A 57,671-nucleotide genomic window follows, 5' to 3' on the forward strand; every position below is an offset into this window, starting at 1 on the left:
AAAGGCTGTCTCGGCGAAGTTGTTTTCCTCGCCGATGGCCTGCAACACATTATCGGGCAGCCACGCCTCGAGCGGCATGACGGCCGCCTGGTTCCCCGTGAAGGGCCGGTCGGCAAAGGCATCGACATGCCAATAGGGGATGGTGGTACCGCTCATTCCTTGTCCTCCAGCTTGCCTTGCTCCAACCGGGCAAATTCGTCCTGCTCGGCCAGCGTATTGCCCGGCTCGTCCACATGTCCCTCGGGATCGATATGGATCAGCACATCCGCATCGGGAAATTCACGGAGCAAGTCAGCTTCGACCCGCTCGATGATATCGTGGGATTCTCCTACCGTCATATTTTCGGGCAGATCGACATGAAATTGCACGAAGTCACGGTTTCCCGCTGTGCGCGTGCGCAAATCATGCAGATTGGACAGTTCCGGGTGCCGCGCCGCGATTTCGACAAATCGTTGCCGCTTGTCTTCGGGCCATTCGCGATCCATCAGATTGTCGATTGCTTCGCTTGCCGCGCGCCATGCTCCCCACAGGAGCCAGGCAGCAATCGCCAGCCCGAACAGTGGATCAGCCCGTGCGAAGCCGAGATATTGGTCCAGTACCAGCGCCGCGATGACCGCCGCATTGAGTAGGAGGTCGGACTGGTAGTGTACGTGATCGGCACTGATCGCGACGGATTTAGTCCGCTTGATCACGTAGCGTTGCCAGCCGAGCAATAGTACAGTGGCTGCGATCGCTATCAGCGACACAGCAATACCTTCCGGCGCGGCCCGCGTTGTGCTGCCTTCGACCAGATTTTGCAGCGAACGGAACCCGATCGCCGATGCCGACAAGGCAATCAGCATGACCTGAAACATGGCGGAAAGCGATTCCGCTTTGCCGTGCCCGAACCGGTGATTCTTGTCGGCCGGCTGGGCCGCAATCCAAACCCCGACCAGCGTCGCAATACTCGCAATCAGATCAAGGGTGGTGTCGGCGAGGCTGCCGAGCATCGCCATCGAGCCAGTCTGGGCAGTTGCCCAAAATTTGAGCCCAATCAGAAACAGCGCCGTGGCAATCGATGCGATTGCAGCGCTGCGAGTCAGGAAGGCGCGATCATCGCTCACGGATAAAGCAACGTGTCGGTCCAGTGCAGCGCATCGCCTGCGCCGTTCAGCGTGAATTGGCGGCGATCATGCAACCGGTTGGGCCGGTCACGCCAGAATTCGATCCGCCGCGGGATAACAGTAAAGCCAGTCCAGTGAGGCGGCCGTTCCACTTGCCCGCCCTCGAACCGGTCGGTCACGTCTTTGAAACGGTCGATGAAGGTCTGGCGCTCGGGCAAGGGACGTGACTGATCCGATGCGACTGCACCGAGCTGCGAATCCCGTGCCCGCGAGTGGAAATATGCATCGGCGACACCGGGCGCGACCTCGCTCAAGGGCCCTTCAATGCGGATCTGGCGGCGCAGGCTCTTCCAGTGAAACAGCAAGGCGGCCTGTGCATTGGCGCGGATTTCGCCACCTTTGCGGCTTTCGGCATTGGTATAGAAAGTGAAGCCTTCAGGCCCGTGCCCCTTCAACAGCACCATCCGGACCGACGGTGCGCCACTCGCAGTGGCGGTGGCCAGCGCCATGGCGTTGGAATCGTTTGGCTCGCTTTCGCGCGCCTCCGCCATCCAGGCATCGAACAGCGCGAACGGGTCGGTATTCGGGATTTCGCTGGTTGCTTGGTCGACTGCAGAATCGCTCATCAATCCATCCTTGTCTTGCCCGTCCTGCGGTGCCGCCTACAATGCCGCACGCGACGCTGCAATTGCTCACCTTTTTTACAGGGTTTTCATGCTAGGTGCGATGCCATGACTGAGTTGATCCATCCTGTGATCCTGTGCGGTGGCGGCGGCACACGGCTTTGGCCGCGCAGCCGACCGGATCTGCCCAAGCCCTTCCTGCCCCTGCTGGGCGAACGCAGCCTGTTTCAGCAAACGCTGGACCGGGTACAGGATACCACAATATTTGCCGGTGCAACGGTGGTTGCTGGCACCGGCCATATGGCTCTGATCCGCGCCCAAGCGGATGCCGCCTTGGGCCTCGGCCTGATTGCGGAGCCTATGGGCCGCAACACCGCGCCTGCCATCGCGCTCGCGGCTCACCTATTGCCAGCCGATGCCGTGATGCTGGTATGCCCGAGCGACCATTATATCGCGGACACCGATGCATTTGTGGCTGCGGCGCAATCGGGGGCAACCCTGGCGCGCGACGGGTTTCTAGTCAGCCTGGGCATTACCGCCGACAGGCCCGAAACGGGCTATGGTTATATCAAGCGGGGAGAACCTGCGGGGGCAGGATACCGCGTCGATCGCTTTGTCGAAAAGCCTGACAGCGACACAGCCAGGAAATTTCTCGCCGACGGAAGCTATAGCTGGAATGGCGGCATATTCCTGTTCACTGCGAGCCGCTTCCTCGAAGAATTGACCCAGCACCGGCCTGCCATGGCGCGGCAGATCGAGATTGCAGTGCAACAGGGCGAGACCACAGACGGGATTTTCCGCCCGGACGAGAAAGCCTTCGCCGCTATTGAGGGGGACAGCATCGATTATGCCGTGATGGAACCGACCGGGCGCGCTGCCATGGTGCCGGTTTCCATGGGCTGGTCCGATATTGGCAATTGGCAGGCTCTGGCCGAAGCGCGTGGCGGTGCATCACGCGGGCCGCATGACCTGATTGATGCCGGCAATATCGTGGTCGACAGTGACGGGCCGCGGGTTTCCGTCGTCGGTCTCGACAACTTGATCGTGGTGGTCGATGGCAACGAAGTGCTTGTTACTACACCCGAAGGCGCGCAAAAGGTCGGCAAGTTGCCAGGGGCGCAAGGTACGTGACGACACTCCTTCCAATTCATCGTGTCGAGAAAGTCTGGGGGCGCGATGAGCTTCCGGCACCCTTCACCAATGTTACAGACGCGCGTGTTGGCGAAATCTGGTTCGATCCCCCTGCCGCCATGCCCGATCTCTTGGTGAAATATCTGTTCACCAGTGAAAAGCTCTCCGTCCAGGTCCACCCTGACGATGCGCAGGCACCGGACGGGATGAGCGGCAAGGAAGAATGCTGGTTCATCCTCGATGCCCAACCAGGTGCCCGGCTGGCGATCGGGCTCAAGGAATCCTTGTCCAAGGAAGAATTGCGGGCCGCTGCGCTGGACGGATCGATCGAGGAATTACTGATCTGGCACGAGGTAGCTGCCGGAGATTTCTTCTACCTGCCTGCCGGGACCATCCATGCCATCGGCCCCGGCATTTCGCTGATCGAGGTGCAGCAAAATGCCGACATTACCTATCGCCTGTATGATTACGGGCGCCCTCGCGAGCTTCATCTGGATGACGCACTGAGAGTGGCCAAGCGTCAATCCTACGCCAGGCGCAAGCGCGATATGATCCCGGCAGCGGGCGAATTTACGCTGCATGAAGGGCCGCATTTCCGGCTCGACCGGATCGACGGTGTCCCCAGCCCATCGGCGGCCAAGCGGTATGCCGGACGCCTGTTGTTGATCCCGGTCGAGGGCGACTATGTGGTGAACGGCCAAAAAGTAACCGCCGGAAGCTGTTCACTGGTTGACGATATTTCCGCCATCACGTGCAACAGCGGCAAGGCACTGATCGCCCAACCCAGTTAGTCTTTGGTAACAGGGTCCCGGCGCATGATTTCCATGTCGGCAGTGACCATTTCGCGCGCCAGTTCCCGCACGCCGATTTTCGCTTGCCAGCCCAGCTTGCGCTTCGCCTTACTGGCATCCCCGATCAGTAAGTCGACTTCGGCCGGACGGAAATAGCGCGGATCGACCTCGACCAGGATACGACCGGTCTTGTTGCAAATTCCCTGCTCTGCCTCGCCCGTTCCGCTGAATTCGAGCGTAATCCCCGCATCCTCAAACGCCCAGCGCGTGAAATCACGCACCGATGTCGTTGTGCCAGTCGCCAGGACATAATCATCCGGCTGATCCTGTTGCAGCATGCGCCACATCCCCTCGGCATATTCGCGTGCATGGCCCCAATCGCGCTGGGCATCGAGATTCCCGAGATAGAGCTTGTCCTGCCGGCCCAGCACAATCGCTGCGGCAGCGCGTGTGATCTTGCGGGTAACAAAAGTCTCGCCGCGTAATGGGCTCTCGTGATTGAAGAGGATGCCGTTTGACGCGTGCAAGCCGTAGGCTTCGCGATAATTGACCGTCATCCAGTAGCCATAGAGCTTGGCCACGCCATAGGGGCTGCGGGGATAGAACGGGGTCTGCTCGTTTTGCGGGGTTTGCTGGATCAGGCCGTACAGTTCGGACGTGGAGGCCTGGTAGAACCGTGTGTGATCCTTGAGCTTCAGGATCCGGATTGCTTCAAGCAGGCGCAGAACACCCACTCCATCGGCATTGGCCGTATATTCCGGCGTTTCGAAGCTGACCTGGACATGGCTCTGCGCTGCCAGATTATAGACTTCGTGAGGCTGGCATTCCTGCATTATGCGGATCAAATTGGTCGCATCGGTCATGTCGCCATAATGCAGGATCAGGCGCGGATCGGGATCGTGTGGGTCCTGATAAATATCCTCGATCCGCCCGGTATTGAACGATGAAGATCGGCGCTTGAGCCCGTGCACCTCGTAGCCCTTCTCGAGCAGCAATCGCGCGAGATAGGCCCCATCTTGCCCTGTCACACCTGTGACCAATGCGCGCTTGCCATTGCCTACCGTCAAAAATGCCTCCCGATGCGCAGTCTGCCCCTCGCGCTAGCCATAAACGAACGCGGGCCGGGGTAAAGCGACGCTTGCGCCCATCCACTGTTGCACCTAGCTAACACGCCATGGCCGATCCTTATGCAATCCTTGGCATTTCGCGCACTGCCTCCGAAAAGGAGATCAAGAGCGCGTATCGCAAACTGGCGAAAGAGCTGCATCCCGATCGTAATAAGGACAATCCCAAGGCGGCCGAGAAATTCAGCCAGGCGACGAACGCTTACGATCTGCTGTCTGACAAGGACAAACGCGCGCAATTTGATCGCGGCGAAATCGATGCGGAGGGCAATCCAGCCAATCCTTTTGCCGGAATGGGCGGCGGCTTCAGCGGGAGGCGTGCAGGCGGCGGGCAGAGCGGATTTCGCCCCGAAGATTTCCAGGGCTTCCAATCCGACGATGTCGATTTGGGAGACATATTTGACGGGCTATTCGGGGGTGGCGGAACGCGCCAACGCGGCGGCGGCTCACCTTTCGGACGTCGTGGGCCACAACCCCCACCGCGCAAGGGAGCCGATATCGCCTATCGGCTCAAAGTGCCGTTCATCGATGCTGCCACAATGCGCGACCAGCGGATAACCTTATCCGACGGCAAAACGATCGACCTGAAATTGCCAGCCGGGGTCGAAGACGGCACGCAAATGCGCCTGAAAGGCAAGGGCGAGCGCGGAGCCGGAGGCGCCGGAGACGGGATTGTTACGCTTTCTGTCGACAACCATGCCTTTTTCGAACGCGACGGCAACAATGTCCGCCTCGATCTGCCGCTAACCCTTGATGAAGCAGTACACGGCGCGAAAGTGAAAGTGCCCACGGTCGACGGGCCAGTCATGCTGACTATTAAACCGGGCATGTCAGGTGGCACGGTGATGAGGCTGACTGGCAAGGGCTTTACTGGCAAGAATGGCAAGCGCGGCGACCAGCTGGTCAAACTGCAAATAGCGATGCCCGATGATATGGAAGAGCTGGCCAGCCGGTTGAAGGATTGGAAAGATTCCTCCAATCCCCGGGACGGGCTCGGCGTCTGACAGCGCATTGATCGGGGAGCAGCCGCATTCGCAAATATCCGCTTCCAGATACCAAAGAGCGAATCGTCCATTCGCCGACACCGGAGTTGCGCCGCAAGGCTGCCCTGAAGTTCCGGGGGAAGATCACGTCGCGAGAAGAGCTGAGTGATCGCGCCTGGGAAGTGGTAAAGCGGGTCGCGATCGGCACTTTCAACGATGGCTTCATCCATGCCGGCAATCTTGCGTACCTCGCAATGCTCGCCATTTTCCCGTTCTTTATCACCGGGGCTGCAATCTTTTCCGTGATCGGCGATGCGTCCGACAGGGCTGCGACAATCAACGCTGTCCTGCTGGCCCTGCCACCAACAGTTGCCGAAACCATCGAACCGGTCGCGCTCAATGTGATCGATGCGCGCAGCGGCTGGTTGCTGTGGGTCGGGGCCGCCGTCGGCGTCTGGACTGCTGGAAGCCTGGTCGAGACCATCCGCGATATCCTGCGCCGTGCCTATGGTACCGAGCCCGTACGCGCTTTCTGGCAATATCGCCTGCTCTCGATGGGCATGATCCTGGGGGCCGTGCTTCTGCTGATGCTGTCGCTGCTGGCTCAGTTCATGCTGGGGGCTCTGCAGCAATTCGTCAGCCCCTACATTCCGGAATTCGAGGCCATGCTGGACGAACTGGCGCTGACCCGGATCCTCCCGGCATTTGGGTTGTTCGGCTCGATCTACCTGCTGTTCTTCTCGCTCACCCCGACGGCCTATCGCAAGCGGCGTTATCCCAAATGGCCAGGCGCCTTGCTGGTCACCACGTGGTGGGTGGTTGTGGCCACGGCCCTGCCGATCGTCTTGCAGCGGTTCCTGACCTACGACCTGACATACGGATCGCTCGCCGGGATCATGATTGCCCTGTTTTTCTTCTGGCTGGTCGGACTTGGTATGGTGGTCGGCGCAGAATTGAATGCCGCACTGGCGGAACCGCAGGACGAGGAGAAGCTTGGAGTGGCGGCAGACTAGTCCTAAAGAGCGTTTCCGGACGTTAGGAGAATTCGCAATGGCAGGGTTGATGGCAGGCAAGCGCGGGCTGATTATGGGGCTCGCCAATGACAAGTCGATAGCCTGGGGCATCGCCAAACAATTGGCCGAGCAAGGTGCCGAGCTGGCGTTTTCGTATCAGGGCGAGGCGCTGGCAAAGCGCGTCAAGCCGCTGGCCGAGCAGCTGGGTTCCGACTTTACCTTCGATTGCGATGTTTCGGACATGGCGGCGCTTGATACCGCTTTCGACACCTTGCGCAGCCGGTGGGACACGATCGATTTCGTAGTCCATGCGATCGGCTTTTCCGACAAGGCGGAGCTGCGCGGGAATTATGTCGATACCAGCCTCGACAATTTCCTCATGACCATGAACATTTCGGCCTACAGCCTTGTTGCCGTGACGAAGCGCGCTGCCGAAATGATGCCCGATGGCGGCAGCATCCTGACCCTGACCTATTACGGGGCAGAGAAAGTCATCCCGCATTACAATGTCATGGGCGTTGCCAAGGCTGCGCTGGAAACGAGCGTCAAATACCTCGCCAACGATCTTGGTCCACGCAACATCCGCGTGAATGCGATCAGCGCCGGGCCGATCAAGACCCTGGCCGCCAGCGGGATCGGCGATTTCCGCTACATCCTGAAATGGAATGAACTGAATGCACCGATGCGGCGCAATGTCACCATCGACGATGTCGGCGGGTCCGGTGTCTATTTCCTGTCCGATCTTTCCAGCGGAGTGACGGGTGAGACCCACCATGTCGATGGCGGCTATCATGTGGTAGGCATGAAACAGGAAGACGCGCCGGACATTGCACTGAATTAGTCACACTGGAAACTTGGGTATTTGCTTCTATTGACAACAATAATTCTGGAAAGTCTCGAGACCCGAACATAATGCCAACCAAAATAATCCTTCAATGGCTCAATGTGTTGTCGGGGCTCCCCCGCAACGGCAAACGCGCGATCGTTGTTTCGATTGACGCCACTCTTCTGCTCATTTCCATTTGGGTGGCCTATTCCCTGCGGATTAGCGTCTGGGTCTACTGGGACTATGCCATTCAATCGCTCTTGATCGGCACACTTCCAATAATGCTCGCCTCATTCGCCCTGAGCGGCATGTATCGATCCATTTTCCGGTTTGCGGGCATCGGGATGCTTCGCGTCATCGGAACGGCGATGCTTGTATACACCGTAATAACCGCAGCACTTTTCATGGCTTGGGGCTTCGAGGGAATCCCGAGGACGCTAGGCCTTCTGCAACCGATGGTATTCTTCCTTCTCGTCCTGGCATCTCGAGCGTTGTTCCGGCTTTTGATGGTAGACGTTCGGGGCCGTCGAGATTTTGTCGGTATACAGAAAAGAGTCTTGATCTACGGTGCTGGTGTATCGGGACAGCAGCTGGCCAGCTCGATCAGGTCCGATCCTGAAATGCGGGCTGTTGGCTTTGTCGATGATGACTTGCGGCTGGTCGGGCAAAAGCTGGATGGGGAACGCATCTACGGCTCGGACAGGCTGGCAGACGCCATTGAAACAACCGGTGCTACGGATGTCCTTCTGGCCATGCCAAGTGCTTCAAGAAAACGCCGCAAGGCCATCGTCAGCTCACTTTCCGAATACGAAGTGACTGTGAGGACTCTCCCCCACATCGCGGACGTTCTAGGGGGGCAGCTTTCCATCAGCGACATTCGTCCGCTGGAGATTGAAGATCTTCTGGGTAGAGACCCTGTACCAGCCAATGAGATTCTCTTGCGCCGTACGGTTGAAGGCAAGGCAGTTCTCGTAACAGGTGCTGGCGGATCAATCGGCAGCGAGCTCTGTCGGCAGATCGTTCAGATCGGCGCGGCGACGCTGGTTTTGTACGAGATGACAGAATTCGCGCTGTATGCGATTGAACGCGAACTCGCAGAAATTGCGAGAAATCAACCAGGGCGCCCAACAGCAATTCGTGCGATCTTGGGAACTGTTGCCGATCGCGAAGCGCTCGAAGATGTGATGCGCCAATACGAGATCAAGACGGTATTCCACGCCGCCGCCTACAAGCATGTACCCTTGGTCGAAGCGAACCCTATTGAAGGGGTGCGGAACAATGTGATCGGAACTTACAATTGTTGCATTGCGGCCAAGCAATCTGGCGTCTTGGACTTCATCTTGATCAGTACCGACAAAGCCGTCCGGCCAACCAATATTATGGGCGCATCCAAACGCGCCGCCGAACAGATCATTCAAGCCATGAACGCTGAGAGTGACGGCTTCCGTTGCAGCATGGTTCGGTTTGGCAATGTGCTGGGATCCAGCGGCTCTGTCGTGCCGCTATTCCGCGAACAGATTGAAGTCGGCGGGCCCGTCACTCTGACCGACAAGCGCATCACCCGGTTCTTCATGACCATTCCAGAAGCTTCAAACCTCGTGATCCAAGCCGCCGGCTTGGCAAAGGGCGGCGAGGTGTTCGTGCTGAACATGGGCAAGCCTGTCAAAATCTTGGATCTGGCGAAGACCATGATCCAGCTTTCTGGCTTGTCTTTGCGGGACGAAGACAATCCTGAAGGCGACATTGAGATTCAGGAGATCGGACTAAGACCCGGTGAGAAACTCTATGAGGAACTGTTGATTGGCGAAAACCCGGAAAAGACGGTTCATTCCGAGATCATGAAGGCACACGAGACGTTTGTGCCTTGGCCGGCGCTTTTGGAATGGGTCAGCCGCGTCGAGCAAGCCCGAGATCCCGCAGACGTTTTGAGCTTGCTGCAAGAATTGGTGCCAGAGTTTCAGCACAGGCGAAACAATCACGCGGCTTGAGCCAAACACGTACAGCCCGGCGGAAACTGGTCGCTCTATCGATCCAGGGACTCGGACGTTTCTATTTCTCGGATCGACCGGTTTCCACCCAGAACCCGCCGAGCCGATCAGGCAGCTTACGGAGATGAAGAACCGTGTGAGCTTGGGGGGTAAAAGGGCGACTATCCTGTAGCAACATCCGGCCAGCACTCGCACCGCTGGAAACAACCGTACCCGATCCTAGAAAATGCAGGCTCAATTCTTGCTCTGACGCTCCGCCCACTAGCCTGTCGAGCCGTTGCTGACCTGTTCCCGCCACATAAATCAAGCGCAGTTGGCTGGCATTCAATCGGCCTTCCTGCGGTGTTGCTGTAGTTCCGTCCAGCGCGCTCTGGCCGATTACCATTCCACGACGAGCTTCAAATCGCGCGATTGGGCGGAGCATGTCACCCGGGTCAACCACAGCGAGCCCGGCGCTTGCGCTGGCTCTGAACCCTGGAACCTTTACTTCCTCTCCATTGGCGCCGGTCGGTATCAGCCTGTCGATTGCATCTCTGGATATCCCGGCCGCCGCGCGCTCCGACACAAAGTTGCCTGGATGAAAGGAAGAGACCTTGTGCCTATAGCTTGCAGACAGATCACCAAGACCGAGCAGGACATTGCCACGCTCCGTCACTCGCAGGATGGATCGGTCAGCAGAATCGACGATCCGCCAGCGAACTGAGCCGTCGACCAGATCACGCCCGAATTTTCCGGTTGGCGGTGAGCGGCCCGTGAGGCCCGCATCCAATGACTCCAAGACCAAGCTGCCCGTGGTGCGGAACACCCCTGGTTCGGCAATGCGCTCTTCGGCAGACCATCGTTCATATCGATTGTGAATGGCCGCCCACGGAGCCAGAGATCGCAGCCTCAGCGACCATTGATCGCGGCCGTCCTCTTTCCCGAACTGCAGCAAGGCACCTCCCCTATTCCCCCTTTTCGACGGACCATTGGCAAAATCGCCGGCACTCCACAGCAGTGAAGCAAGCCGCGCCTCTCCACTTCTCGAAGAGGATACCCCGAAATTGTTCAAGTTGAGCACGGGATGGTGGCCGCTGCCAATCTGCCAATGCGTATCGCTCGTTGCTCGGTCTCGAGAAAGCACGCCGAGAGACTTGGTGGTCTCACCCTGGGTAGCGAAGCCATTCACCAAAGAAAGATCAAGCAAGACCTTCTCCGCAGGCAGCGACGCAAGAACCCGTTGTCGATCGAAACGACATCCAGCTGGCACGATGATGAGATGACTGGCCCTATCGCCGGCTGCAAGAATGGCATCACTTGCATCTCTGAGCCCCTCACATTGCACGGCAAGGAGAGATTGGGCCTCCTCGGTTGGTGGGGTTGGCTGAGCAGCATAGGTCGCCGCGAACCCAACAATTGCCATGCAAGCAAGACTCGAAGAGATAGACAGGATTAGTCGCATTGTTCTTCCTTGCTGAAGCCCCCTGCCTCACTTCGTTCACGAGCCTATTCGGTCCCCTTGCCCACGCCCCAGGAAAGTTGCGAACACGACGCTGATCTCGCTCAAGATGGATCGCTGCATAACATACCGGCGATCCCATTGAGCCAGCAGCTTGGGCGTGCTCATGTCAATCTCATGGACCTGAGCGAGCCCGGTGATACCAGGCTTCACGTTCAGGACACCGCGGCGGGAGCGCTCTGCGATCAGTTCGGATTGGACCGGCAAACATGGTCGTGGGCCGACCAAGCTAAGTTCATTCTTCAGAATGTTTAAAACTTGGGGCAATTCGTCGAGCTTGGACTTGCGCAGGAAACCGCCAACGCGGGTGATGGATGACGCGCCAACCTCGTGTGTGCCTCTTTGTGTGGTCCCCTGAGCCATGGTTCGGAATTTGTAGCAGACAAAGGCTTGTCCGGCTCGCCCGACACGCGTCTGAGCGAAAATCGCAGGTCCGGGGCTGTCAATTCGCACGGCCAGCCAAAGAATCGCGAAGAGCCAGAAAAACAATATCGCCACCGCAAGGGCGAACACCAGATCTATGGTCCGTTTGACAGCTAGAAACAGCAGGTTCGAGTGCTGCCCATCAGACAGTTCCGTCACTGTATCCGGCCATGTTGCTGCATCGGTCGCGAGAAAATGGGCAACCGTTCCCACAGACACAGTCGGCCGCAAGGCACTGGCCAGGGCGAACAGGGGAAACTGCAAGAAACGCGGCAATCGGGCGAGTAGCCTGAGTTTGCCCTGTTGAGCGATGCCATGAATTGCCGCCAGCCTGATGGATAGGGCAAAGCCCCCCCCAGACCGCGTCAATTCTTCGTCCGCTCGCGCCTTGCTAGCCGCATAGAGCGACTTTTCCGGAGTGGCAGCATGCAAACTGGAAAAGTTGACGAACCGATCAACCTGCGCCTGCTTGGCTAGGTCCATCACTTCCAAAGCGTGATCCACGTTGGCGGTTTGAAAGTCTGCTTGGGTTCCGGCCTGATCATTGTTGCGCGCAGCAAGGTTCACCACCAGAGAACACCCTGCAGCAAGGTCCGAGATCTCATCGTAGCTGCCGACATCGCAACCGGGATAAAGTTGGGCCAGTCTTTGGACATCACGGCCCACAAGTCGCACTTCAACACCTTGCTTACGCAACAACGGGACCAGTGCCTGGCCAACCACACCACTCGCGCCGCACAGGAGAAATCGCTTCGTCACCGGTTCACCCTTGCGCAACAAAACTGACCAAGTCGTCGGCCATTCTGTTCATGATTTCTGTCCGGGCAAATTTCTCCCGAAACGTGCGCACAGCAGCGAGGTCAACAGGGCCAAGCTGGTCGAATGCTTCGACCAGCTGGTCCGGACGACAAGGTTCAAACACACGCGCATAAGGCAATTCTTCCTGAACCAGCTTGGCACTCACGCCATTCAGCCCGGCCAGAATTGGCTTTCCCATGGCCCCATATTCGAAAATCTTTGACGGAAGAACTTTCAGGAAGGCCGGATAGTCATTGAGGTGGACAAACAAGATGTCAGCCTGCGCATACTCCTGCAGCAGAACCGTTCGCGAAACCGGCGGCACAAGGGTGACGTTGGGCAACCCTGATACACTTTTCTTGAGCTCGGCAAGCCCGCCTCCGTGCCCAACGATACGGAATTGCGCGCGCGACCCCAATGAACGCGCAGCCTCGGGCAAGATCCGGTGCAGACCCTGCCCTTCGCCCACATTGCCAGCATACAAGATTGTCGGGGGCCGTTTCGTGGCGGGAAGCGATCCGGCGGGATCGATCGCCAAGAACTCTTCATCGATGCCGTTCGGCAGTTCGCTCAATTCAGCAGCAGGAGCAATCCGATGCACGTGTTCGGTGAAACCTGGTGAAACGACATTGATGTAGGAAGCTCTGCGGAAAGTCCAACGCTCAAGTAGATTGAAGAGTGGCGCCAGTACCTTAGCTGTTCCTCTGCCCAGGACATTAGACATTGTCTCGGCAAACAAGTCCCGAATGTCGAGATAAAGGGGGACTGATTTGGCGGTCGACACGAAAGCCCCCAAGGTCGCCGTCATCAAACGGGAGGAGGTGGCAAAAGCGCCATCGAAGGGGCCAGATCGGAAAACTATGGGCAACGCCTTGCCTGCAAATGTCAGAAATGATCTGGCTTGGTCGATCATCCCGCTGTCATGGGCCGGCAAGGCGATTCGATGGACGGTGACCCTGCCAATCTGTTCGCACTCAGGAGCCTCTGCTATGGCTTCCCTGTATCTATTCGGCTGGGTGGTGACGACTACGGCAGTCATACCTTCTGGCATGCGCTCGTTCAAAGCGGCAACCAATGCTCCGCACCGGAACGAACCTGCGCACAAGTCAGGCGGGAAGTAAAAACTCAAGATGAGTAGTTTCACTGCGTCGTCCCCGCCTTGGGCTAATTCTGGGCCTGTAACGCGCCACAGAAATCAAATACCTGTTTGCCCTCCAGGCGGCGCATGAATTCTTCGGTCTTGAATTCCTTATGGCTTACCAGCAGGGCGACGATATCGCAGGCATCCAATGCTTCGTCGAGCGAATGAATCGGAAGCTCATTGTGTTGTTCGATGTTCGGCTCAACGTTCATCGTTGCCACGCCGCTGGCACGAAGGGTTTCCGCCACTCGCAACGCCGGCGCTTCCCTGAGGTCATCTATGTCTGGCTTGAAGGCCAGGCCAAGACAGGCAATCTTGGAATCTCCCGAAACTTTGGCAGCCGATTTGATACACTCGATCACCCAGTGCGTCTTATAGTCATTAATCTCACGCGCTTGCCGAATGAGCTTTGCATTCTCGGGGTCTCGAGCAACAATGAACCATGGATCTACTGCTATGCAGTGTCCGCCCACACCAGTTCCAGGCTGCAGAATGTTGACCCGGGGATGATGATTGGACAGCCGAATGAGTTCCCAGACGTCTATGCCTTCCCGCTCACACAAGAGAGACAACTCGTTAGCGAAAGCTATGTTGACATCGCGAAAGCTGTTCTCGGTCAGTTTGCACATCTCCGCAGTCTTCGCATCGGTCCGCAAAACTTCTCCTTGAACAAAGCGCTCATAAAAATCAGCGACCTGCTTGGTAGCCTCGGGTGTATATCCACCCACGATCCTGTCGTTTTCTACCAGTTCAGCCAGGATCTTCCCCGGCAAGACTCGCTCAGGGCAATAGGCAAGGGAAATTGATTCAGGCTCGATCCCGGCCTTCTGAAGCTCTTGGGCAACCATTGCTGTCGATCCCACCGGCGACGTGGATTCAAGAATCACGATATTCCCTGGCTTGAGAAACGGTGCAATGGCACGCGAAGCGGAGAGCACATAATCAAGATTCGGCTCAGGGTACTCCCCCCCGTCACGAAACGGCGTGGGCACACACAGCATGAAGACATCTGCCTCTGCCGGAGACGTTGATGCTTTCAGCTTTCCGGTCTCCACAGTCCGTTTTACCAGTGCGTCAAGATCGGGTTCGACAATATGTACGCGACCGTCAGAAATGACGTCCACCACATGCTGGCTCAAATCTACGCCGTGCACGTCAAATCCGGAATCAGCCATCAAAGCCGCGGTGGGAAGGCCGATATAGCCGAGGCCCATGACACATATGCGTTCGATCATAGCGATGCGTTTCCTGCCTGAGGATTGAGATAAACTGGAGGGAGAGGGAGAGTGAGAATTGAAGAGTCTGTCATCTTTGGCCCGACGCAATTTCGGACCTCGGGGAGGCGCCTATTGGAGGGGCTGCCATACAATGCGAAGATGCGCGTGACCACCCACAAGCCGAACGTGCAAAGCCGCCGTATCTTCTTTCCTGCCAAACTCGGCGCTGTGCTTGCCCGTTGTAAGCTGCGCGTCGCCACATAGAGCATCGATCTTTATCCTATCGAGATTGAATCCAGCTGGCCCACTCACCGAAATTCTGCGTGCCGGATGAAAAAGATACTGGGCGACGGCTTCGCTCGCCGGCATGACTTCGTCGGACACCGTCAAGCTAGAACCATCAAGCTGCCATGTACGTTTGTGGCGCGGAGAGCCTGGCAGGCGCGCATAGCCATCATGAGCTGCAGACACACTAACGCCGGTTGCGCTCTCTTCTACCTTTACCCCTATCGGCCTGGCCCGGCGCGCGACACGAAAGCCACCCCAAACTTCAGAGGAATTGGCCGCTCCCACCGTGACAGTACTATGGGCGCGCGTTCCTCGTTCCGCCAATCGCTCGGCGCTCGTGCCATAGCACGATGTCCCGCCATTCACGATCAGGCGTTCGCCGTTGACCGACAGCTCGAAGGATAGTGTGTCTGCATGTCCATGGGCCGGCAAGTAGTCAGGTCCGACCTGTGCGACATCGCATAGCAAGACAGCCCCTGATGACTCGATGCGGACATAGCCACTATCACGCAGCCAGATGGCGGAATCGCCGACCGCAACGACACCGCGTCCAGGATTCCCTGAAACTCCCAAGGCATCTGCATATCTGAGCAATTCATCGACCGGTGGTGCAATCCCGAGGGCGGCGTCATTGAAGTTCGAAATCTCACCATCCGGATGGCACATGCTCTCCAGCCAGAAACGCATCTCTGCCGCCGTGCGACGCCAATAAGCGACGGTTCTGCTGTCTATGAGTTGCGGTTTTGCAAGCGAAAGATTGATCAAGTCCAGGACATCTTCGAAACCCAGAGCATGATACATCGTGCTCAGTTCGAAATTGCCTCCATCCGGCAAGACCTGTTCAGGAATTTCCCGAGCAAGGATCTTGAGACCACAATTCCGCCACTCTTCCGCCTCGGCGGCTTCAAAGACTGACCCGGCAAACACCAGTGCTTTGGCGTTCGCAAGAAGATGATTGCCGAGCAGGTGGTATTCCAAATCCTGGGCAAGATGCCGCGCCTGAACTGCCATCGACTGCATCATCTCGGGTCTGGGTGAGTGGCCGGCAAAGAGCCACTTGCACCAGTTCACCAGGCGCAAGGATGTGGGGTAAGGATCAAATGCCGGCCGATCACCCGCGGAATTGTCTGCCAGCCAGTTATCAATAAGATCTTGGTGCATGTCGGCACGCTCGGCCGCGTGCAAGGCATTGAGATCGTCGAAATAGTGTTGGTTGTAACGCCACAGCAATTCGCGTCGGTCGTCTTTCCAGCCGATTTCGGCGAGATCACCAGGCTGATTGAGAAAGTGAAAGCTTCCCGGGGCCAGCAAGCTCTGCGCGCGTGCGGCAGGTCTACGCCATGCAGCAACTTGCAGATCTACAGGCGGGGCAGCCGCAGAATCGACCTTTACCTTTCGAAAACGCAATAGCAGTTGGTGCCACACCTGCTCCAGCCGCATGTATCTGAGCGTATGGAAATATAGGCTTATGCGCGCCAACATGGCCGACCTCACTCAGGAGTCATGAACAAGCTGGATCGAAGTTTCTGCAATCTCGAAGATCTGGTCGACCGGGATAGGAGGCGCGCCCTCTCCCGAGACAGCCTCCACAAACCCCGCAGCAAACGCTCGCTGACCCTTGTCCTGACGCATGAGCCGATCATTTCTGACGCCAGGCCAACCGAAGCTGCGCAGTTTACGAAAATTGTCGAGCTGCAGGATGCTCTCGCCCGCGAAGATCTCAAGGCGCTCCTTGGGAAAGGACTTTGATCCATTGGCAAAGTAGTGGACCGTGCCGATCGAACCGTCTTCAAAATCCAGGGAGATTGAAACCGTGTCACCACATTGCGACTCCATTGAGCTCATCGATGCGTTCTTGATCGGACTGTCGGCCAGATGGCGAAGCAAATCGATGAAGTGGCATGCTTCGCCAATGACGCGGCCCCCACCTGCATTCAGATCCTGTGTCCAGTGATCGCTGGGAATAGCTCCCGCATTGACCGTCATCACCATTGCCTTTGGCCCCTGCTTCTTGGCCAGGGCCTCGCGTGCAGTCCGCACATGCGGGGCAAAACGACGATTGAAACCGACCGACAAGACAGGGCCGGGCCCGGCCTTGTTGGCAGCTTCGTAGGCGGCCCGGATTTCGTCGAGTTCTGACTTGTGCAGGCAGAGGGGCTTCTCAACAAATACGCTCTTGCCGGCGTTGAGCGCACGTATGACGAACTGCGCGTGTGTATCGTGCCGCGTTGAAATGACAATCGCATCAACAGACGTGTCTTCGAAAACCGAGTCCAGATCGGTGGTGCTTGCACTGAAGCTACTCTTCTTGCCAACCTGATACGCGCTTAGGCCTCCCGCAGAAGCAATGACCCCCAGCTGCGCCCGCGTCGCAGCGAATGCTGGCGCCAAGACAGCGTTTGCGTAATTGCCTGCCCCGATGAAAGCGACTTTTGGAGCCGCAGGGCCATCAAAGAGCGAGCTTTCCGCAGCGGAAGCCACGGAGACTGTCTTCATGCCACGGTTCAGAGGAGTCGATGAATAGTCCAGCATAACCCCGAGCGCGGGTTTGCGATCGGAAATGAGCTGGTACGCATCCGCCGCATTCTCGATAGAAAAACGATGTGATATCAGAGGTTTAATATCAATTTTTCCGTCAGCCATCAACCCAAGGACGGCTTCGAAATTGCGCTGCTCCGTCCAGCGGACGAAGCCTAGAGGGTAGTCATTCCCGCCCTGCTCATAATTGGGATCATACCGGCCGGGGCCGTAGGAGCAGGATACTTGGAAGGAGAGCTCTTTCTCGTAGAAATCGGCACGCGATAGCTCCAGGCCGGTGACGCCCACCAAGACAATCCGGCCGCGCTTGCGGCACATTTTCGCGCCTTGGCTTATCGGATCATTGCTATCGGTGGAGGCGCAAATGACGACGGCATCAACGCCACGCTGCCCGGTTAGCCCAAGCGCATCGGCAACAGGATCGCTGCTGGTCGAAAGATCGATGGTCTTGGCACCGAACGTCCGCGCTAGCTCCAGTTTCTCGGCATCGAAATCCAGACCGATTACTTCGCATCCATTGGCCTTCAACAATTGCACGCATAGGAGACCGATGAGACCAAGCCCGCTGACAACAACTGTCTCTCCCAAGGTGGGATCAGCTAGACGAATGCCCTGGAGCCCGATTGCAGCCATGACTGTAAAGGCAGCTTCGTCATCACTCACAGCGTCGGGAATGCGGGCCGCGAGGTTGGTGGGGATAGCCACATACTCAGCGTGCGGTCCATTGCTAACGACACGATCACCCTCGGCGAAGTCCGACACACCAGAGCCCATTTCCACCACGGTGCCAACGTTGCAGTAGCCAAGCGGCAACGGCTGATCGAGCTTGTTCAAGACCGCTTCAACGGTTGGCTGAAGACCGTCGACCCGAACCTTGTCGAGAACCATCTTGACTTTATCTGGCTGCTGCCGCGCTTTGTCGATCCAGCCTGCCTTGCCGAAATCGACAAGCATTCGCTCTGTCCCGACTGAAACCAGGCTGGTCGATGTTTGCACCAAGAGCTGGCGTTTGCCAGGCTGGGGCACCGGTACGTCCGCAACCTCAGTCCGGCCATCTTTCAGGCCCTGTAAAACTTGCTTCACTGCAGCACCTTCTTAGTCTTTGCCGATTAGCGCGGCTTTTTGCTCGTCGACCGGGTAGTTGATGAGCACCGCCCGGTATTTGCCTTTGAAGACAAACAGGCTGCCAGCGGCAGCTCCGATAATTGGGAACCGATCTATCAATTCTCTCAGGTGTGCCAATTCGCCCGCCCCCCCCAGGGCGGTCAGTGGCACGGATGTCGCTTGACGGACGTCTTCCATGAGATCGAAATCGTAACCGCTCATCTCGCCATCGCGGTTTATATTGTTGACTACGATCTCCCCGACGCCAAGAGATTCCAGATGAGCCGCCAATTTCGCTGGCGCCAAACCTGTTTTTTTCGATCCATTGTGGGTATGCACTTCGTACTTGCCGAAGATGCCTGTCTTGCGAACATCCAGTACCGCAACGATACTCTGACTTCCAACCCTCGACACAGCTTCCGAGATAAGCGCTTCACCGTCAATCGCCGCGCTGCCTATCGCAACCTTCTCCACACCGAGAGATACGATCCGCTCAAACTGGTCTGCCGTCTTGACTCCGCCAGCATAGCACAGCGGCATGCGACACTCCGCTGCCAAATTGCGGATCATGTCGTAGTTGGGCTCCTTCCCGAGAGCAGACGCATCAATGTCGGCCACAAAAAGTTCGTCGACTTCCTTCTCGTTGAAGATCCGGACTGCATTGATTGGATCGCCAACATATTTTGGCTCGCCGAACCGCCGAGTTTTTACCAGCCCCCCTTGATGGATCAAAAGGCACGGAATGATGCGTGGTCTCAACATGATCAAATGCGCGCAAAATTGGCGAGAAGCGACACACCCCAGTGGTGGCTCTTCTCTGGGTGAAACTGCGTACCGAAGACATTGCCCTTGCGAAGGGCGCATGTGAAGTCGATGCCGTATGTTGACTGAGCCAGCGCATCTTCCGGGCTTTCAGGCACAAAGTGATAGCTGTGCAGGAAGTAGAAGCGGGGGCATGGAAGATCGACAAACAGACCATCTGCGCTTGCCGGCGTAACATCATTCCATCCCATATGTGGAAGATGCGTTCGATGGTTGAACGATGATTCATCGAAGCGTTTCACCTGCCCAGGAATCCAACCCAGCCCGGCGCATTCCCCCTCTTCGCTTCTGTCAGCCATCATTTGCATGCCCACGCAGACACCCAGCACTGGCACCTTCGTGTCAATCACGGCTTCATCCAGGGCTTCGCGCATGCCCGATTCTTGGAGGCGCTCCATCGCGCGGTCAAAAGCTCCTACGCCCGGGAGGATAATCCTCTCAGCGCCTGCAAGCTCATCAGCCCTAGTTGCATTCTTGGCAGGAATGTTGAGGCGCTTGAAAATATCGAGGAACGCTTGAACATTGCCCAGGCCGTAATCGACCACAATGATCAACGTTTGCCTCCAACTTCCAGCCCGAGCGCCTTCGCGGCCTTTGCACCGGCATCGTAGATCCACATCTGCGATTTGTAGTCACGATAAGTCTTGTTCGGCGCGTCAAAATATCCGCGCAGCTCGTCAACGGTAATCCCGAGCTTGGTCGCTACAAATTCGAAATCCTGATGAATTGTCTCGGGGTCGTATGCGGGAGATTTCAGCTTTTCGAGCGCCTCTTCACGGGTCATCTGACCTGTCAGGATCAAGCTCGAATATTGCACCTTGCGCGTATCAAATCCGAATTTCTCGGGCAGCCAGTAAGATTCGTAGAACCGCGTGAAGCGCGATTCAAAGTGCTTTTGCGGATACGGTTGCCAGCCGAACTTTTCCTGCAGAAGCTCCATGGCTTCCGTCTTCACATATGGAATCAGATTGAGTGGCCTCCACGTCCGGATGCCCTTGACGTAAGGAAGGTACAATTTGTGCCAAAGGATCGATGTGACGGGGAAGTTCTTCAGCGGACGCTCGCCAAACTGCGAATGAATGTCGCGCAATTGCCGCGCATCCGATTGGTAGTACATCCACTCGATCGGATTGCGCACGCACTCGGTAGACAGATTGCCACCTGTCAGGATGTCGCGGACGCCATATTGCGTCGCAAACTTGTACATGGTCGCGAAGAAGGCGTGGTCTTGCGGTGTATCCACATGGGGAACGCCGGAACGGAAGAAGGCCAGTTGCAGGTCCTTGATCTCTTCCCAGTCAATCACGTCGGTGTAGAGATCCAGTCCTAGATTATCGACCAAGCGCTCGATATTGTTGACTGCAATCTGGGAATTCCACCCTGCGTCGACGTGGAATACAAGCGGCCGCAAGCCGAACATTTCTTTGGCCGCATAGACCAGATACGAGCTGTCGATGCCGCCACTCATACCGATAATGCAGTCGAAATCCCGGCCCTCGCCGTTCTTTCGAATGCGCTCAATCATCCGGTTGAGCTCGTCCGCTGCCGCATCGCCCTGCGGCCAGTTGGGCAAAGTATGATCGCGAAAAGACCTGCAGTGATCGCAAACACCTTGGTCATCAAAGGTGATCTTCGCGTCTGTCTCGTCCATCACGCAGTTGGTGCAAACTCTAGTCATTGTCGCTCTTGTCGTCGCCGAGTCGGTTGATGAACTCTTGTGGATCTTTGAAATAGGCTGCGAAACGCATCAGCTTTTCATCGGGAAAATCCCACCACATTGATGCAAGCAAGTGATGGATCGTTTCTTCGTCAAAGCGATGCCGCACAAGCTTGGCTGGGCAACCCGCTGCGACCCCATAGGGCGGTATGTCTCGCGTTACAACAGCTCCTGCACCGATTACCGCGCCATGCCCGATGGACACCCCAGGGAGCACAATCGCATTGCGGCCGATCCAGACGTCATGGCCTACCTTGACCTTTTCTGGCGGAGGGCGGTCATGTTCGGAGAATTTGGCCTTCACGCTGTCGCGGCCGCTGTAAAAGACAGGCGACATACCCACCCACTCCATAGGATGGCGACCTCCGCCCAGAACCACTCCATTGGCAATCGACACGAAAGAGCCGATTTCGGCATGTGCCACATCGCAATCGTAGCCGCAAAAGGAATGGCGGCCCATGGAACTGGAAACGAAACTCGTGCCCGGTTCGACCTTGCTCGTGGCATGCACTTCTGAGTCCACTATTGCCGCGAGGCGCGCTTTCTTGAGCAACTTGGACCACAGGTAAGATAGGCGCTTCATGCTATCCCTTTCCTGGGTCGCGAACTCTCTGCCGCATCTCTTGCACGAAAGAACATCAGGATCATCAGGAAGAAGAAGACATCCAGCAGCGTCGGGAAGAGCACCGGTTCAGTCGCAGCACGGACAGCCGCCATACCGACATAGAATCCAATCGGCAACTTGAGCGACCAAGGTCCGCGAGCGAAGAAAATAATGAGAGGGCTCAGGGCAGCCATCAAAGTGGGAAAAATCCCGAAGAACGAGTGCGTCCTTATGTAGGCGATGTGAGGATTACCCTCGTGCTTGAACTCGATAAGCGTGCCTGAATAGTCAGCCCCTATGAAGAACGTAAAGACGTCGATCTTTGAAAGATAGCTCGCGATGATGGCTTCACGGTTGCGGTCGGAAATGCCGACGCTCAGCTTGGTGTAACGGCTCACGTAATCGAAAAGCTCGACGGCATAGATCGCCAACTGCGCCATCGCCGCAATCGAGATTGCCATGAGCAACAAGCGATAGATGAAGGGCACTTTGCGCGGGAAAAGATTGAATGCCAATCCGCCCATGACAAGCAGGCTTCCGACGACCAAAGAACCACGTCCGCTACCGTAAAATGCAATGAGGAACGTTATGATCGGAGTCACTAACGGGGCACGCCCATGCATGACGAATGTCGTCACGCACAAGAATGTTTGCACGATGATCATGTATGCCGGGATGCCGTTGGTGCTCGAGCCCTCGATCACCTCGGCAAAAGGTGTTGGCGAACCCCAATAGATGTAGAGGACAATCCCGACCAGAGCGGCGAGCACGAAGTACAGTATCGTCGCCGCAAGATGCAAAGCTGCAGCTGAGAAGCGCGACATTGTGTAAGCTGTCACGAACGTGACTGCGGTGGCAAAGAAGTAGAATACAGGTGAAAAACCGTGGCCTGGTTTTAGAAACGCCGGGAAGAACAATAGCAAGACCATCAAGCAATTGGTGACAGTTCGGCTACTGACCGGCAGCAAATGCGCGTGGCGCACTACAAACGCCAAACAAATGGCGACCCCGCCCACCAAAGTAATGATGGATTGTAGCGCAAATGCGAGAACGATCGTTATGCTGAGTCCGGCAAGCTCGATGCCCTGCCAAAATTCAGCAGAGCTCTTATCGGCAAAACGGGCAGTGATCGCTGGCGCTGGTAAGGTTGCCACTACTGATACTCCGATCTGATCACTGTCGAGATTTTGTCGACATCGATTATTCGGTCCGGATCATCATACAGAATCTCTGGCCTGATCGTCTCGGTCCTTATCAGGAATTTGCGTCCTTGGAATCTCGGATCGATATGAGTTGTCGAATAGAGTGACAGAAGGATGGGATCCGGCAGCGATTGAATCTCATTGATCGACTGGACCATTGCGAACCCGTCTGGTGCTTTCGGGTTTCGATAGTTTGGGTGCGGCTTGAACATCAGCGCAATATCCGGCTCATCCGCCGCGAGGCGGCGCAACTCTGTCACAAGTTGGCGTTCAGACTGCGCGATAAACGTCAATTCATTGCCGAAATCCTGGCTCACAATCACAACAGCCTTTTCCGGACCGGATTTGGAAACATCGGGAGCTGTGTCAAAGGCGGCGTTGATCGTGTGCCGCCCGTATTCGCAAGGGACCGACGCCGTATAGTAGGCCTCTTGGCGATCAATCAGAGTGTCGAATTTGGCGTAAGCGTGAACTGGGAAATACTTGCCGACGCCATGGGCGACATTGTGGGTCAAGATGTTCTTCCGCGACAAATACCGCGCGAAATGCAGGCTGCCGATGTTGAATTCATCGGAGAGTTGCACGAGCGACGGCGGCCTAGCAGCGATGCGAATGGCGCGGCGAAGTTCGCTTCGCGCCTCGAGGCGGGCAAGGCTTTCGTAATTTCGTCGCCGCAGGAAACCCAGCGTATCCCCAAGGCCATACCTGTTGCCGTCGAGAAAGTAGCGCAGGCCATTGCGGCGCAGGTAGCGGAGATATCGCCATTGCCTGCCAAGGCTTATGGGGAAGGGATACACCGCGCGCCAGACGACACCTTCATCAGCATCAAAAGCAAGTTCGATATCGTCAACATAGGCTTTGCGATACGTCCAGTCGCCATTCGTTATGCGCCTGCGTTTTAAGGCGCCGAAAAGGGCGAAAAGACTATGCGCAACGACCTTCACGATTGTTCGAACAACAACCTTGTTCGGAACACGGCGGGGGAACACATCTTCGAGAACCGACGGAGGGCCGGCCGCTTGAGCCAGATAGGCGTCCGGATCAGCCAGAAAAAGGTTCGCCTCTGCCTCATAGAAGGCCGCCGCGTTTCGCCATGACCAATTGGCCCGCCGAAACGCCCGGCTTCGATGCTCTCCGTGCGCCTTCGCCGCCGCAACTAGGCGATGGGAGAAGGCAACGGCACCGCGCAGCATGGGCACTTCGATAGTCATGCGTCTGTTCGCCAGGCGCTGAACCAAGGCATCGGCATAACAGCGTTCGAAAGCACCCAAACTGCTACGAAAAGGACGATATTCGTGATCATGAAGGATAGTCCTGCCCCAAGAATCCCGAATTGCATGATGAGGAGCGCCGACCAAACCACAGCAGCGGCCACAACACCACACGTGACAAAGGAGAGCTTCCCGGTCTTCTCGGCATAGAAGATGTAGTTGACCACGCCATAGTACATTCCTTGGAAAGCCATGCCGACCGCTACCGGAACGATGATCTGCTTGGCGTCAGAAAATTCATCCGAAAAAAGAAGGTCGAAAACACTCACAAACAGAGCCGCCGCGATCATCGAAAGAGCCAGCAAGCCAACAAACAGCCCATAGGTAACTTTGACTATCAGTCTCTTGTCGTCTTCGGAACCATCTGTGAGCTTCTTAAAAAGCCACGGAGCAAGTGTGCGATTGAGTGGCTCGATCACAAGGCTCAAGGCCATTCCGAGCTGAGATGCAACCATGAAGATCCCGAGCTTCTCAATACCCAGCAGGTACGACACCATTATCCGGTCAAGGTTGGTGAGCATTTGCCCTGCGAAGACATGCGGTACCAATGGGATACCGAAACGCGCTACGCTCTCGAAAGCCTTCTTGTCCGGAGCTGTCGCGAGGACACGTTTCTTGACCAAGAAGGCCAAAGCACACAGCGCGCTCGCGGCAATGGCTGCAACATAGGACCAAATGCGGACATCCGGACCCGCAACAATGAGCTGCAAGAGTGCAAGGCAGCCAAGAATTTCGATAGCCGACTGGAGCATACGCAGCAGCAGGTAGATGCCGGGGCGCTGACTTGCCTGCATGAAGGCAAGTCCGATCAAATTTATGCTAAGTGCCACACCTACGGCCGCAGCGCCCAACGAGTAAGTTCGCGTAAGTCCGGTGAATGCGCTGAGAGGCACGAGCCCGGTAGAAATTACCAGCCCGGCTAGCAGATGAACCAAAAGAATTACGGAGATCGCCGCAGCAACGATGCGCTGGAACCCGACAAATGCGTCTTTGAAAAACCGGACGGATACAAGGCCATGCACGGTCAGTCCGCATGTGTTGGCAATCATGGCCACTAGAACGATCCACGAAGTCGCCTGCCCAAACTCGGCCGGAGAAAGGGCCTGCGTCAGAACCGGCAGGAGGACCAATGGTGTGAGGCCGGCAAAGCTGAAAGCGATGGCATATAGTGCCACCGAGCGTCCAATGGAGGACTGCAGCCCCACCCAAGCTTGCCGCAAAAGTATCGAAGGTGAGAGCGCGCGCATACAATTCCACAAGCGACTTGCCCGCGATCACCCGGTAATCGTTTGGTCGGCTCGGGCCAGATCGTCTGGCCTGCCTACATCCAGCCAGTCCTCATGCATAGGGAAAACGACTGTGCGTTCTTGGCGGTCACGAATGCGTCCGAACAAGGTAGGCATATCGCAATAAGCATTGGTCTCTAGCAGATCGAGCGCGCTTGGGTCGATCACATAGATGCCGGCGTTTACGTAGGATTTTACGACAGGCTTTTCTTCGAACCCTGTGATTTCAACCCCATCGGTCAGAACAACACCGAATTCATTGCGCATTTCGTGACTGCGGACGGCCATGGTTGCCACAGCGCGATGGAGATTATGATAGTCGACCACTTCCGCGAAATTCACACTCGAAATGACGTCGCCGTTGCAGACAAGGAACGGTGCTCTAGGTCGCTCTTGGAGCAGACTCAGTGATCCGCCTGTGCCCAAGGGCGTTTCTTCACGGACATAGTCGATCGAGACACCCCATTTCGAACCATCACCGAAATACTCTTCGATCATGTGTCCGAGATAATGAACGGAAACGACAAAGTTCGTGATGCCCGATGCTCTTGCATTCTCAAGAATGTGTTCCAGCATCGGCTTTCCCGACACCTCGAGAAGGGGCTTCGGGCAATTCTGAGTGTGGGGCCGAAGCCGGGTGCCCTTACCGCCCGCCATGATGACCATGAGATTGGGCCGTTCTTGTGCAGCCCCCATCATATCGGGAATATATAATCCCACCAGAACTCCGGAATCATCAATAATCGGCATTTGCCGGATCTTGTTGGCTGACATCAACTGCCGCACAGTTGCTTCTGGCAAATCACTCGGTGCGACCATGGGTGAGCGCTGGATAATCCCGTCTATCGAGCTTTCCAGCGTGTCGCCGCGTAATAGGCCCCGCCGAATGTCGCCATCGGTGATGGTTCCTTCCAGCACACCGTCGGCATCGGCCGCCAATACGATTTGCAGGCCTGATCGATCAAGCGCAGCAATCGCATCGCCAATGGTGGCACTCGATCGCTGCAACAGCGCCTTTCGCCAGCCAGGGTGCGTCTCAACCATCAGACCGATCCTTCGTCAGTCGGCAGATCATATGCAAGGTCCAAAAACGCTTTTGAAGACCCGCGTGGTGTCCAGTCCTCGATCTCTTTCACAATTCGCTCAGAGGCCCCGCCCTGCCCATAAGGATTGACAACATCCTTTACCTGCTCACGAAATTCCGACGCGAGGATACGCTTCAGGCCCGCGGCGATTGCGCTGCGATCGGCTGGGCAATCGACAACGCTTGCTGCGCGCAACCTGCCATCCTGACGCGCGCCGATATTTAGCGTTGGAATCTTGAATGCAGGAGCCTCGATCAATCCACTCGATGAATTGCCAACTACGCCATCAACAATTGCCATTGTCGAAAGATACCGTCTCTGCCCAAGCGATACATGAGCACAGGCCCGATCCGGATGCGCTGCGACAAATTCATCGATCAAGCGGAAAAGCACTCGCCCGCCCGTATCCGCATTGGGCAATGTGAATATAATGCTGGCGTCAACACTCTCTAGCGCCGCCAGCAGCTCCAGCATCTGCCCGGCCGGATCGTTCGCCGTACTTGTTTCCGGATGGAAGGTGACCAGCAGATTTTTCTCCCCGAGTGGGAAATCAAGCGATGCTTCGAGTTCCTCCCGTGTCATCAGATCGGCGCGAAGTATCCCATCGATTCCCAAGCCTCCGACGTTCCATACACTGCATGGATCCTCTCCCATCTGCACCACGCGCCTCCGATAGGGCTCTGCCGCTGTGAAATGCAGGTGCGACATCTTGGTGATGGAATGACGAATCGGATCGTCACATGCGCCGACCGTCAGCTCACCGCCATGCAGATGCGCGATCGGAATATTGGCGATCATGGCAGCTGCTGCAGCGGCCAACATCTCGAAACGATCACCAAGAATCACAATCAAATCAGGCTTCAATTCGCTGAGAGCATCAGCATAGCCAATCATGCCAAGTCCCATCGACTTGGTTATACCAACCGCACTGTCAGAACTCAGCAGCATCTCGACCTTTCGGTCAATCTTGAAGCCATCAGCTTCTATCGCCTCCCAGGTCGCTCCAAACTCAGGCGACAAGTGCATGCCTGTCGCAATGATCTGCAGTTCGCATGAAGCCGAATGCTGAAGGCCTTCGATCACCCATCGCAAAAGGCCATATTCGGCCCGCGTTCCCGTTATTACGCACACTCGCTTCATCGCGCGCCCTCTCCGCAATGTTTGAGCCAAACCTGCACTTGCGAATGCAGCCTTGCTTGGCGAGGACAAGAAAACTCACCTTCTCGCAAACCCCGATTGGAGCTTGCTTTCACGAGAGAGGTTGTCACACGCCCTCCCTCCTGTTGCCAGACGAAATCTCGATCATTTCATCAGGGACATAGTTCTTCTGCGCCACTTGCCCGATCACTGCATCCCAGCGCATTGGAGAAACGCCATCACCAGGGCGTTTGGTGGTTAGGTTCTTGACCGTGAATGCCTCACCCTTCGATATCGGGCATGCCGCGACTATCGACTTTCGCACTATGGACCGATTGCCAACTTCGCTGGGCGAAGGGCGCTTGATACCGTCGCCAGACATGGCAGCCTCGATATTCCGGATAGAACGCACCATCGCGCGCAATTCTTCGGGCTCAAGACTCGCAGCATGATCTGGGCCTGGGAGCGTACGATCGAGAGTAAAGTGTTTTTCGATTACGCTTGCCCCAAGCGCGACTGCCGCAATGGAGACTTCGATACCGGCGGTATGGTCGGAATAGCCGTGAGAGGTGCCTAACGCTCTGCCGATATTGGCCATCGCACGCAGATTAACATCGTGCATAGGGGTCGGGTATTCAGTGTTGCAGTGAAGGATCGTCAGATCTTCGCGATCTGCACCGCCGTCTTCAAGGACATCAACCGCTGATTCAATTTCGCCAAGATTCGCCATTCCGGTCGAAAGAATGATGGGAAGGCCTCTGCCAGCAACATGGCGCAACAGCGGCAAGTTCGTGATCTCTCCAGAGGGGATTTTTACTCGGTCGATCCCAAGCTCGAAAAGGAAATCCAGACTGTCGATATCGAAACCGGTCGAGAAGAAACCGATGCCACATTCCTTGCATTCCTGCATCAGATCGTAGTGGTCCTCGCGAGAAAGCTCGAGCTTTCGAACCATCTCGAGTTGGCTTTCGTCCGTCCCTGTCGATGTCTGTTGATAAGCAGCCTTGGGGGCATTTGCGGAAGCAATCTTGCTCGCTGTGAAGGTTTGGAACTTAACCAGGTCAGCGCCCGCATCTGCCGCCGCCTTCACCAGTTTACGGGCCACCCCCATGTCGCCATTATGATTTACTCCTGCCTCGGCAATGATCAGTGTCACAAGAGTTTCTCCTTGGCTGGGACGCCGACTGATGTTGCACGAGGCCGGACATCGTGGACGACCGCCGCCCCCGAACCAACAACAGACCAGGCACCAATCTGACGCGGTGATGCATCCGTACCTTGATTCACCACAACCCCCATGCCTACCCAAGCTCCTTCGGCGACAAAAACATTTCCGGCCAAATGAGCGCCAGGCGACAAATTGACGAAGTCATCCAGCACACAATCGTGCGAAACCGTAGCATTGAGATTGAGGGTGCAGAAATCACCGATCTTGCAACCACCCATCACTCTCACCCCGGGGAATACCACGGTACCAGCGGTTTTAGACAGCATGTCAAACATGCCGCGCGCAAGCGAGCTGTCGGGATCGATCAGGGCGGGAAATCTTAACTGCTGCCGGTATTTGTTTGCGGCCAACCGACGCGTTTGGTTGTCTCCGATTCCGATGGCGAACGCTGCGTCACCCTTTGTGACAACCTGATCCTCAAGCGCGATTTCATCACTGCCCTGCCAACTCTCTATTTCAGCTTGATCGCGCGTCACAAAGATCGGTCGCCAATCAAGCCGGAAAGCGATTTCAGCAATGTCCCGCGCTTGGCCGCCGGTTCCCAAGATAAACAGGTCACTCACTGGCTCGATTTGTGCCGCGCGCGCAGCAGCATTTCCGCGAACTTCCAATCGAGCATGTCGTCCACGTCGACGGAGTCCTCCGCTTCCATAATATAGGCCCGCGTATCTTGGCTGACCAAGGCTCGATGCTCCAAAAACCAAGCCACGCTGACCCAATACAGCGCACCGTTGAGGGAAAACAACTGTTCAAGGTCCTGCCTTCGGGTAGCCTTCTTTTCACCGGCATAAGGGACCATATCACCGGCTTCGCCGCAATGATACATGATTGCCGGATGGTCACGAACTTCCGTCACTGAAGTAGCCGACAAGGTCTTGGTTCGACGGCTAAGCTCGAGAATTCCTTCGATATGCTCCGAAGTCCGCAGGGGCGAAGTCGGTTGGAGCAGCACCAGATCCTTATATTCGGGCAATTGTTCACATGCATGTGCGACAACGCTTTGGCTTGATGCGTTATCATCGGCCAATTCGGCAGGACGCATAAAGGGCACATCAGCGCCGTACTGGCGGGCGACGGATGCTATCTCTTCGTCTTCTGTCGAAACCACGACCCGCGCAATCGATCGGGAAGACAGGGCAGCTTCGATAGTCCAGGCTATCAGTGGCTTCCCGGCAATCATCCGAATATTCTTGCGCGGAATACCTTTTGACCCGCCCCGGGCTGTGATCAATGCCAGGGTCACACATCACCCCCAGCCCCGGCAGGCGCCGCGAACAGCTTGGGGCTGCTCGGGATGTTGATGATTTGCACTGCCAGGCGTTCGGCGCACGAAAGGTCTGCCCGTGGTGCATCCGCAAACATGGGCAGCCGATGCATCAGGGTCCAAACAGGTCGTGCCATCAAGCCCGCATCGTTAAGTGCCGAAAGCACCTCTGTGTGCAGCTGATGATCAAATTGTTCCAGTACCAGCGTGCAAAGCCAGTAATTGCTCTCGGTGCCCTGCGGCTCTTCAAGGAGCCGCACACCCGCAATGTCTTTAAAGAGCGCCTTGTATCGCATCGCAAGCGCACGCTTGCGTTGCAACATGTCAGTGATACGCTCTAACTGTGCGCATCCGAGGGCGGCATTGAGGTTTGGCAGACGATAATTGTAGCCGATTTCGTCATGAGTAAAATTCCACCCGTCTGAGATACGCGCGGTAGTGGTCAGATGCTTGGCACGATCAGCGATCGCGGGATCATTCGTGAGTATGGCGCCACCACCTCCGGTGGTGAGGATCTTGTTGCCATTGAAGCTGAGGGCTGAAACCAGGCCGAAGCCGCCCGTGTGGCGGCCTTGGTAGTATGAACCAAGAGACTCAGCAGCATCCTCGACGAGCGGGATCGACCATTCCCGGCACAATTCCAGCAATGGATCGAGTTGCGCGGGATGGCCGAACGCATGCATGACGACAAGGGCAGCAATCCGGCGGCCAGTCTTGCGATTGAAGCAGCCACCATCGCGTTTCTCCGCGCATTCTTCGAGATGGCTTCGCAGAGCTTCGGGACAGACAGCCAACGTGGTCGCTTCACTATCGACAAAATGCGGAATGGCGCCTGCGTAAGAGGTCGCGTTTGCAGTCGCTACAAACGTCAGAGTGGGCAGAAGGACCTCATCCCCTGCTTGGACACCTGAACACTTCAACGCGATATGGAGCGCAGCGGTGCCGTTGACGGTCGCAACCGCTCGGCTGCAACCGGTGAATTCTGCAAGATCCGCTTCAAAACGGTCTACGAAAGAGCCAACACTCGAAACCCAGCCAGTGCGGATGCAGTCGGCAACATAGTCCTCTTCTCGACCCGCAAACTCAGGTTCGTGCAGCGGGGTGAAGGCCTCGGGGAATCCAGCGCCTTCGCGAACCGCCTCGAGAATGGAGTTGGTGAGTGTCGTCATGGTCTGAGTGCCATCCCATTCCGAGAAGGATTATATGTTATAAGTATCGGCTTTGTAGCGGGCCAGATTGGACGCATCGATGAACCATTCGATGGTTTCATCGAGGCCGCGGCCAAAGCCCTCATGATCCCCGTAATCCGGCGTCCAGCCTGCAAGATCTCGCGCTTTTTCATTGGAAGCCCAAAGCCGCTCAACCTCGCTCTTCTCCGGCCGCATGCGCTGGTCGTCGCTTGTGACCTTGATGCTCTTACCCATACGCTCAGCGATGAGCTTAGCGGTATCGCCAATGGAGATTTCGTAATTGCTCCCGACATTGATGACTTCACCAATCGCGCTGTCAGCTTCGGCGACCGCGCAAAACCCGCGCACAGTATCACGAACATAATTGAAGTCGCGCGTCGGATGCGTGGCTCCGAGTTTGATTTCCTCCTTGCCGGCAGCAAGCTGGGTGATGATTGTCGGAATGACCGCACGGGCGGATTGCCTTGGCCCATAGGTGTTGAAGGGACGAATTGTGGTCACCGGCGTATCAAACGACAAATAGAAGCTTTGAGCGATCTGATCTGCGCCGATCTTGCTAGCAGAGTAGGGCGACTGGCCTTGAAGGGGGTGCGCTTCATCGATGGGAACGTAGCGCGCGGTGCCATAAACTTCGCTCGTCGAAGTGTGCACGACGCGCTCAACCCCAAGGTCTCGAGCAGCCTGGACTATGTTCAGAGTGCCTTTGACGTTGGTATCGACGTAGCTATCTGGCGAGTGGTAGGAGAAAGGGATAGCGATGAGCGCAGCGAGGTGCATAACGACGTCGCAGTCTTGCATGGCAGTCCGAACACCGTTGGGATCACGAATGTCCCCGGCAAATACATCGATTGAGCGCCGAACGGTTTCAGAGCTCTGGTCAAGCCAACCCCAACTGTTGAAGCTGTTGTAGTATACAAACGCCCGGACGTCCGCCCCCTGCTCCACCAGATACTCGACGAGATGAGATCCGATAAAGCCATCGGCCCCAGTCACGAGTACGCGCTTGTTCTTCAGTTCCAATGTCTCGCCATCCACATTAATAATTCTGACTTCGAGGGTCAGCCCGGGCCTATAGCGATTTCCGAACCAGTAGCAATCGCTTTCCGGGTATGTGCGGCTAGCTCAGGATCTGGTCAATTCGACCGCATTGATGATGACCGCAGCTGGCTCGGAAGCCCGCGTGTTACGACCATAAACCTGGACCATCTGGAACGGGCAAGAAGCAGGGATGACAACAGTCTCGCCAGTTTCGGAAGTCCATATGTCTGGGAAGGATTGCCCATCTGCACAGCGGATCCGCCAAAGCAAACTTCCGCCATTCTCGGACGTTTCCCGCCTGTCGATTTGATAGCTGCCAGCCGGAAGCGCCATCAATCTTGACAGCGCAAGCTCTTCAATTCCGGCGCCAATGTCGATCTTCGCAAGTGGCACGTCCTCCGCCTGGCCCGGCTCAAGATTCAGTTCGGCCAAAACGTTTTCTTGCGCGCCAGCAGTCCAGGCAAAGGCGCCAATTTCAGGATCGACCGTCTCCGAAGCAAATCCAAACTTCGCCAGAAGCCTCGTATCTTTGGTCGGCAGGGCCTCCAGAAGTGAAAGGGCTTCAGGATACTGGCCCTGCGCAATAAGTTTTGAAAGCGTGCGTCCTGCAATCCTCGGAGTCAGCTCTTGGAGCACATCTGGCTCAAGCTTTAAAAGCACCTTCTGAACTGCATCAGCCTCGGAAGACTGATCCACGGCATGAATCAAGAAAGGCGCGGTCCAATCGCGCCCTTCATTGAATTTCGGCGCCAAGGCAGCACGAAACTCCTCGAAGCGCAAAGCCTGCGCGATGAGGCCAAACAGGAGCGGCTGACGATCACCAGCTGTCCTCACCGCCGTATCCAAGTGTTTGATCGCTTGGTCGAAATCGCTCATTTGCAGATTGGTCTGGAACAAAAGAAGCTGTCCGCCAAGGTCGCGACGGTTGATACGGTCGGATAGCAAGCCAAGCCTTAGGGCATCATCATAATCTTCGCTGCCATAGCGCTGCATAGCAATTGCAGTAATGCCGGTTGCGTTGAGAGGGTTTTCCAGCAGCGCGCCCCGGCCGACAAGCGCAAGGCTTGGGTCAGACTGCTCCAACTCTTCGGCCGCGATATCGCGCATCGTCGAATTGAGACGTGCCTGACCGACACTTGTGAGGCCAACGGATTGCGTCAGTTGGGGGTTGGAAAAGACAAATACCTCGCCGACAGCAGCCATAAAGGAGATAACCGCGAGCAAGACGCCAAGAAGGATCCCAAAGGTCTTGCGGGCTGGACTGATCCCTGTCGCTTCTTTGTCAAGGCTCATGGCGGAAGCAGCCTAAAGGTCCTGATCGCCGGAGTTGCCATAGCCATAGCCATAGCCATAGCCATAGCCGTGGGCTTGCTCATCAATCTTGGTAAGGACTACTCCCAAAACGTTAACCTGAACGGCATGGAGGCGATTGATAGAGGCGTTTATCTCACGTGCTGGCGCGCCAGCCACTTCGGAAACGAAGACACAACCTTCTACCTCGCGCGCAAGGAGCGGCGCATCGGCAAGTCCAAGCACCGGAGGCGCATCAATAATGACAAGATCGTATTCGGACGACAGGCTATCGATGAGCTGCTTGGTGCGGTCCGAGCTCAGCAGTTCAGCTGGGTTCGGAGGTTTCGGTCCTGTCGATATGACAGACAGGTTCTTGAACGAACTGTCCTGTACAAGGCCACGCCAATCATCATCACCCGCGAGGTAGTTGGCATATCCCCGTTCGTTGCTGGTGCCGACAAATAGGTGCACGGATGGTGAGCGGAGATCACCGTCCACCAAGAGCACACGCTTGCCGGCTCTCGCAATGATAAGCGCCAGGGCCGTCGAAGAAATGGTCTTGCCTTCATTCGGCTTAGTGCTCGTGAACACAAGCGATCGAGGCAATCCTCGAGGTGACGAGAATGCAAGGTTGGACCAAATCGTCGTATATGCCTCTGACAGTTCACTCTTCGGATCTTGTAGATCGGCAAGCGTGAAGTCCGCGACGCGCGGCACTCCGCCGAGCAGTGTTTGGCCCAGTAAGTTTGCCACGTCGCGGGGACTCTCGAGACCCTCGTCTATCTGCTCGAGAGCGAAGACCAGGCCGCCTGACAGTATAAGACCCGCCAATAATGCCAGCGCCATATTGATTGGCAGATTGGGTGACGAAGGCTCGTCTGGAACCTCTGCCCGGTCAACGATTGAGATATTGTTCAAACCAACCCCTGCTGCACCAATCTCCTTGAAGCGTTGCAACAAGCCATTGTAGAGTTCGCGGCTGGTATCAACATCTCGCCGATAAATGTTGTATTGAATCCCAGCGCGGCGTTGGGATTCCAGTTCAAGTTTCAAATCTGTGACCCGCTGCCGCAGATCATTTTCTCGCCGCAGGGCTTCGCGATACTCGTCCGCCCTGGCGCTCGAGCGTATATTGCGCACTCGCGCCTCTTCCTGCGCAATGCTGCGGTCAAGCTCACGCAATTGTTGCTGCGACGCCTCTAGCGCAGGGTAACCCTCCTCGAACTGTGTCTTCAGCCGTTCAACTTCGGCAGAAAGCTCCGCTCGACGCTGTCGAAGCGTACCAATCGAAGTGTTTGCAAGCAGCTCTGCACTTAGCGAACTGGAGGCCTCCTTTGCTCTACTCTCAGCGCGGACGCGTTCAGCGATTGCACCGACCAGGGCTTGGTTGAGCGCCTCCAAATTGCTGGCCAGCAAAGTCCGCTCGCCTTCAACCGTCCCATCGCTCGATCCGACGACTGTTATGATGTCATTATTTGCGGCGTAATTGACGATGTTTCGCTCGGATTCCTCCAGGCGCACACGCAGTGTCTGCAACCTCTCCTCGAGGAATTCACGCGCTGAGGAAGCCGAAGAATATCGCCTGTCGAGGTTCGACTGGATATACTCTTCAACCCAGGCGTTTGCGATGGACGCCGAAATTTCCGGAGAGGTGGACCTGTAGGCTACGTCGATCAATGCCGATCCACGCAAGGGTCTGATGCTCAAATGGTCCAGCAGAAGCTCAACCACTTGCTTTTCGCGCTCCGCGCGGTCCGCCGCGCTAAGCGCTATGTTGGCAGTCGCAAAGTCATTGCCATCTTCAGGCGCGGCACCATGCGTGTCAAAAAATCGCTCGTTGGCGGCCAGTTTCAACTTCTTCGAAACACGCATCGCCAAAGAGCGCGATTCCAGCAGCGAATATTGAGTTTGGTAGAATTCAAGATCGCGACTCGCGTCGGAAGATTCCAAGCCGTCGCCCGTGCTGATTTCCCGCTTTTCTCTATCAATTTCAATTCGGGATATCGCCGTATACTGCTTCGGCATGAGCAACGTCGCGACCAAGCCCATCATGATGGCCCCGACCACAACACCGGCAATTACGAAACGCCTGCGCTTGAGGATATTCCAATAGTGCAGGAGGGCTGGCCCAAGAGCCGCCCCTTGTGGGTCGGCCGTGAGCAGAGCCGGATCAGCCTCGAATTGAGTAGACTCGGCCTCTGAGCGGGCGTTCTGTGACATGGCTTTCGTGACCTATCGGGTAAGCAAGATTACAAGAGGGCTAAGGAGAGCAGCGCCCTGTACGATCATGCTGAACGCCCTGCGAGATGGCGAATCTCCGACAACCACGACATCATTGGCAAAGATCGAGGGATCAGAATAGGTCCCTGCCCGCAATGCGCGCAGATCATATACCCCGACCATGCGCTGATCGCCGACATTTCTAAAGACAAGAACCTCGTTGAGGCGAGCGAACTCAGATGGCCCTTGCGCCAAGGCCACAGCTCTCAACAGTGTCATGTTTCCTTCGACAGGGAACATCCCCGGCTGCTTGACCTCACCCTCGACAGTGACGAGCTGGCTCCTGATATCCACTGCATTGATCGCCACATCGGGATTACGGACCTTCTTCTGCTTCAGTAAGCCTTCGATAGTGGATGAAAGCTCAGAAGGCGTCCGGCCGGCCGCTCGCACTGTTCCCGCAAGCGGCACTGCAATGTTGCCCGCTGTATCAATCTGAACATCTTCAGCAGACAGAGCTCCAATACCAAAGACGACGACGTCGATCTTGTCCAAAGGCCCAAGCACGAATTCCCGCGGTGCCGGGCTCGTGTCTGCAACCCCGGGGGCTGGCAGGCCTTCGCCACGAACAATTTCCAAGCCCGCACCTGGAGCAAGCGCTGAACCGCCTCCAAAGCAGGCAGAGAGGCTCAACGCCAATCCAACGGCCGCTATCATTCGTAGCTGTTCAAACACGTATTTAGAAATCCTCAGATGATGAGTGAACTGAGCCAAGCCTCAGCCTCTTGCCAAAGGTTTTTGCCTCCTAAGGCAGACCAAGGCAAAAGCAAAGAGGCAAGACAGGATCGGCGTCCGCAATGGATAGTCAAAAACACTGGTAAGCGCGAGGAAAGAGATCAACGCAATCGCTAGATAGCCGAGCAGCGCGCCCTTCCCGCGGTCATTCCTTCGAATGAGCTCGATTGCATTGGTGCCAACGACAACCACAAGCATCGACAGCAGAAATAGGCCCGGCAACCCTGCAACCATGACAACTTCGAGCCAATCATTATGGGCGTGATTGAGATACTTTTCACTGAGCAACGCATCCGGCTCGTAGACTTTATAGACCTCAACAAATGAACCGATCCCAGAGCCAATCGGAAAGTGATCCCACGTGCTCGCAAGAATTGGCCGCCAGACCTGGAAGCGGATATTGTCCAGAGCACCATCTTCCGAACCAAGCCGATCAAATGTGGTGGTTTGCGCAGCCACGACCGTCACAATGCCCAGCAAAATGACAGCGAGAAAGCCCGCCACCATCAGCTTGCGCCGCTCTTTTGCTGGCAAATTCCTATCACCTGCTTTTCGGCCGGATACCCGCTGGTAAATCAATACCGCAGCAAGAATGCCAAGAACCCCAACGACCAATCCCATGCGGGATCCGGTAATGATGATAAGCGGCACAAGCGGAAGTGCGCATATCATCGCGAGCATGCTGCGAAAGCGCGCATGCTCGACGGTACGCGCAGGCCAAGCGGCAAAGACACCGAGCATTGGCAGGAGCATGGCCAGCAAGAATGCCTGGTGGTTACGGTTTGCAAACAAGCCAACGGAAAATTCAGGATTGGTGATCCGATAGGTGTAGAAGGCGTCGCCTCCCGCAGCCTGGATAATGCCAAAGGCCGCACTAACGCCCCCCAAGGCCAAAATCAGTGTCAGGAGCCTGAACAACGAGTCATGGTCGAGCCGTATCAGCAATAGAAAAAATGCAGCAGGAACCATCAATGAGAAGAGGGCATTGGCGGCCTCGCCAGGCACCGGAGAAATGGGTCGCCAAACCCCTTCCAATCCAATCGTCGAATCGATCTCAGCGATCAGTTCTCTGCCCGGCAACGATTGCCAGATCGCGGGAGGCAAAGGAATAAGATGGATGAATGCCAAGCCAGCCGAGGCGACAATTATGAACCAAATTGCCCGGAGACCTTCAAAGTCAGCCCTGAGCGACGTAACAATGCCGTAGGCCAAGAGCAGTCCTGCCATCGGACGCAGAAGAACAAGCGATGAGATGTCAGACCGCGAGCCACCCCCCATGGCAAAGACTGCCACAAGAAACGCTGCTGCCAGCGAAAACGCAATCAGCTGGCGCTGCGATGCTGTTTTACTTTTCAACATATGATCTGGTGAGTGACTCTAGCTAACCGCTCGGCCAGAACGCGACCTACCCGTCGTTCACTAGCAGATCGCATTCCCTTTGCAAGGCGGCAGGGCTGGCACCAGGGGCCAGAACAGGAGCCAGTCAGCCTGCAAGCATATCCGCAATCCGCAGGGCCGATTTGCCATCGCCAAACGGATTGTGCGCCCGCGCCATCTCGGCATAGGCATTCTCGTCATCAAGCAGGCGCTCGACTTCGCGCACGATCGCTTCTTCGTCGGTACCGACAAGTTTGGCCGTTCCGGCCTCGACGCCTTCGGGCCGCTCTGTCGTCTCGCGCATGACCAGCACCGGTTTACCAAGCGCAGGCGCCTCTTCCTGCACCCCGCCGCTATCGGTCAGCATCAGCGTGCAGATATCGAGCAGCCGCGCAAAATGGGGATAATCAAGCGGTTCGAGCAAGGCGACATTGTCCAGCCCTTCCAGCTCACCCTGCATGATTTCGCGCACATTGGGATTGAGGTGGACCGGGAATATCAGCGCAACATCCTCGCGCGCCGCGAGCCGCCGGATCGCATTGGCAATCGCGCGCATGCCGTCACCGAAATTCTCACGCCGGTGGGACGTCACACCGATGATCCGCTTGCCGGCAAAGCGCGCTTCGACACCGGCCAGGTCTCCGGCGAGCTGGGGTTCGGCGGCAACCTTGGAAGTGATCCAGTGCAAGGCATCGATCACGGTATTGCCGGTCACATGCACACTGGCAGGGTCGACATTCTCGCGTTTGAGAGCGTTGGCAGAGGTTTCGGTCGGGGCGGCGTGCAAGGCGGCGAAACTGCCGATGACCTTGCGATTCACCTCTTCAGGCCAGGGGTGATAGATATCGCCGCTGCGCAGGCCAGCCTCGACATGGCAGACCGGAATCTTCCGATAGTAAGCGGCAAGCGCGCCGCACATGGCGGTGGCAGTATCGCCCTGGACGATGACCCAGTCGGGCTGTTCCTTATCGAGCACTTCGCCGATCCCAGTCAGCAGGCGTGCGGTCAGCGCATCGAGTGACTGGTTAGGCTGCATTACATCAAGATCATGATGCGGCTGAATGTCAGCGATTTGCAGGACCTGGTCGAGCATACCGCGATGCTGGCCGGAGACGAGAACGCGGCTGTCAAACCGGTCATCGGCATCCAGGACATGCACGAGGGGGAAGAGTTTGATCGCTTCGGGACGCGTGCCGAAGACCGTGATAACTTTGCGGGTTTCGCTCATGCGCGCAGCCTTAGTGGGGCCAGTGGGCCCACGCAACGCACAAGTTCAAGGCAGGTGCGCTGTGGAAGGGGGCGGTAGTGCGGCTGCCGGGATCAGCTGGTGCCAGGGTCCCGATCAAGACCGGAGGCATCTTCGCCGCCATCATCAACCGGGCCGGAGCTTTCCGGGGCCGGTAATGCAGCCCCCTCCTCGCCGGGCACTTCAGCTTGACGTTCACGCTCCAGGCGTTCCATATATTCGCGCTCGATCGACTCGACGCGCTCCTGCTCGGCAGCAGCATCAGCATCGATGGTCGAAAGTCGTTCAGCCCGGGCCGCTTCGATCAGCTGGCTGAACCTGACATTGGAACCTTCGCGACGCGCACCATAGGCCGCATCGATCAGGTCCTGGGTGCAGCCGGTAATGCCTCCCGCGCCGCTGGGGGAGCAAGACAGCGTGCCGAAATCGCCGACAAAATCGAACCGCTCGACCCGCTGGGCCCAGGCACTGTTGGCCGGATCATCACTCAGCCTTAGTTGCTCGGGAATGCGGTAGCGTTCGCTTTCCGGCATGGTTGCAACCACCAGGATTTCGTCACCTTCGGCCTCGGGGCGCGCATCATCGCCATAGATGATGACCATGCGCACCTTGTCGCCCGCATCGGTTTGCGCGTGGGCTGGCGCAGTCATCGCCAGAGCTGCCATTGCGGCAAGGGAAGCGGTGGCAAAACGGATCATGGTCGAAAGCCTTTCAATCTTTGGCCAGTTCAGGGATTCACCCAACACCGGCAGGCGTGAATAGCATATGAAGCGCTTACAGGCATTGTCCGGACGGACAACGCCGGTCAGACGCGCTCGCTCACCTTGATGGCGGCGCGGCAGCCGAGCCTGATAAGGCCGGACAAAAGCGGATAAGCAGGGGCATTCTCCGCGCCCGCTGCCAACGCCGCATCGCGATGCTCGCGCTCGTCCTCGCGGAACTCGTGGATCATGGCCGCCAACTCGGGATCGGCGCCTGATTCCTCAAGCTCGTCGAGCTGGTCCGAATAGTGCTTGTCAATTTCTGTTTCGACCGCTGCGGTGCAGGCCATCGCGGCTTCGGGCCCCAGCAAGGCCGTGCCTGCACCCAGTGCGTATCCGGCAATATTCCAGAAGGGCTGCAAGGCGGTCGGGCGAACGCCGCGCTCTGCCATCAGGGCATCAAACTTGGCGCGATGCCCCTCTTCCTGGCGGGCCATCGCGGCAATCTCACCCGAATGCGGCCCGCGGTCGCCCATGACGGCCAATTGGCCTTCATAAATCCGCGTAGCGCCGAATTCGCCGGCCTGGTCGACACGGATCATACGGTCGAGATCGGGCTTGGTCATGCACGGCTCCTTCTGGCCAAGAGGACGAGTACTGCCACTCCAGCTAGTGTCGAAATCAGGAAATTCCAGCCGGCCAACGAAATTCCGAACAGGTCCCAGGGCGCCATATCACAGCGCACGATGGGGGCATTCATGATCGCATCCAGCGGATCGCCGCCCTGCTCGACGGCGTTGGCACAAGCGGTGATCCCTTCCCACCAGCCATATTCGACCCCGGCATGGAAGGCGCCGATGCCGCCCGACGCCAGGATCGCAAGCGCTGCAAGGCCGACCCACAATGTGCGGGGTGCCGCGAAAGACCCGACCAGCGCGAGGCCAACGGCGGCAAAATGCGGCCAGCGCTGCCACAGGCACATCTCACACGGATAGAGGCCAAAGCCGTATTGCCCGATATAGGCGCCCGCCAGCAGCAGCGCAGGGATAGCGAGCGCAATTTGCCGGGCCAGCCGCTCCGATGGTGTTTCGATCATGACGCTACCCCATAGGGTGTTAGTCGCGCAGGGCAACCGAGCTTGGCGTAGTCCGCCGCAGCGTCTGCAAGGCATAATGGAGCTGGAAATCTTCGATGCCCTGCTCCTTCAGCTCTGCTGCTGTCAGCTTGAATCGCGGATCGTCCTGTTTGTCCGCCTCCAGCTCTTCATCCTTGAGGCCGACTTCGTTGACCAGATGACCGCGCAAATCGGATTCGCGCAGCTGAAATTTCTTGCGCTTTTCCCAATCCGGATCGGAAATCTGGGGCACCGCAATATCGGGCTTGATGCCGCCTTCCTGGACCGATTTTCCAGCCGGCGTGAAATAGCGTGCTGTGGTCAGCTTCAGGGCGGCATCGCGGCCCAACGGCAACAGCGACTGGACGCTGCCCTTGCCGAAGCTGCGCTCTCCCATCACCAGCGCCCGGCGATGATCCTGCAGGGCACCTGCAACAATTTCCGAGGCCGAAGCAGAACCGGCATCGATCAGTACGATCATCGGCACGTCACTGGCGATATCGCCGCGGAAGACCGTTTCGGCATCGTAGAGTATTGTTTCGCCGCGTGCACGGCCCCGCTGCGACACGATCCGGCCCTTGTCGAGGAACAGGTCTGACAGCGCCACGGCTTCATCAAGCGAGCCGCCCGGGTTCGAGCGCAAATCGAGCAACAGGCCATTGACCCGCCCCGCCGATTTTTCGCGGATGGATTGCCATGCCGCCAGCACGTCTGCGCCGACATCGCGGGAAAATTCGTTGACCGTGATCACACCGATGCGACCGGGCTTGAGTTCGTGAGTGACCGGCTCCAGCTCGATCACGCCGCGTGTCACGGTCAGATCGAACGGCTCGTCACGGCCGGGGCGGAATACAGTCAGGCGGATAGACGACCCTGCGACCCCGCGCATGCGTTGTACCGCTTCGTCCAGATCGCCGCCATAAATCAGTTCGCCATCGAGATGCGTGATAAAGTCGCCCGCCTTCATGCCCGCCTGCTCGGCCGGGCTGCCACGGAACGGGCTGATGACCTTCACCGCGCCATCTTCCATCACCACCGACAGCCCCAGGCCGGAGTAATTGCCATCAATCAGCGTCTCGAGGCGCTGGAGATCACCGCCGTCGAGATAGGCGGAGTGCGGATCGAGCGATGCCAGCATCCCGTCGATTGCACCACGAATCAGTTTCTCGTCATCAACCGGCTCGACATAGCTCGCTTTGACCCGCTGATAAGTCGCAAACAGCTTGGCAAATTCCGGGCCAGCGCGCCCTTCAACCTGCGCAAATCCGGCGGTTGTCGCCGGAATCAGCGCCACGGCAGTCACCAGGGCAGCAGAGCGAACGAGGTTGGCGATTTTCATACGAATGTCTCTCTCAGCACAGGCGTTTTGTATCGCCTAGAGCAGGTTAATGCCAGATGAGGTACATCGGCTTTGATGTCGTTCGTCCCGGAGCGGGGCAACGCCGGTCGAAATATTACTCGCGCTACCGCCTGTTCCGCCGACCACTGCCGAACCTGAGAGGAGGCAAGCTTGACGAGACGTTTACCAGAGCTTGATAGGGAGCGCTGTAAGGGAAGTTCATCAGTGGACGGCCATGTTTCCGCCATGATCACTCGAGAAAGATTATTCTGATGCATGTCCTAGTCACCGGTGCCGCAGGGTTTATTGGCGCAGCCTTGTCTGAACGCCTTGCACAAGGCGGACATAAAGTGACCGGCTTGGACAACCTAAATGATTATTACCCGGTCAGCTTGAAAAATGATCGTCTGAAGCGGCTCTACAGCAAGGGCGGCGGGCATTTCGAGTTCCGCAAGGTCGATTTTGCCGACCACGCAGAATTGAATGCCTCCCTGGCAAACACCGACTTTGAAGCGATCGTCCACCTTGGGGCGCAGGCGGGTGTGCGTTACTCTCTCGAGAACCCACATGCTTATGTGCAGTCCAATTTGGTCGGGCATTTCAACATTCTCGAGTTGGCCCGGACGCGGTCGATTCCCAACACGGTCTATGCCAGCTCATCCTCCGTGTACGGGACAAACACGCCAGCACCATTCTCGGAAGAAGAGCGGGCCGATCGCCCCGTATCGCTTTACGCGGCCACCAAGCGGGCCGATGAATTGCTAAGCGAGAGCTATGCTCATTTGTACCGCCTGCCACTCACGGGACTGCGGTTCTTCACCGTCTACGGCCCTTTTGGGCGGCCTGACATGATGCCTTGGATATTCGCAGACAAGATCTTGCGGGGTATCCCCATCCCGGTGTTCAACAATGGCGAGATGGAGCGAGATTTCACCTATATCGACGATATTGTTGACGGCATTGTCGCTTGTTTGGCCAAGCCTCCAGTGGATAATGGCGCAGCGAAACCGGGAGGATCAGTTTCGCCGCATGCGGTGTACAATATCGGCAATAGCCGCCCTGAAAAGCTTCTCGACGTGATCGAAATTATGGAAGCAGCCTGCGATCGTAAAGCGGTTTTGGAAATGTTGCCCATGCAGAAGGGCGATGTGACGCAAACCTATGCCGATGTGAGCGCGATGAAACGAGATTTCGGCTATGCCCCTAAGATTTCGGTGCGCGAGGGCATGCGCCGCTACATCGACTGGTTCCGCAACTATCATTCACTCTAGCCGATGAAATCGAGCGGATTGACCGGTTCGCCTGCGCGCCGCAATTCGAGCGTGACTTCAGGCTGATCGACCCCCGCAACGCCCAATGGGCCGCCGCCGACCAGCTCCTCGCCGACATCGACATCAGTACGGGCCAGTCCCGTGATCAGGCTGGTCCATCCCGCGCCATGTTCGATAATCACGATCCGTCCAAATCCGCGATAGGGCCCGGCAAAAGCGACCCGGCCTGCTGCAGGAGCGATAACCTGCGCACCGGCCCGCGGCGACAATGTCACCCCTTCATTGCGCACGCCGCCATCGGAAATCGATCCAAACCCCAGCAAAGTCTGCCCCGTGACAGGCAATTGCAGGCCCACCGGAGCGAGACCGGCTCCGCTCGTCGGCGTTTCGGATGTAGTAGGCGCAACGGCCGCAACTCGGGCTTGCGCGGGGACGTTAGGCCGCAGGATCGGGCCGGGCAAAGCGGCGAGCTCGTCCCGCAAAGAGCCAGCCTCTCCCAAGCGGTCGATTAATCCGCCCAGATCGCGCGCTTCCTCCGCCAGCGCCAGCGCCCGTTCGGTCTCGCGCGCCGCATCGCCGCTGCGTTGGCGCGATTCAATCCGTTGCCGGGTTTCTACCGCCGCGAGCCGCTGGCGCCGTTGGCCCAACTCCTCCTGTTGGTCGTTGAGGGCAGCAACCGCCTGTCTTGCCTCTCCTTCAAGCGCCCGCCCGCGATCAATTTCAGCCCGCAAAGCCGCCGTGCGTGCGCGCACTTGCGGTATCGTGGTCTCCAGCATTGCCCGCAGATAGACAGTCTCACGCAGCGATCCGGGGCGCAGGATAGACAAGCCGAGCGGACGGCGTGCAAATTTCTGCAACGCCCCGGTTAGCCGGACCAGCGGCTCCCGCCGTTCCGCCAAACGCCGCACCAATTGTTGACGCTGGCTTTCAATCAGCCCGATCCGCGCTTCTGCGGCGCCGATCTTTGCTTCGGATTCCTGGATCCGCGCCGCCAGCGCTGCAGCCTCTTGTGCGGTCTTTTCCGCTTCCTGCGTCGCCAGACGGGCCGCCTGTTCCAATTCGGCCCCGCGGGACGCTGCCTCGGCCGCCTGGGCTTGGGCGCGCGCCATCGAGGCACGAATGTCGTTCGGATCTTCCAGGCCCGTTGCAGACTGGGCCATCACACCAGCAGTATGCATCGCAAGCCCGACACCGGCGGCGACAAACGCTACGGACAAAAAAGGCAAGGCATACCGGGTCATTGCGTCACCCTGCACGATGATACGGGTGGCCTGCAAGAATGCTGGTGGCGCGATAAAGCTGTTCCATCAACATCGCGCGGGCGAGCAAATGAGGCCAAGTGGCTGAACCGAAGGCCAGCAGCAGGTCCGCATCCGCGCGATCGGCAGGCGAATGGCCATCTGCAGCGCCCAGGACGAAGCGAGCTTCGCGTATGCCGCCATCGCGCCATTTCTCGAGTGTGGCCGCCAATTCCTGCGACGACAAGTCATTGCCGCGCTCGTCGAGAAGCACAGTTTTGAAAGGCGATTGGGGGTCGGGGATTCTCCCGCCGGTTTCAGGCAATTCGGTCAGCTTGACCGGCCATGTCAGCCTTTTGTCATAGCGGGCGACCAGGTCGGCTTCCGGCGACCGGGCAATCTTCCCGCGAGCAATGACATGCAACAGCATGGCCGCCCCTTACGTCACGCGCCACCGGGCGACAACGCTTGATCGGAGGCTGATCGGGCCCGGATCGGGCCCTGATCAGGCGGTGCCGGTTGGTACGGGCGGTGCGTCGCCGAAGGCCCACATGCGTTCGAGATTGTAGAAGCTGCGCACTTCCGGGCGAAACAGGTGGACAACCACGTCCCCGGCATCAACCAGCACCCAATCTGCGGCTGGCAAACCTTCGAGGCGGACAGGGCCGTGGCCGGCCTGCTTGATCGACTCGGCCAGCTTCTGCGCGATCGAGGCGACCTGGCGGGTCGAGCGACCCGAAGCAATCACCATGTGATCGGCAATCGAGGATTTGCCTTCCAGCGGGACCGAGACGACATCTTGCGCCTGGTCCTCGTCCAACTGCTCGAGAACGAGCGCGTGGAGCGTGCCGGGCTCTGCCTCAGCCATTGCGGGTGAAGCGCCGGGTGCGGGCGAGGGGGTTTGCGCCGGTGTCATGGGCGAGGTGGATACTCCTGTCATTCGGGTAAGGTGGGGATGGTCGGGGCCGATTGCGAGTCATGCAGCGGGCGCCGCCTGCCCACGGCTGGAACGGTCGAAAACCTGTCGGTGGGTGACCTGGTCAAACAGCGGGCCGGTGCCATACCGGCTCGCCCAGTCCGGATCGGCACGGCGGATTGCCGTGGCCGAACGTGGATCCGGATCGAAACGTAAATTCACCAGGCTCGGCGCGCTCCATACACCCCGTTTGCGAAAAACGGCTGGAGAGACGCGATGCCCCCGCAGCCATGCCATTGCGGGGCTTGCAACAGCTTGGGCATCATAACCAGGCCGGGCGATCACCGCAATCGGCATCATACGCGCAATATCCCGCCACGCCTTCCACCGGTGGAACTGGGCCAGATTGTCTGACCCCATCAGCCAGAGGAAATCGCGTTTGGGGAAGCGCCCGGTCAATGCGCGCAGAGTGTTCACGGTGTAGCGGGTGCCCAGCGTTTGCTCGATCGCAGTGACACGGATCGGCGCATTGCGCGCCTGTACCAATGCCGAGCGGTAGCGCGCAGCAATAGGCGCCATGCCCTTTCTCGGTTTGAGCGGATTGCCCGGCGAAACCAGCCACCAGACTTCATCCAGCCCCAATGCCTGCATCGCGAACAGGGAAATCCGGCGATGCCCGCCATGGGCTGGATTGAAACTGCCGCCGAGCAGGCCGGTGCGGACAGGGGCCGTCAAGGGCGCGCCTGACCCGTGCCGCGCACGATCCATTTGTAAGTTGTCAGCCCCTCAAGCGCGACGGGCCCTCGGGCATGTAAACGACCGGTCGCGATGCCAATTTCCGCGCCGAGGCCGAATTCACCACCATCGGCAAATTGGGAGGATGCATTGTGCATTACAATCGCCGAATCGACCTGTGCGAGAAATGCGTCGGCAACATCCTGCGCCTCGGTCACGATCGCATCGGTATGGCCCGATGAATGGCGCGCAATATGATCGAGTGCAGGCTCTATCCCGTCAACAATCGCGACAGACAGCACAGGAGCAAGATACTCGGTGTCCCAATCCTCGCCCGAGGCGGGCGTGATACGGGGGTCCAACGCTGTGGCGCGGCCATCCCCACGCACTTCACAGCCCGCATCGAGCAGCGCGCCCAGCACCTGCCTGGCAGCGCCAAAGCCGGCATCGATCAGCAATGTCTCCATCGCTCCGCAAATGCCGGTGCGGCGCATTTTCGCATTGGTCGCCAGAGCCACGGCCATGTCAGGCGACGCTTGGGCATCGATGTAAGTGTGGCAAATCCCATCGAGATGGGCGAGCACCGGAACCCGCGCTTCGTCCTGAACACGCGAGACCAGCGATTTGCCCCCTCGCGGCACGATCATGTCGATCTGTCCGCTGGCCCCCAGCATGGCGCCGACAGCGGCGCGATCCTGTGTCGGGATCAACTGGACCACGTCGGGGGACACGCCACCTGTGGCGAGACCTTCGACAAAAGCGGCATGGATCGCGCGATTGGAGTGCACCGCTTCACTGCCACCGCGCAGGATCGCTGCATTGCCGCTGCGCACGCATAGCGCAGCCGCATCGGCAGTAACATTGGGGCGACTTTCATAAATGATGCCGATTACGCCGATGGGGATGCGAACACGCGCGAGGTGCAAGCCGTTGGGCCGTTCCGTCTGGTCGATTGTCTCGCCGACGGGGTCGGGGAGCCCGGCAACCGCGTCCACTGCATCGGCGATCGCTGTCAGCCTGGCGCCATCAAGGGCCAGCCGATCGAGCAGCGCCTCCGAAAGGCCGCGCGCGCGTCCAGCCGAGACATCTTGCTGATTTGCTTCAAGAATTTGCGCGGACTGCCTGCGCAACGCGGTGGCTGCAAGCCGCAAGGCAGCGGCCCGTTCACCGGAAGAAACCAGCGCCAGCGAGCGTTGCGCCTCCCGGGCACGCAGGGAGAGATCACCGACAAGCGATTCGAATTCACAGGAAGATTCGGCCGGCGTTGAAATTCGGTATTCCTTTCAAGAGCTTGTTCAACCTAGCTTTGCAGGGGCGATTGGCAAAGCCGAGGGGCACATTGACAGCGATCCCTACCGCAGCGCGACATTCTGGCAAGGCCCCAACCATTCATCGCGGGACTCGCTCGACTCGGCGGTTACAACGGTTACCGGATTCGACCCCCGTCGATTCCCTTGCTAGCGGCCCTGCGGGACAGAAAATACCAAAAGTGGGGTCGCATTGTTCAATAGCGCTGAAAACGGCGGGTTTGCCGCAAAGGTGGCAAACTGGTTCCCGGACCGTGAATTTTTCATGCGGTCGCAGGGACAGGTCCGTTTCATCAAGGTCAGTTCGCGCATGCAGAAGATCGCCGCCTCCGTGGTGGTGATCGCGCTGTTGGTTTGGGCCATCAGCATGGCCGTGATGTCGTGGACGCAATATCGCGCGCAGGCTGACCGACTTTCTTTGCTGGAACGAGAAGCGGAAGTGGCCACCGCGCAAGAACGGGTGAACGCCTATCGCGATGATCTCGGCTCGGTCACCGAAGACCTCCAGAAGCGCCAGGAATTCCTCGAGGCGATGACAGCCGCCCTGCCGGAAGACATCAAGGCTGAAGACAGCAGCACCGCTGGCACAGTTACCGATAGTTCGTCCGAAGCCGCAGAAACCGTTTCCAAGGTTAGCTCTTCCATCCCAGAAGCCGCCGAACTTGCCCGGATCGAAGCTCGCCAGCTGGCTTTTGTCGAAAAGCTGACTCGTTTCGCAGACCGCCGTGCAGCCCGCGCTGAACGCGCCATCCGTCAATTGGGCCTCAACCCGACAGCCATGCTCAAGGGCGCTGACCGGGAGGCCATGGGTGGCCCGTTGGAGATACTTGCGACCGGCGCTAACGGCTCTATCGACCCGCGCTTTGAACGGCTTGGCCTGAGCCTGGCCCGCATGGCGGCGCTTGAACGTGGCCTCGACGCCATCCCGCAGATCACCCCGACCAACCTCAACGTCACCAAGGTATCCTCCGGCTTCGGCTATCGCCGGGATCCCTTCACTGGTGGTGGTGCAATGCATTCAGGCCTGGACTTCAAGGGTCCGCGCGGCGCGCCGATCTATGCCGCGGCGAAAGGCGTGGTCAGCTATGCCGGCTGGAAATCCGGTTATGGCAAAACCATCGAGATCACCCACGGCAACGGCATGATGACACGCTACGCCCACATGTCGCGCTACTCAGCCACCGCCGGCCAGGTGGTTGATGCGGGTGACCCCATCGGCGCCATCGGCAGTACGGGCCGATCCACCGGGCCACACTTGCACTTCGAAGTGCGTATCAATGAACGCGCGGTCAATCCGCGCCCCTTCCTGGAGGCAGCCCCCAATGTTCTCAAAGAAGCCCGCAGAACCGGCAATGGGGACAATACCCGTGGCTAAAGCATCCAGCTCCTCCGGCAGCTTTTCCGTGATTGGTGGCGATGTCACCATCACCGGCAACATCGCCGCATCGACCGAATTGCACGTTGATGGCACCATCGATGGCGACATTGCCTGTTCTTCGCTTGTCCAGGGCGAGACATCGAAAGTGAACGGGGCGATCAAGGCGGAAAGCGCCCGGCTTGCCGGTACGGTCGAGGGATCGATTGACGCCCGCGAGCTGGTCATCCTGCGGACCGCAACGATCAAGGGCGATGTCCATTATGATGCGCTCACCATCGAACAGGGCGCGGCTGTCGACGGACGCTTTGCCCCGCGTGGGCATGGCAAATCCGCTGTCGCACCGCCGGTGGCGGCCTCGGGAGATACGGGCGGTGATGACGAGCCCAAGCTCAGCATCGCGACGTAAACCCGCGATATTCTAGAATAGCAAGAAAGGGCGCGGCTTCGGCACGCGCCCTTTTCGTATCAGCCGAGCACTTCGGCTCTCAATGCCTTGCGATCAAGCTTGCCGATAATCGTCTTGGGCAGCTCGTCACGGATCACAACCTTGTCGACCCGCTCATGCTTGCCGACCCGGTCGTTGAGCCATGATTTGAGCGAGTCGCCACCGATATCGACATCGCCCGCCAGCGTGATGAACACCCGGGGCACTTCACCCAGATAATCGTCGGGCACCCCGATCACGAGCGCTTCTTTCACGGCCTCGTGCTCCAGGATCACATCTTCGACCTGGCTCGGGAAGACTTTGAACCCGCCCACGGCGATCATATCCTTGATCCGGTCCACAATCTGCAGGAAGCCGTCACCGTCAACCACCGCAACATCGCCCGTGCGCAACCATGATTTGCCCTGATGGATGATGAAGGCATCGGCGGCCGCCTCGGGCCGGTTCCAGTAACCACGCATTATCTGCGGGCCGTGAATGGCCAATTCCCCGGGCTCGCCTTCGGGGGCCAGCTTGGTCGGATCTTCCTTGTCGAGGAACAGGAATTCCGTCCTGGCAACCACCTGCCCGATCGTGCCGCGCTTGCGCGTGCCGGCATAGGGATTGACCGAAACCACGCCGGAACTTTCGGTCAGGCCATAGCCCTCAACCAGCCGGACCCCGGTCACCTCTTCGAAGCGCGCATGGACCGGGGCAGGCATTGGCGCACCACCGGAAATGCAGACCTTGAGCGACGAAAGATCGGTTTTGGCCAGATCGGGATGGTCGAGCAGCGCCTGGAACATGGTCGGCACCCCGGGGAAGCCGGTCGCCTGGTATTTCTGGATCGTCTGCAACACCTGCTTCGCATCGAAGCGCGGCACCATCGCGATCGACCCGCCACTGGCCACGGCATGATTGAGCAGCGCGGTATTGGCGAACACGTGGAAGAAAGGCAGCGCGCCCATGAACACTTCCTTGTCCGCCTCCCCAAACGGATTGATGGCAGCGACCTGTTGGGCATTCATCACCAGCTGCGAATGGCCCAGCATAGCGCCTTTGGGGCGGCCGGTTGTGCCACCAGTATATTGCAGCAGGGCGAGGTCATTTTCCGCATCGAGCGCGACTGGCTCCGGCGCGCTGTCAGGCGTGCAGTCACGCCATTTCAGAGTTGCCTGCGACCAGCCGACCTTAGCGATCTTGCTGCGACCGAGTGTCTTGAGCAGCAACCCTTTGCCAAACGGAAGCATATCGGCAAGCGCGCCGACCACCAGGGTTTCCAGGTCCGATCCCTCCAGCACTTTGGCGGCCGTATCAAACAGTTCCAGCACATCGACCGTGACAAGCAAGCGGGTTCCCGAATCGCCGACCTGCCAGGCCAGTTCCTCGACCGAATAGAGCGGCGAAAAATTGACCACGACGGCCCCTGCCATCATCGCCCCGTAATAGGCCGATACATAAATTGGTACATTGGGGAGAAACAAGCCGACCCGGTCGCCCTTGGCGATACCGCGCGCTTGCAAGCCTGCAGCAAACCGCCGCGCTTCGCGATAGATTTCGCCGTAGCTGTAAGTACGGCCCATAAAATGGAGGAAGGGCGCTGCGGGAGCGCGGTCCGCCGTACGCTGGAACAGATCCGGCAAGGTCAGCAGGTCAAATTGCGCATCCCACGGTGTGGGATGATGATAGGCGAACTTACTTACATCCATGTCAGTGGCATGAATGCAAAGCCCGCCTCTCGCAAGGCGAAAGACGGGCTCAGCGTAAAGTTTTGATGGTCCGACGCTTGCGCCGCGTTGTTACGCGGGCGGATCGCCGCCTTCTTCACCATTGGCCTCATCCGCGCGCTTGGCTTCGAGCCATGCCGCAGCTTCTGCTTCCTGGGCTGCTTCGGAGGCAGCTTTTTCGTTGGCTGCACGCTCTGCCCGCAGCTCTTCGATCAGCTTTTCCTTGTCGCTGATCTTGCCGCCAGCCGCTTCTGCTTCGGTATCGGTTTCTTCGGTCAGGCCCGCCTTCTTCGCTGCTTTGGCCACAACCGCATCAAGCTCGCGCTGAGAACACAGGCCCAGGGTCACCGGATCCTTCGGCTGGATGTTCTGAATGTTCCAGTGGCTGCGTTCGCGGATAGCGCCGATCGTGTTGCGGGTCGTCCCGATCAGTTTGGAGATCTGGGCATCGGATACTTCGGGATGGCTGCGCAGGATCCAAGCGATGCCGTCGGGCTTGTCCTGACGCTTCGATACAGGCGTGTAGCGTGGGCCCTTGGTGCGGGTGACTTCGACGGGCGCCTTCTGCATTTTGAGCGAATAGGTCGCCTCGGCTTCGCCGCGGGCGATTTCGTCCTGCGTCAGCTCGCCCGAATGGAGCGGATCGCGGCCGGTGTATTTGCTGCCCGCCAGATCATCCGCCATCGCCTGCACTTCGAGGATGTGCAGGCCGCAAAATTCGGCAATCTGTTCGAACGACAGCCCGGTATTGTCGATCAGCCAGGTGGCTGTCGCATGCGGCATCAGTGGTTTGGGTTGGTCGGCCATGAAAGTCCCTGTCAAAAGCTAGGGTGAAAATAGAAGGGCCGCCCCTTTCGGAGCGGCCGCTTGGGGGATGATCTAGGCGCTCGGAGCGATTCCGGCAAGAGAAAGCCTGCATTGCCGGTTGCCCGCACCCAATGCGAAGTCAACCGCCCGCCACCTCCAGCACGATCTTGCCGATATGATCGCCCGCCTCCATCCGCGCATGAGCTGCCGCTGCTTCTGCCAGCGGAAAGCTCTTGTCCATGACCGGGCGGATCGTCTTGTCCTCGATCAGCGGCCACCCGACTTGCGCAATCTCGTTACAAAGCGCCGATTTGAAGGCATTGCTGCGTGGGCGCAGGGTAGAACCGGTCAGGGTCAGGCGACGGCTCATGATGAAAGCCATATTGAGCTCCGCCTTCGGGCCGCCCAGGATCGCGATGGTCACATGACGGCCATCTTCGGCAAGGCATTTGAGATTGCGCGGCACATAGTCCCCCGAGACCATGTCGAGGACGAGCTGGACCCCCTCGCCATCGGTGATGGATTTCACTTCGTCGACAAAGTCCGCAGTCTTGTAGTTGATCGCATGGTCTGCGCCGACGCCGCGCGCAGCGTCACATTTCGTGTCGTCGCCACAGGTCACGATGATCTGCATGTCGAATGCCTTGGCCAGCATGATCGCCATTGTGCCAATGCCACTGGTGCCGCCGTGAACCAGCAATGTCTCTCCGTCGCGCGCGCAGCCACGCTGGAAGACATTGTGCCACACCGTAAACAGCGTTTCCGGCAAGGCGGCCGCCTGGTCGAGCGGCAGGTCCTTCGGTACCGGCAGGCAGTGTCCCGCCGGGACGCAGCAATATTCAGCATAACCTCCACCGGGCGTCAGCGCGCAAACAGTGCGGCCGCGATGTGCCGCATCGACACCCTCGCCCACGGCAACAATCTGGCCGGATACCTCCAGCCCGAGGATCGGCGATGCTCCGGGCGGAGCCGGATAATGGCCCGCGCGCTGAATACAATCGGGCCGGTTGACGCCGGCCCACGCGACGCGGATCAGGACTTCCCCCACGCCTGGTTCAGGCACGGAGACAGTCTCCGTCCGCAGCACATCAGCTGCGCCTGGCCCGTCCATGCCAATCGCCGTCATCACGTCTGGAAGAGTGTTCGCCATCTGCCCCTGCCTGTTGCGGTGAAAGAACGCGCCCTGTTTTTTGCGTGCACCTAGCCCTAGGACTTATTGACAGCAAGCGCTCTGGGGGGTGAGTATGGCCATTGTCATGGAAGACGATGACCTTCCACGCCCGCGCGGCGACGCAGCCAGCAAGCTGGCAGCAGAGGATCTTGGCCCCTATTCACAAGATGAACTGGCCGAGCGTATTCGCCTGTTGCAACTGGAAATTGCCCGCGTCGAACAACACCGGACTGCCGCCGCAAGCCACCGCGCGGCGGCCGACGCCCTGTTCAGCAGCAAGGGCAGGGGATGATTTCCCGCGACCCTTCACAGCGCGCCCTTCGCTTACCATATGCTGGATATCCCGCACGGCACCTTTCAGCATCCATCAACCGTGCCGTTACACAAACCCATCCACCGGAAGCTTTTTCCAGAATCGGATAGTCGCGCATGCCCAGTTTCGCCCAGAACCTCGAAAAGACGCTCCACACCGCGATCGATTCCGCGCGCGACCGGCGTCATGAATATGCGACCCTGGAGCATTTGCTCCTCGCGCTGATCGCGGACGAGGACGCAGCCGAAGTGATGACGTCATGCGGCGTCGACCTGCATGAACTGGGTGAGGTCGTGAAGGCCTATCTCGACCAGGAGTACCAGTCGCTGAAAACGGAAGAAGGCAGCGAACCGCAGCCGACAGCCGGATTCCAGCGGGTCATCCAGCGCGCGATCCTGCATGTGCAATCGAGCGGCAAGGATATGGTCACCGGGGCCAATGTACTGGTCGCGCTATTTTCCGAACGCGACAGCTATGCCGTCTACTTCCTGCAACAGCAGGATATGAGCAGGCTCGATGCGGTCAGCTTCATCAGCCATGGCATTGGCAAGGGCGGCAAGCAGCTGGAAAACAAGACTCCGCAAGGGGCAGATGACGCACAGGGTGACGAGAAGGCCGAGGGCGGAAAAGCCAAGGAAACTGCGCTCGACCAATTCACCGTCAATCTCAACAAGAAGGCGGAAGATGGCAAAGTCGATCCGCTGATCGGCCGCGGGCCAGAAGTGGATCGCACGGTCCAGATCCTGTGTCGCCGCAGCAAGAACAACCCGCTTTATGTCGGTGACCCTGGCGTTGGCAAAACCGCCATCGCCGAAGGTCTTGCGCGCAAGATCGTCGAAGGCGATGTGCCCGAGGTACTCGAAGGCGCGGTGATCTACTCGCTCGACATGGGTGCGCTGCTGGCGGGCACACGCTATCGCGGCGATTTCGAGGAACGGCTAAAGCAAGTCGTCTCCGAGCTTGAGAAGATGCCCGAGGCGATTCTCTTCATCGACGAAATCCACACAGTGATCGGGGCAGGCGCGACCAGTGGCGGAGCGATGGACGCATCCAACCTGCTAAAGCCAGCGCTTAGCGGCGGCACCATCCGCTGCGTCGGCTCGACCACGTACAAAGAATTCCGCAACCACTTCGAGAAGGATCGCGCGCTGCTACGCCGGTTCCAGAAGATCGATGTGAACGAGCCGACGATCGAAGATACGATCAAGATACTCAAAGGGCTGAAAAGCGCCTTCGAAGATCATCACAAGGTGAAGTACACGCCCGACGCACTGAAAACCGCCGTCGAGCTGTCGGCGCGCTATATCAATGACCGCAAGCTGCCTGACAAAGCGATCGATGTGGTCGATGAGGTGGGTGCGATGCAAATGCTGGTCCCGCCCAGCCGCCGCAAGAAGAAGATTACCGCGCGCGAGATCGAGCAGGTCATCGCAACCATGGCCCGCATCCCGCCAAAATCGGTCAGCAAGGACGACAAGAAGGCGCTCGAGAATCTCGAACGCGATCTGAAGCATGTCGTGTTCGGGCAGGACCCGGCGGTGAAGAAGCTCTCGACCGCAATGAAGCTGTCACGGGCTGGCCTACGCGATCCGGACAAGCCGATTGGCAGTTTTCTGTTCAGCGGCCCGACCGGCGTCGGCAAGACCGAAGTCGCGCGCCAGCTTGCCTCGATCATGGGGATCGAGCTCAAGCGCTTTGATATGTCCGAATATATGGAGCGCCATAGCGTTTCACGCCTGATCGGCGCGCCTCCGGGCTATGTCGGGTATGATCAGGGCGGCCTGCTGACCGATGCGGTCGACCAGAACCCGCATTGCGTGTTGCTGCTCGACGAAATCGAGAAAGCGCATCCGGATTTGTTCAACATCCTGTTGCAGGTGATGGATAATGGCCGCCTGACCGACCATCACGGCAAGACGGTCGATTTCCGCAATGTTGTGCTGGTAATGACGACCAATGCCGGGGCCGCCGATATGGCGAGCCAGGGCATCGGGTTCGGCGATGTCAGCAAGGAAGATGCCAGCGAAGAGGCCGTGAAGCGGGTGTTCACGCCGGAATTTCGCAACCGCCTCGATGCCATCGTGCCGTTCGGCTATCTCGGCAAGGACACCATCGCCCGCGTCGTCGACAAATTCATCCTCCAGCTCGAATTGCAACTGGCCGAGCAGAATGTCGACATCCAGTTCGATGCCGCAGCGCGCGAATGGTTGGGTGAAAAAGGCTATGACCGCCTGTTTGGGGCGCGCCCGATGGGCCGTCTGCTGCAGGAACGGATCAAGCAGCCACTGGCCGAAGAGCTGCTGTTCGGCAAACTCGCGGATGGCGGCGAGGTGCAGGTCAGCATCAAGGACGGCAAGCCCAATTTCGAGCTCACGCCTGCGCCGCCCAAGGCCAAGCCTAAGCGCAAGCCGCCCGCGAAAAAGAAGCCGGCAGCCAAGAAGCCCGAGGCAGACGCCGAAGATAGCGGCGACAAGGGCTGACACAGGACTTCAACGACATTTGGGGGCGCGGATCGGGAACGGTTCGCGCCCCCTTTCTTTGAATAACCATGGCAGCACCCTTTTCCTGGATCCGGCCCGAGCCGTGGGGCATCCATGTGGTGCCCGCAGATGCGTGGATCGATCCAGGCCGGGCGGTTGATAAGGCGTTGGTGACGCATGGCCACGCCGATCATGCGCGCGGCGGGCATGGCGAAACAGTTGCCACCCCCGAAACTCTGGCAATCATGGCGCTACGCTATCGCACCGGGGTCGAGGACGGTAGCGGCGAAATGCCATCAAAGGCCACCGCGGCGGCCTACGGCGAAACGATCCGCCTGCCCGGCGGGGTCGAAGCCACCTATATTCCCGCCGGCCATGTCCTGGGCAGCGCGCAGATCCTGCTCGAGCATGCAGGCGAGCGGGTGGTGGTGACAGGTGATTACAAGCGCAGCCCCGATCCGACCTGCCCGCCTTTCGAAGTGACGCCATGCGATATCTTCATCACGGAGGCGACATTTGGCCTGCCTGTCTTCGCGCACCCCCCTATCGAAGAGGAAATGTCCAAGCTGCTGGCACGCCTGACCGCATATCCCGATCGCTGTGTGCTGATCGGTGCATACGCTTTAGGCAAGGCGCAGCGAGTGATCGCGGAACTGCGCACCGCAGGGCATAACCAACCGATCTACCTCCACGGGGCGATGGAGAAGATGTGCCGCCTGTATGAGGATCATGGCGTCAATCTGGGCGAGCTGCGGCTGGTGAGTGACGCCAAGAAGGACGATATGCGGGGACATTTCGTGATCTGCCCGCCCTCGGCGCTCAATGATCGCTGGAGCCGCCGGCTGCCCGACCCGATTACCGCCATGGCAAGCGGATGGATGCGCGTGCGCCAGCGTGCCCGGCAGCGCAATGTCGAGTTGCCCTTGATCATCTCCGACCATGCCGACTGGGGCGAATTGACCCGCACTATCGAAGAAGTTGATCCGCACGAAACCTGGGTCACTCATGGTCGCGAGGAAGCCCTGTTGCGCTGGCACCAGCTCCATCAACGCCGCGCCAAGGCGCTGGCGCTGGTCGGACGCGAGGATGAGGACGAGTAGGTGGAACAATTCGCCACCTTAATCGACGCGCTGGTCTATACGCGTAGCCGCAACGAGAAATTGCGGCTGATCGCGGAATATTTGCGCGCCACGCCCGACCCCGATCGGGGATGGGCTTTGGCGGCGCTGACCGACGGTCTTGATTTTCCCGCCGTGAAGTCGAGCGCGATCCGCAACATTATGAAGGATCGGATCGATCCGGTGCTGTGGACGCTCAGTCGTGATTTCGTCGGGGATACCGCAGAAACAGCCAGCCTTTTGTGGTCTGCCCCCGGAAATGACGTCG

Annotated in this window: 54 protein-coding genes (2 of these 54 only partly in view); 13 read left to right on the top strand and 41 right to left on the bottom strand. The window is 58.1% G+C overall.

The features are described from left to right. The 3 genes in view from ABD653_RS08970 to pdxH are tightly spaced (each overlapping or abutting the next) and all read right to left on the bottom strand, a layout consistent with a single transcriptional unit that may run on beyond the window. Nucleotides 1-156, bottom strand: the 5' end (the start) of a protein-coding gene (locus ABD653_RS08970) for a PhzF family phenazine biosynthesis protein (protein ID WP_160778364.1). The gene continues 648 nt to the left of window position 1, outside the view; 156 of the gene's 804 nt are visible here — the first part of the coding sequence; its start codon is at nt 154-156; the stop codon falls past the left edge of the window. Further along, a complete protein-coding gene (locus ABD653_RS08975) occupies nt 153-1,103 on the bottom strand; it encodes a cation diffusion facilitator family transporter (RefSeq protein WP_160778365.1) in 951 nt (316 codons plus the stop codon). The genes ABD653_RS08970 and ABD653_RS08975 overlap by 4 nt, the downstream gene beginning before the upstream one ends. Then, a complete protein-coding gene (gene pdxH / locus ABD653_RS08980; protein WP_160778366.1) occupies nt 1,100-1,729 on the bottom strand; it encodes a pyridoxamine 5'-phosphate oxidase in 630 nt (209 codons plus the stop codon). Before pdxH ends, ABD653_RS08975 begins: the two co-directional genes overlap by 4 nt. Before the next feature lie 105 nt (nt 1,730-1,834). On the opposite strand from pdxH, the gene ABD653_RS08985 reads away from it, so the two are divergent. Next, nucleotides 1,835-2,857: a mannose-1-phosphate guanylyltransferase gene (locus ABD653_RS08985; protein WP_160778367.1), complete on the top strand. Its 1,023-nt coding sequence runs from the start codon at nt 1,835-1,837 to the stop codon at nt 2,855-2,857. Continuing rightward, entirely contained in the window at nt 2,854-3,648 is a 795-nt protein-coding gene (locus tag ABD653_RS08990; protein ID WP_160778368.1) for a class I mannose-6-phosphate isomerase, read from the top strand. The genes ABD653_RS08985 and ABD653_RS08990 overlap by 4 nt, the downstream gene beginning before the upstream one ends. Here the strand turns inward: ABD653_RS08990 and gmd are convergent. Further along, nucleotides 3,645-4,715, bottom strand: coding sequence for a GDP-mannose 4,6-dehydratase (gene gmd / locus ABD653_RS08995; RefSeq protein ID WP_160778369.1), 1,071 nt, complete (start codon nt 4,713-4,715; stop codon nt 3,645-3,647). The two genes, ABD653_RS08990 and gmd, sit on opposite strands and share 4 nt — an antisense overlap. 107 nt (nt 4,716-4,822) lie before the next feature. Between gmd and ABD653_RS09000 the strand changes: the two genes are divergently transcribed. The 4 genes from ABD653_RS09000 (at nt 4,823) to ABD653_RS09015 (ending at nt 9,582) form a co-directional block, all read left to right on the top strand. Continuing rightward, on the top strand, nt 4,823-5,776 hold the full coding sequence (locus tag ABD653_RS09000) for a DnaJ C-terminal domain-containing protein (protein ID WP_160778370.1): 954 nt from the start codon (nt 4,823-4,825) through the stop codon (nt 5,774-5,776). 86 nt (nt 5,777-5,862) lie between these two features. After that, entirely contained in the window at nt 5,863-6,768 is a 906-nt protein-coding gene (locus ABD653_RS09005; RefSeq protein WP_199801079.1) for a YihY/virulence factor BrkB family protein, read from the top strand. Nucleotides 6,769-6,805: 37 nt separating this feature from the next. Continuing rightward, the gene (fabI, locus tag ABD653_RS09010) at nt 6,806-7,609 is read left to right on the top strand and encodes an enoyl-ACP reductase FabI (RefSeq protein WP_160778371.1); all 804 of its coding nucleotides are present in this window, start codon (nt 6,806-6,808) and stop codon (nt 7,607-7,609) included. Nucleotides 7,610-7,680: 71 nt separating this feature from the next. After that, nucleotides 7,681-9,582, top strand: coding sequence for a polysaccharide biosynthesis protein (locus ABD653_RS09015; RefSeq protein ID WP_160778372.1), 1,902 nt, complete (start codon nt 7,681-7,683; stop codon nt 9,580-9,582). A 61-nt stretch (nt 9,583-9,643) separates the two neighbouring features. Here the strand turns inward: ABD653_RS09015 and ABD653_RS09020 are convergent, their stop codons facing one another. The 29 genes from ABD653_RS09020 to ABD653_RS09160 form a co-directional block, all read right to left on the bottom strand. Beyond that, nucleotides 9,644-11,023: a hypothetical protein gene (locus ABD653_RS09020; RefSeq protein ID WP_344705328.1), complete on the bottom strand. Its 1,380-nt coding sequence runs from the start codon at nt 11,021-11,023 to the stop codon at nt 9,644-9,646. 36 nt (nt 11,024-11,059) lie between these two features. After that, complete coding sequence (locus ABD653_RS09025) at nt 11,060-12,280, bottom strand: hybrid nucleoside-diphosphate sugar epimerase/sugar transferase (RefSeq protein WP_160778374.1); 1,221 nt, start codon at nt 12,278-12,280, stop codon at nt 11,060-11,062. Next, nucleotides 12,267-13,445 carry a glycosyltransferase family 4 protein gene (locus ABD653_RS09030; RefSeq protein WP_325065366.1) on the bottom strand — a complete coding sequence of 393 codons (1,179 nt, stop codon included), beginning with the start codon at nt 13,443-13,445 and terminating at the stop codon, nt 12,267-12,269. The genes ABD653_RS09025 and ABD653_RS09030 overlap by 14 nt, the downstream gene beginning before the upstream one ends. Before the next feature lie 20 nt (nt 13,446-13,465). Then, on the bottom strand, nt 13,466-14,677 hold the full coding sequence (wecC, locus tag ABD653_RS09035; protein ID WP_160778376.1) for a UDP-N-acetyl-D-mannosamine dehydrogenase: 1,212 nt from the start codon (nt 14,675-14,677) through the stop codon (nt 13,466-13,468). 111 nt (nt 14,678-14,788) lie between these two features. Next, on the bottom strand, nt 14,789-16,387 hold the full coding sequence (locus ABD653_RS09040) for a heparinase II/III family protein (RefSeq protein ID WP_344705329.1): 1,599 nt from the start codon (nt 16,385-16,387) through the stop codon (nt 14,789-14,791). Nucleotides 16,388-16,441: 54 nt separating this feature from the next. Continuing rightward, a complete protein-coding gene (locus ABD653_RS09045) occupies nt 16,442-18,568 on the bottom strand; it encodes a bi-domain-containing oxidoreductase (protein ID WP_160778378.1) in 2,127 nt (708 codons plus the stop codon). Nucleotides 18,569-18,580: 12 nt separating this feature from the next. Next, nucleotides 18,581-19,351, bottom strand: a complete 771-nt coding sequence (locus ABD653_RS09050) for an AglZ/HisF2 family acetamidino modification protein (protein ID WP_160778379.1) — start codon at nt 19,349-19,351, stop codon at nt 18,581-18,583. Between the two features lie 2 nt (nt 19,352-19,353). Beyond that, nucleotides 19,354-19,956: an imidazole glycerol phosphate synthase subunit HisH gene (gene hisH / locus ABD653_RS09055; protein WP_325065420.1), complete on the bottom strand. Its 603-nt coding sequence runs from the start codon at nt 19,954-19,956 to the stop codon at nt 19,354-19,356. Between the two features lie 5 nt (nt 19,957-19,961). Continuing rightward, on the bottom strand, nt 19,962-21,089 hold the full coding sequence (locus ABD653_RS09060; protein WP_160778381.1) for an N-acetyl sugar amidotransferase: 1,128 nt from the start codon (nt 21,087-21,089) through the stop codon (nt 19,962-19,964). Continuing rightward, a complete protein-coding gene (locus ABD653_RS09065; RefSeq protein ID WP_160778382.1) occupies nt 21,082-21,711 on the bottom strand; it encodes a CatB-related O-acetyltransferase in 630 nt (209 codons plus the stop codon). Before ABD653_RS09065 ends, ABD653_RS09060 begins: the two co-directional genes overlap by 8 nt. Beyond that, on the bottom strand, nt 21,708-22,886 hold the full coding sequence (locus tag ABD653_RS09070) for a hypothetical protein (RefSeq protein WP_160778383.1): 1,179 nt from the start codon (nt 22,884-22,886) through the stop codon (nt 21,708-21,710). The genes ABD653_RS09065 and ABD653_RS09070 overlap by 4 nt, the downstream gene beginning before the upstream one ends. Next, nucleotides 22,886-24,145 carry a hypothetical protein gene (locus tag ABD653_RS09075; protein ID WP_160778384.1) on the bottom strand — a complete coding sequence of 420 codons (1,260 nt, stop codon included), beginning with the start codon at nt 24,143-24,145 and terminating at the stop codon, nt 22,886-22,888. Before ABD653_RS09075 ends, ABD653_RS09070 begins: the two co-directional genes overlap by 1 nt. Beyond that, the gene (locus ABD653_RS09080) at nt 24,142-25,452 is read right to left on the bottom strand and encodes a lipopolysaccharide biosynthesis protein (RefSeq protein ID WP_160778385.1); all 1,311 of its coding nucleotides are present in this window, start codon (nt 25,450-25,452) and stop codon (nt 24,142-24,144) included. Before ABD653_RS09080 ends, ABD653_RS09075 begins: the two co-directional genes overlap by 4 nt. A gap of 27 nt (nt 25,453-25,479) precedes the next feature. Beyond that, nucleotides 25,480-26,535 (bottom strand): nucleotidyltransferase family protein, encoded by a 1,056-nt coding sequence (locus ABD653_RS09085; RefSeq protein WP_160778386.1) that lies wholly within the window; start codon nt 26,533-26,535, stop codon nt 25,480-25,482. Beyond that, nucleotides 26,535-27,716 carry a UDP-N-acetylglucosamine 2-epimerase gene (neuC, locus tag ABD653_RS09090; protein ID WP_160778387.1) on the bottom strand — a complete coding sequence of 394 codons (1,182 nt, stop codon included), beginning with the start codon at nt 27,714-27,716 and terminating at the stop codon, nt 26,535-26,537. The genes ABD653_RS09085 and neuC overlap by 1 nt, the downstream gene beginning before the upstream one ends. Nucleotides 27,717-27,840: 124 nt before the next feature. Continuing rightward, on the bottom strand, nt 27,841-28,869 hold the full coding sequence (gene neuB, locus ABD653_RS09095) for an N-acetylneuraminate synthase (protein WP_325065367.1): 1,029 nt from the start codon (nt 28,867-28,869) through the stop codon (nt 27,841-27,843). Continuing rightward, on the bottom strand, nt 28,866-29,504 hold the full coding sequence (locus tag ABD653_RS09100) for a PglD-related sugar-binding protein (protein ID WP_160778388.1): 639 nt from the start codon (nt 29,502-29,504) through the stop codon (nt 28,866-28,868). Before ABD653_RS09100 ends, neuB begins: the two co-directional genes overlap by 4 nt. Beyond that, on the bottom strand, nt 29,501-30,184 hold the full coding sequence (locus tag ABD653_RS09105) for an acylneuraminate cytidylyltransferase family protein (RefSeq protein ID WP_160778389.1): 684 nt from the start codon (nt 30,182-30,184) through the stop codon (nt 29,501-29,503). The genes ABD653_RS09100 and ABD653_RS09105 overlap by 4 nt, the downstream gene beginning before the upstream one ends. After that, on the bottom strand, nt 30,181-31,374 hold the full coding sequence (locus ABD653_RS09110; protein ID WP_160778390.1) for a LegC family aminotransferase: 1,194 nt from the start codon (nt 31,372-31,374) through the stop codon (nt 30,181-30,183). Before ABD653_RS09110 ends, ABD653_RS09105 begins: the two co-directional genes overlap by 4 nt. A 30-nt stretch (nt 31,375-31,404) precedes the next feature. Next, a complete protein-coding gene (locus ABD653_RS09115; protein ID WP_325065368.1) occupies nt 31,405-32,415 on the bottom strand; it encodes an NAD-dependent 4,6-dehydratase LegB in 1,011 nt (336 codons plus the stop codon). Between the two features lie 102 nt (nt 32,416-32,517). Further along, a complete protein-coding gene (locus ABD653_RS09120; RefSeq protein ID WP_160778391.1) occupies nt 32,518-33,726 on the bottom strand; it encodes a hypothetical protein in 1,209 nt (402 codons plus the stop codon). A gap of 12 nt (nt 33,727-33,738) precedes the next feature. Continuing rightward, nucleotides 33,739-35,946, bottom strand: coding sequence for a GumC family protein (locus ABD653_RS09125; RefSeq protein ID WP_160778392.1), 2,208 nt, complete (start codon nt 35,944-35,946; stop codon nt 33,739-33,741). A gap of 12 nt (nt 35,947-35,958) precedes the next feature. Continuing rightward, complete coding sequence (locus ABD653_RS09130) at nt 35,959-36,720, bottom strand: polysaccharide biosynthesis/export family protein (protein WP_234032126.1); 762 nt, start codon at nt 36,718-36,720, stop codon at nt 35,959-35,961. A gap of 3 nt (nt 36,721-36,723) precedes the next feature. Continuing rightward, nucleotides 36,724-38,100 carry an O-antigen ligase family protein gene (locus ABD653_RS09135; protein ID WP_160778393.1) on the bottom strand — a complete coding sequence of 459 codons (1,377 nt, stop codon included), beginning with the start codon at nt 38,098-38,100 and terminating at the stop codon, nt 36,724-36,726. 124 nt (nt 38,101-38,224) lie between these two features. Continuing rightward, entirely contained in the window at nt 38,225-39,346 is a 1,122-nt protein-coding gene (gene wecB / locus ABD653_RS09140) for a non-hydrolyzing UDP-N-acetylglucosamine 2-epimerase (RefSeq protein WP_160778394.1), read from the bottom strand. Nucleotides 39,347-39,438: 92 nt separating this feature from the next. After that, nucleotides 39,439-40,062 carry a hypothetical protein gene (locus ABD653_RS09145; protein ID WP_160778395.1) on the bottom strand — a complete coding sequence of 208 codons (624 nt, stop codon included), beginning with the start codon at nt 40,060-40,062 and terminating at the stop codon, nt 39,439-39,441. A 107-nt stretch (nt 40,063-40,169) separates the two neighbouring features. Then, nucleotides 40,170-40,691 carry a demethoxyubiquinone hydroxylase family protein gene (locus tag ABD653_RS09150; RefSeq protein ID WP_160778396.1) on the bottom strand — a complete coding sequence of 174 codons (522 nt, stop codon included), beginning with the start codon at nt 40,689-40,691 and terminating at the stop codon, nt 40,170-40,172. Then, a complete protein-coding gene (locus ABD653_RS09155) occupies nt 40,688-41,161 on the bottom strand; it encodes a disulfide bond formation protein B (RefSeq protein WP_160778397.1) in 474 nt (157 codons plus the stop codon). Before ABD653_RS09155 ends, ABD653_RS09150 begins: the two co-directional genes overlap by 4 nt. A 19-nt stretch (nt 41,162-41,180) precedes the next feature. Further along, nucleotides 41,181-42,518 (bottom strand): S41 family peptidase, encoded by a 1,338-nt coding sequence (locus tag ABD653_RS09160; RefSeq protein WP_160778398.1) that lies wholly within the window; start codon nt 42,516-42,518, stop codon nt 41,181-41,183. A 272-nt stretch (nt 42,519-42,790) separates the two neighbouring features. On the opposite strand from ABD653_RS09160, the gene ABD653_RS09165 reads away from it, so the two are divergent. Continuing rightward, complete coding sequence (locus ABD653_RS09165; protein ID WP_160778399.1) at nt 42,791-43,789, top strand: NAD-dependent epimerase/dehydratase family protein; 999 nt, start codon at nt 42,791-42,793, stop codon at nt 43,787-43,789. Here the strand turns inward: ABD653_RS09165 and ABD653_RS09170 are convergent. The 5 genes from ABD653_RS09170 to ABD653_RS09190 all read right to left on the bottom strand — a co-directional run bounded on the left by ABD653_RS09170 (nt 43,786) and on the right by ABD653_RS09190 (nt 47,949). Next, a complete protein-coding gene (locus ABD653_RS09170) occupies nt 43,786-45,030 on the bottom strand; it encodes a murein hydrolase activator EnvC family protein (RefSeq protein ID WP_160778400.1) in 1,245 nt (414 codons plus the stop codon). The two genes, ABD653_RS09165 and ABD653_RS09170, sit on opposite strands and share 4 nt — an antisense overlap. 4 nt (nt 45,031-45,034) lie before the next feature. Further along, on the bottom strand, nt 45,035-45,457 hold the full coding sequence (locus ABD653_RS09175; RefSeq protein ID WP_160778401.1) for a 23S rRNA (pseudouridine(1915)-N(3))-methyltransferase RlmH: 423 nt from the start codon (nt 45,455-45,457) through the stop codon (nt 45,035-45,037). Between the two features lie 75 nt (nt 45,458-45,532). Further along, complete coding sequence (gene rsfS / locus ABD653_RS09180) at nt 45,533-45,895, bottom strand: ribosome silencing factor (RefSeq protein WP_160778402.1); 363 nt, start codon at nt 45,893-45,895, stop codon at nt 45,533-45,535. Nucleotides 45,896-46,003: 108 nt separating this feature from the next. Beyond that, nucleotides 46,004-46,711: a nicotinate-nucleotide adenylyltransferase gene (locus ABD653_RS09185; RefSeq protein WP_160778403.1), complete on the bottom strand. Its 708-nt coding sequence runs from the start codon at nt 46,709-46,711 to the stop codon at nt 46,004-46,006. After that, nucleotides 46,675-47,949, bottom strand: a complete 1,275-nt coding sequence (locus ABD653_RS09190; protein ID WP_160780318.1) for a glutamate-5-semialdehyde dehydrogenase — start codon at nt 47,947-47,949, stop codon at nt 46,675-46,677. The genes ABD653_RS09185 and ABD653_RS09190 overlap by 37 nt, the downstream gene beginning before the upstream one ends. 268 nt (nt 47,950-48,217) lie before the next feature. Here ABD653_RS09190 and ABD653_RS09195 point away from each other — a divergent pair, with 268 nt between their 5' ends. Both ABD653_RS09195 and ABD653_RS09200 read left to right on the top strand, forming a co-directional pair. Then, complete coding sequence (locus ABD653_RS09195; protein WP_160780319.1) at nt 48,218-49,360, top strand: peptidoglycan DD-metalloendopeptidase family protein; 1,143 nt, start codon at nt 48,218-48,220, stop codon at nt 49,358-49,360. Next, nucleotides 49,353-49,769 (top strand): bactofilin family protein, encoded by a 417-nt coding sequence (locus tag ABD653_RS09200; RefSeq protein ID WP_325065369.1) that lies wholly within the window; start codon nt 49,353-49,355, stop codon nt 49,767-49,769. Before ABD653_RS09195 ends, ABD653_RS09200 begins: the two co-directional genes overlap by 8 nt. A 59-nt stretch (nt 49,770-49,828) precedes the next feature. Here the strand turns inward: ABD653_RS09200 and ABD653_RS09205 are convergent, their stop codons facing one another. The 3 genes from ABD653_RS09205 to ABD653_RS09215 all read right to left on the bottom strand — a co-directional run bounded on the left by ABD653_RS09205 (nt 49,829) and on the right by ABD653_RS09215 (nt 53,471). Beyond that, the gene (locus tag ABD653_RS09205) at nt 49,829-51,496 is read right to left on the bottom strand and encodes a long-chain-fatty-acid--CoA ligase (protein WP_160778405.1); all 1,668 of its coding nucleotides are present in this window, start codon (nt 51,494-51,496) and stop codon (nt 49,829-49,831) included. Between the two features lie 90 nt (nt 51,497-51,586). Beyond that, on the bottom strand, nt 51,587-52,321 hold the full coding sequence (locus ABD653_RS09210; protein ID WP_160778406.1) for a DUF1013 domain-containing protein: 735 nt from the start codon (nt 52,319-52,321) through the stop codon (nt 51,587-51,589). A 139-nt stretch (nt 52,322-52,460) separates the two neighbouring features. Continuing rightward, on the bottom strand, nt 52,461-53,471 hold the full coding sequence (locus ABD653_RS09215; protein ID WP_160778407.1) for an NAD(P)H-quinone oxidoreductase: 1,011 nt from the start codon (nt 53,469-53,471) through the stop codon (nt 52,461-52,463). 94 nt (nt 53,472-53,565) lie between these two features. Here ABD653_RS09215 and ABD653_RS09220 point away from each other — a divergent pair, with 94 nt between their 5' ends. The 4 genes from ABD653_RS09220 to ABD653_RS09235 form a co-directional block, all read left to right on the top strand. Then, a complete protein-coding gene (locus tag ABD653_RS09220) occupies nt 53,566-53,784 on the top strand; it encodes a DUF1192 domain-containing protein (protein ID WP_407672740.1) in 219 nt (72 codons plus the stop codon). 137 nt (nt 53,785-53,921) lie between these two features. After that, nucleotides 53,922-56,285 (top strand): ATP-dependent Clp protease ATP-binding subunit ClpA, encoded by a 2,364-nt coding sequence (gene clpA / locus ABD653_RS09225; RefSeq protein WP_160778408.1) that lies wholly within the window; start codon nt 53,922-53,924, stop codon nt 56,283-56,285. Nucleotides 56,286-56,353: 68 nt separating this feature from the next. Then, entirely contained in the window at nt 56,354-57,385 is a 1,032-nt protein-coding gene (locus ABD653_RS09230; RefSeq protein ID WP_160778409.1) for a ligase-associated DNA damage response exonuclease, read from the top strand. Next, nucleotides 57,386-57,671 carry the start of a cisplatin damage response ATP-dependent DNA ligase gene (locus tag ABD653_RS09235; protein WP_160778410.1) on the top strand. It continues 1,325 nt past the right edge of the window, so the window shows 286 of its 1,611 coding nt (coding positions 1-286); the start codon lies at nt 57,386-57,388; its stop codon lies beyond the right edge, outside the window.

It is taken from the genome of Parerythrobacter jejuensis (genome assembly GCF_039536765.1).
Taxonomy (GTDB): domain Bacteria; phylum Pseudomonadota; class Alphaproteobacteria; order Sphingomonadales; family Sphingomonadaceae; genus Parerythrobacter; species Parerythrobacter jejuensis.

Coding starts and splice junctions, on each gene's coding strand:
- clpA (WP_160778408.1), top strand. CDS start 53,922: ATGCCCAGTTTCGCCCAGAACCTCGAAAAGACGCTCCACACCGCGATC.
- ABD653_RS09230 (WP_160778409.1), top strand. CDS start 56,354: ATGGCAGCACCCTTTTCCTGGATCCGGCCCGAGCCGTGGGGCATCCAT.
- ABD653_RS09165 (WP_160778399.1), top strand. CDS start 42,791: ATGCATGTCCTAGTCACCGGTGCCGCAGGGTTTATTGGCGCAGCCTTG.
- ABD653_RS09155 (WP_160778397.1), bottom strand. CDS start 41,161: ATGATCGAAACACCATCGGAGCGGCTGGCCCGGCAAATTGCGCTCGCT.
- pdxH (WP_160778366.1), bottom strand. CDS start 1,729: ATGAGCGATTCTGCAGTCGACCAAGCAACCAGCGAAATCCCGAATACC.
- ABD653_RS09185 (WP_160778403.1), bottom strand. CDS start 46,711: ATGGATCGTGCGCGGCACGGGTCAGGCGCGCCCTTGACGGCCCCTGTC.
- ABD653_RS09065 (WP_160778382.1), bottom strand. CDS start 21,711: ATGAAGCGCCTATCTTACCTGTGGTCCAAGTTGCTCAAGAAAGCGCGC.
- ABD653_RS09040 (WP_344705329.1), bottom strand. CDS start 16,387: ATGCGGCTGGAGCAGGTGTGGCACCAACTGCTATTGCGTTTTCGAAAG.
- ABD653_RS09110 (WP_160778390.1), bottom strand. CDS start 31,374: ATGACGACACTCACCAACTCCATTCTCGAGGCGGTTCGCGAAGGCGCT.
- ABD653_RS09150 (WP_160778396.1), bottom strand. CDS start 40,691: ATGACCAAGCCCGATCTCGACCGTATGATCCGTGTCGACCAGGCCGGC.
- ABD653_RS09015 (WP_160778372.1), top strand. CDS start 7,681: ATGCCAACCAAAATAATCCTTCAATGGCTCAATGTGTTGTCGGGGCTC.
- rsfS (WP_160778402.1), bottom strand. CDS start 45,895: ATGGCTGAGGCAGAGCCCGGCACGCTCCACGCGCTCGTTCTCGAGCAG.
- ABD653_RS09215 (WP_160778407.1), bottom strand. CDS start 53,471: ATGGCGAACACTCTTCCAGACGTGATGACGGCGATTGGCATGGACGGG.
- ABD653_RS09175 (WP_160778401.1), bottom strand. CDS start 45,457: ATGCTGTTGCATGTCATTGCTCGCGGGAAGATTGCCCGGTCGCCGGAA.
- ABD653_RS09135 (WP_160778393.1), bottom strand. CDS start 38,100: ATGTTGAAAAGTAAAACAGCATCGCAGCGCCAGCTGATTGCGTTTTCG.
- ABD653_RS09120 (WP_160778391.1), bottom strand. CDS start 33,726: ATGAGCCTTGACAAAGAAGCGACAGGGATCAGTCCAGCCCGCAAGACC.
- ABD653_RS09060 (WP_160778381.1), bottom strand. CDS start 21,089: ATGACTAGAGTTTGCACCAACTGCGTGATGGACGAGACAGACGCGAAG.
- ABD653_RS09075 (WP_160778384.1), bottom strand. CDS start 24,145: ATGACTATCGAAGTGCCCATGCTGCGCGGTGCCGTTGCCTTCTCCCAT.
- ABD653_RS09125 (WP_160778392.1), bottom strand. CDS start 35,946: ATGTCACAGAACGCCCGCTCAGAGGCCGAGTCTACTCAATTCGAGGCT.
- fabI (WP_160778371.1), top strand. CDS start 6,806: ATGGCAGGGTTGATGGCAGGCAAGCGCGGGCTGATTATGGGGCTCGCC.
- ABD653_RS09080 (WP_160778385.1), bottom strand. CDS start 25,452: ATGCGCGCGCTCTCACCTTCGATACTTTTGCGGCAAGCTTGGGTGGGG.
- ABD653_RS09205 (WP_160778405.1), bottom strand. CDS start 51,496: ATGGATGTAAGTAAGTTCGCCTATCATCATCCCACACCGTGGGATGCG.
- wecB (WP_160778394.1), bottom strand. CDS start 39,346: ATGAGCGAAACCCGCAAAGTTATCACGGTCTTCGGCACGCGTCCCGAA.
- ABD653_RS08985 (WP_160778367.1), top strand. CDS start 1,835: ATGACTGAGTTGATCCATCCTGTGATCCTGTGCGGTGGCGGCGGCACA.
- ABD653_RS09220 (WP_407672740.1), top strand. CDS start 53,566: ATGGCCATTGTCATGGAAGACGATGACCTTCCACGCCCGCGCGGCGAC.
- ABD653_RS09050 (WP_160778379.1), bottom strand. CDS start 19,351: ATGTTGAGACCACGCATCATTCCGTGCCTTTTGATCCATCAAGGGGGG.
- ABD653_RS09000 (WP_160778370.1), top strand. CDS start 4,823: ATGGCCGATCCTTATGCAATCCTTGGCATTTCGCGCACTGCCTCCGAA.
- ABD653_RS09020 (WP_344705328.1), bottom strand. CDS start 11,023: ATGCGACTAATCCTGTCTATCTCTTCGAGTCTTGCTTGCATGGCAATT.
- ABD653_RS09210 (WP_160778406.1), bottom strand. CDS start 52,321: ATGGCCGACCAACCCAAACCACTGATGCCGCATGCGACAGCCACCTGG.
- ABD653_RS09145 (WP_160778395.1), bottom strand. CDS start 40,062: ATGATCCGTTTTGCCACCGCTTCCCTTGCCGCAATGGCAGCTCTGGCG.
- neuC (WP_160778387.1), bottom strand. CDS start 27,716: ATGAAGCGAGTGTGCGTAATAACGGGAACGCGGGCCGAATATGGCCTT.
- ABD653_RS09160 (WP_160778398.1), bottom strand. CDS start 42,518: ATGAAAATCGCCAACCTCGTTCGCTCTGCTGCCCTGGTGACTGCCGTG.
- ABD653_RS09085 (WP_160778386.1), bottom strand. CDS start 26,535: ATGGTTGAGACGCACCCTGGCTGGCGAAAGGCGCTGTTGCAGCGATCG.
- ABD653_RS09170 (WP_160778400.1), bottom strand. CDS start 45,030: ATGACCCGGTATGCCTTGCCTTTTTTGTCCGTAGCGTTTGTCGCCGCC.
- wecC (WP_160778376.1), bottom strand. CDS start 14,677: ATGATCGAACGCATATGTGTCATGGGCCTCGGCTATATCGGCCTTCCC.